A 56,853-nucleotide genomic window follows, 5' to 3' on the forward strand; every position below is an offset into this window, starting at 1 on the left:
TAAGACATCGCCCTTTCACGGCGGTAACACGGGTTCGATTCCCGTCGGAGTCACTTGGGTGAAAACTCATGGATTGTAAACTGCAAGATTGGCTGAAAGGCTGGGTTCATAGTCTGCAGAAGGCATACGCCGATGTGGCTCAATTGGCAGAGCAGCTGATTTGTAATCAGCAGGTTATCGGTTCGAGTCCGATCATCGGCTTTATATGGACCTTTAGCTCAGTTGGTTAGAGCAACCGGCTCATAACCGGTCGGTCCTGGGTTCGAGTCCCCGAAGGTCCACTTTTATTTTAAATTTATTTGGCCCAATGGCTCAGTTGGTTAGAGCGCCGCCCTGTCACGGCGGAGGTCGCGGGTTCGAGTCCCGCTTGGGTCGTTTTGGGATCTTAGCTCAGCTGGGAGAGCATCTGCCTTACAAGCAGAGGGTCACAGGTTCGAGCCCTGTAGGTCCCATATGCCCGCGTGGCGGAACTGGCAGACGCGCAGGACTTAAAATCCTGTTGTGGTGACACAGTACCGGTTCGATTCCGGTCGCGGGCATTCATACCGATGGTATGTAATAATTTAATATGTGCGTGTAGCTCAGCTGGATAGAGCACTTGGCTACGGACCAAGGTGTCGGGAGTTCGAATCTTCTCACGCACGTGGAAAAAGGACTTTGAATCTTTGTTTAGCAGAGATTTGGGGTCTTTTTATTATATAAAAAAGGGTGGCGCAGGTATGATACAGGATATTGCACCAATGAAATTTCACAATGAATATCAACAGAGAGAATGCCGGGATAAGGATATCGTATTTTTATTTTCGGGAAATAAACTCCTGGTAAAAAAAGATTCTAAAATCAGTTTCTTCTATATAAAAGAGTTTTCAAAAGAACTTATAAAAGAGACAGAACAAGAGGCTGACGGATTCGGTAACAAAAGATTGCAATATCTGTTTTCTATTGATGATGTACAGTATTATCTGCTGAATGTATGGACAAAGGAAGAAGCAGAAAAAGAGGTAGAAAAGCAGCTTGATGAGCAGGTCAATAGGCAGAGCAAAAAGCAGAACCATAATATTGGAAATATGGAATGGGTTACGATTCGCAGCCTGCGGGAAACAGTTTCAAAGAAAGATTGTTTTGCTGCGGCAACGGCATATCATTTGTATGTGTGGTATCGGGATAACCGTTATTGTGGCAGATGCGGAAAGGAATTGCAGCCGGATACGAAGGAGCGGATGATGCGTTGTGCATGCTGTGGCAATATGGTTTATCCGAAAATTGCTCCGGCAGTAATTGTGGGAGTAATATACGATAATAAAATATTGATGACAAAATATTCAGACAGGGAATATAAGAAATACGCATTGATTGCAGGTTTTACAGAAATTGGCGAAACTGCGGAAGAGACAGTTCGCAGGGAAGTCATGGAAGAAGTAGGATTGAAAGTAAAGGATATTGTATACTATAAGAGTCAGCCATGGGGCTTTGATTCCAATCTTCTGATGGGATTTTATGCCAGAGTGGAAGGAACAGATGCCATTACTTTAGATAAGAACGAACTTTCACTGGCAGAATGGGTACCAAGAGAACAGGTTGCAGGCATGGATGATAAAATCAGTCTTACCAGGGAGATGATGGAGAATTTCTATCAGAATGGCGAAAAATGTTTGCAATAACTACATTTTCTTGACAGTTTTGCATAAAAAATATATGATATAGAAGTGAAAATTCTTTTCAGAGAGGACTGTTTTATTAATGAAGAACGAGGGTAAAAAGGCAAATGCAAAGCTTACGTCAGTAATTGCAGCAGTGCTTATTATAGTAGTAGCTATTGTAGCGGTAATTGCTGTAAAGACAAAGGATAGTGGAAGTCTTGGAACTTATTCATGTGAAATTATGTCGGGCGATAATTCATCGACTGTTTTTGAAATTACATTTAATGAAAAGAATAATACTTATAAAGAGAATATCAGTGTGGGAGACAAGACAGTAGAGCTGGCATCAGGAACATTTGTCATGGATGGAAATAAGCTTACACTGACCTCCGATGGTGGCGATGTACAGAATCTTGTAAAACAGGGAAAATACCTGATTGCAAAAGATTATTTATATGAAGGTGAGATACCGGATGGAGATACTTTTGATGCTACCTGTACATTTAAGAATAGTAATAATGTGGTATATTCCATTACCTTTAAAGCGGATGGAACTTATGTACAGGATGATAATGGAGATGTATCGGAAGGAACTTATACGCGTGACGGAGACTGGATTAAACGTGAGAGCAGTTCTGGCACAAGCGTAGGAATTGATTATTTGATTTATAGCGGAAGAATAACTAATTCCTACTATATAAAAAAATAAAACAAAAAAGTAATGGAATAGAAGAGTTGAGGAAAATAAATGTCAAGAGAGGAATTCCTAACAGAATTAAGAAAGGCTTTGCAGGGAAGGGTAAGCCAGCAGGCGGTGAATGATACTCTCCGCTATTATGAAGAATATATTCTTACAGAATCTCATAAAGGAAAGACGGAGGCTGAAGTAATTGCAGAATTAGGAAATCCAAGACTTCTTGCAAAAAGCATAATTGATGCAGAAAATGCAACGGCAGAGAAAACTACAGCAGAACCACAAAAGGGAATGGATGGGCAGGAAACAGCTTCCGGAGAGTATTCTTTTAAGAAGATTAAAATTCGAATCTGGCTTATATTAGCGGCAGTATTTCTGTTTGTAATTTTGCTTATAATTCTGCTTGCACAGGTAGTTGCATTTTTACTTCCGGTTCTGCTTCCGGTAGCAATCATTTTCTTTTTATTTATAGCAATGGGTATGAACAAAAGATTTTAATAAGCAAGTATAATAAAGTAATTTTAATATAGAAATAACAGAGGAATTGGTGTTATGGCAATGATTAAGGTCCCGGCAGGGAAATGCTTTATCAAGCATGGAACAGCGGTAAATGCACTGTATATGGTAATTCATGGAACAGTGAGACAGGTGTCTAAGCTGGAAGAAGTGCAGATTGGAAGCGGTAATATAATAGGTCTGATGGATTGTGCAGAAGAAGAATATATAGCAGATTATGTGGCAGCGGATGATGTAACACTTTATCCGTTTCATTATCATGCTCCGGAGGACTTTGGTAAGATATTTATCAGTCAGCCGAAATATGCAGCAGCATTTTTATCTGTGGCAATTCGTGAGGCAGACCATATGCTTGGACGAAACCAGAGATTTCAAAACAGTACAGAAAAATATTATAGCTTTGCACTGGCAATGTATCAGAAATATCAGGAGTTATGTAGAAAATATTGCATTCAGGAGAAAAGTTTCCGGAGAATAGAGAGCCTGCAGCCTTATGTAAGAACCAATATGGCACCGAAATGGGAAGCGGATTATTTCCATGAACTGGCAGAACTTGGGAATAGTGGAACTATGGATTTCTTTCAGCAGAAAGAGGATTTGCTGACGGGACAGATTATGCAGGCAGCAAGAGCTATGTGCAAAGCGGTAAGAGAGATTGACCATGCAAAAGAATATTTACAGGAGCATGTAAATCTGTATCTGGATACCAATCGAATGGATTTATTACAGCTTTATTTTGACATGGCAGCCCGTGCAGCAGCAAGTGGAGCTGACATCGAGGAAATACGACAGGCAATAGAGCCATTGTTACAGTTTATCAAGGACAACCGTCTGGGAGATGCAGGAGAACGGGACAAACGAATTACGGAATATCAGACTTATGATTTTAGCAATATAAAGATAAAGGCAGATGCAATATATAACTTTGCAGGAGAACTGATTGGTGAAGTACCAAAGCCGCAGGCAGAGGATAAGCTGGTTCAGGGAACGGAAGATTTACTGGAACAGGAATATGCGGAAACCGATGGAGAAGAGGAAGAAGAAACAGAGGACTGTCTGGTACATATCTTAGAATATGCAGGAGTGGCAGCAGAGGATGTACATAAAATTCGAAGCAAAATGCATGAATATGATGCAATTCCGGATAATTTTGATAATGATGAGAAAACGAGAAAACTTCGGAAAGAGTTGACAGCATTATTCTATGCTACTTATAAAAATGTATTTAAGCATGCCATGAAAGATGCGGATGACCTAGACCCGGTTATTCAGATGTTTTTGAATTTTGGATTTATGGATGTGGGAATGGTAGGAGAAGATACCGCTAATGAACTTTATGATTTGACAGATAAACTGTTCAAGTGTAAAAGCGACCATGTCTATACCATGTTTGAGTGGCTAAAGAGCATCTATGAAGGAAAGAATGAACCAAGCCGGAATGAATTTGACCTGGATTATAATGGATATCTGGCAGAGCAGAAGCGGATGGGTAAGCTGGATGCAGCAGGAATGGAGCGGTTGAAAACAGACTGCTGGGAAAAGACCAAATATGAGATGAATAATATGTTTGTGTCAACGAACCGGGCAACTTATGGAAAAGTAAGTACCTTCTGTCCGATTCTGAGCAAGCATGACATGGTGCAGGAAGCAGAGAAGATGCTGGTGACTGCAGAGCGGATTGAGGAGGCAATCAAAAAAGTCCGTGAAGTTGATTATTCGTTGTTCTACCGTGAAGTGATTTTTTCAGATCCGATGCATGGTGTAAATGCTGAACCGGTGCAAAAAGAAGTATTTCCAGATGTTATTCTGATGCCGAATGTGGGAATGAAAGCAATGATGTGGCAGGAGACTGCCGGAGTAAAACGTGATACATCCGCCCGATTTGTTTTCCCGGTTATGACTATCTACAGCCTGCAGGATATGATGATAGAGACCTGCGGAAGATTCCGTTGGGAAATGTGCCGTAAGATACAGGGAATGCGTTGGAATGATATTACAGAGAAATCCCTAACTTCAGAATATTGTGATTATATCCAGTACTATCGGAAAAATCGTGATTTATCCACAGAGGCAAAGGAGAAGATTAAGAATACACTCTGGAAGTCAAAGAATAACTATCGTGAAGTATTTATTTCTGATTATATCGGATGGATTAAATACGAGGCAGGCGGCAGTTTCCGCCTGAACCGTGTAGCAAGGGATATTCTGTTCCGTTATTGTCCGTTTGCCAAGAAATACAGGGATGCATTAGAGGCAAACCCGATGTATCAGGATATGATTAGCCGGTTTAAAATATTCCAGGAACGTAAACTGCGTCATATCGATGGATTCCGTACCAGATATGAGAAGAACGGCGGCGAGATGAATATGGAACTGCAGGAAAATATGAATTTCTATAATATGTAAAGAACAATAACTACGAGAAATACGTTTTGCGAGCTACTCGCGGTGCTCACAAAATCTGAGTAGAAAAGAAGTTTGCTCAAGCGAGCTTGGCTCCTTCTTTTCTCCCAGATTTTTCTCGCTACTCGCGTAAATAAGAAAGCCACATGAATCTTAGGATTCCTGTGGCTTTCTTGAGGGGAGTATAAATAATTAATAAGGGGTATAACTGTATAAAAAAACAATTCTTATACGAAAAAAATTATAATATAAAAGTTTTTAAAATGCAATGCAAATGAGAATAATAATAAGAAATTAAGAAATAATATCACTGTATCAGAGAATCAAAAGAAAAAGTATCTGATAAAAAAAGGAGGCGATATTATGGCAAAAAATGCAGATAATGCAAAAAACAAAACAAGCAATGTAAACCGCACAATGAATGCTGATAATGATTTTGAAAATGCGGATAACAAAACCGGCAACAAAGCAGGCAATAAGACCAGCAACAGAAGTGATAATAAGGCGGATAACAAGACATCCAACAAATGTAATTACTAGGTCAATCTTATTGAAAAACTGCATATATTAAAATAAGAAACAGATTACAAGGAACACTTTGTAATCTGTTTTTTTATAGCAGAAAAAGTCAGGAGATTTTTGGGGGAGATGGCATATGAGATTTACGGCTATCAGTGTAGCGGAATTATGGAAACTAAAAGATGATCCACAGATATATATTGTTGATTTGAGAAGCAGGGAGGATTTTCAGGTATTTCATTTGAGAAATGCCCATTGTTATCCTTATGATGAGATAGAACACTGGGAGCATAAGCTGCCGAAAAATCGCAAGATACTGCTGTGTTGTGAGTATGGAAATACAAGTATGTATGCAGCAAAAAGACTGACGCGGCAGGGATATCAGATATATACTCTGATTGGAGGCCTAAATGCACTAAATGGATAGAAAAGAACATTGACAGTGTCATTTAGAACAGATAAGATAGTAGTGATAATGGAGAAAGAACATATGAAAACATACGAATTAACAGTGCCATGTCATTTTGGCTTAGAATCAGTTTTGAAAAAAGAAATATATGATCTGGGATATGAAATCTCAGAGGTGGAAGATGGAAGAGTGACTTTCATTGGTGATGCAGAGGCAATCTGCCGTGCAAATATTTTCCTGCGTACAACGGAGCGTGTGCTGCTTCGGGTAGGAAAATTTAAAGCGGAGACATTTGATGAATTATTTGAAGGAATCAAGGCACTTCCATGGGAAGAGTATATTCCGGAAAATGGTAAATTCTGGGTCACCAAGGCTTCTTCCATAAAGAGTAAATTGTTCAGTCCGTCAGACATCCAGTCTATTGTTAAGAAGGCAATGGTAGAACGGCTGAAACAGAAATATCATACCAATTGGTTTGAAGAAAGTGGTGCATCCTATCCGGTACGAATTTTCCTGTTGAAGGATGAAGTAATGGCAGCATTAGATACCTCCGGAGAATCTTTACATAAGAGAGGCTACCGGACTCTTACCAGTAAGGCACCAATCACAGAGACCCTTGCAGCAGCATTGATAATGCTGACACCATGGAATAAGGACAGAATTTTAGTAGATCCATTCTGCGGAAGTGGAACATTTCCGATTGAAGCAGCAATGATTGCAGCCAATATAGCACCGGGCATGAACCGTAGTTTCCTAGCAGAGCAGTGGACAAACCTGATACCGCGTCAGCTCTGGTACGATACAGTAAATGAAGCCCAGGAAATGGTGGATACCAATATTAAGGTGGATATCCAGGGATATGATATTGATGAAGAAATTGTGCGTGCAGCAAGAGAAAATGCAAAGCGTGCCGGTGTGGATGGCATGATTCATTTCCAGCAGAGACCGGTAAGCCAGTTGAACCATCCGAAAAAATACGGTTTTATCATATCCAATCCGCCATATGGTGAGCGATTGGAAGAAAAGGCGGCATTGCCGGAATTATACCAGACAATTGGTGAGGCATACAGAAGGCTGGATTCATGGTCTATGTACCTGATTACCAGCTATGAGAATGCACCAAAGGATATCGGAAGAAAACCGGATAAAAACCGCAAGATTTATAATGGAATGTTAAAGACATATTTCTATCAGTTCATGGGACCGAAGCCACCAAAACGGAAAGGGACAAAAGAGTGAGGGAAAAAGTACGTTATTCTAAGAGATATGTAGTATTCACGTTACTTTTAGTTCTTGCATTGATACTGAAATTTGCCAATTTTAAGGGTGTAACCGAAGAAATCGGACAGTTCCGTGGTGCAGATTTGCAGAGCAGCGACTGGAACCCTCTGATTGCAAAAAGCATCAATGAGAAGAATCTTACGGTAGCGATTGATAATAAAGTATATACCAACAAGGACAATGGAATCTATATGGATGAAAATCTAAATCTGATGGTACCATTGGACTTGATCCGGGACAGTTATAACTGCAGCGTGCATCTTTACGATGACACGGCTCTTTTGATAGAAAAATATTCAGACAGCTTGTGGATGAGCTTAGATGACCAGGAAGTACAGATAAATGATGAGAAGGAGAAATTTTCTTCTACATTGACACGGATTGATGACCGTTATTATGTGCCGGCAGAGGTCATTGCCTCGAAGCTTGGTTATTCTTATGCATGGGATGTTAATAAAAATGAAGCAGTGGTGGTGAATACTTCTTCTGAGACAAGCATTCTGCCATCTCATTATGACTTGCGGGAGAAAGGAAGAGCACCGCAGGTGAAGAACCAGGGAAATAAGGGAACCTGCTGGGCTGCATCTTCTCTGGCAGCACTGGAATCCATGCTGCTTCCGGAAGAAAATGATATATTTTCCACCGATAACATGAGTCTTGGAAACAGTTTTGGCTTAGGACAGAATGATGGTGGGGAGTATACTATGAGTCTGGCATATCTGACTGCATGGCAGGGTCCTGTATTGGAAAAGGACGACCCATATGACGGTGAGCTGACAAAGAATTTAGCTCCGGTCAAACATGTGCAGGAAGCACAGATTATTGAAAGCAAGGATTTGGAGAAGATTAAAGAGGCAGTTTTTAAATATGGTGCAGTCGAGACTTCTATTTACAGTACATTGCAGAATGTCAACAGCCGTTCCGAATATTTTAATCAGGAGACCAATTCTTATTGCTATGTTGGTTCAGAAAAGCCGAATCATGATGTGGCGATTATTGGCTGGGATGACAGTTATGCGAAAGAGAATTTCCCGGGAGATTTAGAGGGAGACGGTGCATTTATCTGCCAGAACAGCTGGGGAAAAGATTTTGGAGACAATGGAGTATTCTATGTCTCTTATTATGATACCAATGTAGGAATTCACAATCTGGTTTATACCGGAGTAGAAGATACCGATAATTATGATATGATTTATCAGTCCGATTTATGTGGCTGGGTCGGTCAGCTGGGATACAACCGTGATACCATTTATGGAGCAAATGTATATACAGCGGAAAGCAATGAAAATTTAGAGGCAGCAGGCTTCTATGCAACCGGGAAAAATACGGAATATGAAGTATATGTAGTAAAGGACTATGATGGAAGGGAAAGTCTGTCCAAACGGCAGAAAGTAGCTTCCGGAAAGTTTGATAATGCAGGTTTCTATACCGTTACTTTTGATAAGAAAATTGCAGTGAACAAGGGAGAAAAATTTGCCATTGTACTGATGATAAAGACTCCGGATTCCGTGCATCCAATGGCAATTGAATATAAGGCAGATGAATCAACCAGAAACGTAGATCTTTCCGATGGAGAGGGATATATCAGTACCAACGGCAAAAACTGGGAAAATGTAGAAGAAACCCAGTCTGCAAATCTTTGTATAAAAGCATATGCAAAAGAAAGGTAAGTCAGAGCGGGATGGAAGAGAAAGTTATTAAAGCAGCTACCGTGATTATTACTGCCATAAGCATTATTGTGGCAGGAACGCTGCTGTTTTTTCCACAACTTCATATCCGGGCAGAGGAAAACAGGGAACTTCGGGCACAGGAAGCCATCGAGCGCAAGGAAAATATGGATGCGCTGGAAATGCTGCAGTATAATACGGCAAATGTAGACAGCCAGGAGGGCATCAGCTTTGACCAGCAGCTTCGTATTGCGTTACCGGAAAATGTGACACCGGAAGATGTCAGCGTAGAAAATGACTATCTGACCCAGACCATTATCATTAAAATTCCGGGAGCAGATGAGAATTATCTTTATAACTATCCCATGATAGGAAAGAGCTATCATATAGATAATCTGACTTATGAAAGTGAGCCGGAATATGGTGTAATTGAGATCTCTTTAGATAGTGTGGTGGAATTACAAAAGACATCTGACGAGCATTATATTTATATGGATTTTTTGACACCACATGAAGTCTATGATAAAGTTGTGGTAATAGATGCAGGACATGGTGGAAATGCACCGGGAGCTACAAAGCAGGGCATTAATGAGAAAGATATTGACCTTGCTATAGTGCTTAAAGTAAAGGAATTATTTGATGAAGCAGGAGATGAGAGCGTCGGAGTCTACTATACGAGAACGGATGACAGCAATCCAAGTCTTGAACAGCGTGTAGATATGGCAAATAAAGCCGGGGCAGACCTCTTTATCAGCGTACATAATAATTCTACCAAGAGCGGAAGAATGTCCAGTATCAACGGAACAGCAGTCATGTATGATGAAGAGAAGGCATCTGAGGAAAATGGAAGTATGCAGTTAGCCCAGATTTGCTTAGAAGAAATGACAGCGGCGTTAGGAAGTACCAGTAAGGGAATTGTAAAAGGACACGAGATTTATATTATACGAACAGCAGAGATGCCGGTAGCATTGATAGAAGTAGGCTTTATGACAAATCAGGATGAACTGAACCGGTTGAATGATGAAGCATATCAGAAAGAGGCAGCACAGGCAATTTATAATGCAATTTACCGGGCATTTCAGGAGGGATATTAAGATGAATAAAATAATATTTGCAACAGGAAACAAGGACAAGATGAAAGAAATCCGCATGATTTTATCGGATCTTGATGTAGAGATTCTTTCTATGAAAGAAGCCGGAATCAGTGTGGATATTGAAGAAAATGGAACTACTTTTGAAGAAAATGCACTGATTAAGGCAAATGCTGTGGCAGCATATACAGATGCTATTGTTTTAGCTGATGATTCTGGTCTGGAAATTGATTATCTGAATAAGGAACCGGGTGTATATTCCGCCCGTTATATGGGAGAAGATACCTCTTATACCATAAAAAACCAGAATCTTTTGGATCGTCTGAATGGAGTACCAAAGGAACAGCGGACCGCACGCTTTGTATGTGCAATTGCGGCTGTATTACCGGATAAAGAAACACTGGTAACCCGTGAGACAATTGAGGGATATATTGGATTTGAGCCTCAGGGTGAAAATGGATTTGGCTATGATCCAATCTTTTATGTGGATGAATATAACTGCTCCACAGCAAGCTTGCCACCGGATAAGAAGAATGAAATGAGTCATCGTGGAAAAGCATTACGCGCAATGAAAGAAGCACTCATGGGAAAAGGTTTATCATAAAGGAAGATAAAAGATGAGAGTATTGATAGTAAGTGATACCCATAAGAAACATGCAAATCTGATAACGATTATGGAAAAAGAAAGACCTTTTGACCGTATGATTCATCTGGGAGATGCAGAAGGTTATGAGGACTATATTGCGGAACTGGCAGGATGTCCACTGGACATTGTGGCAGGAAATAATGACTTTTTCTCTGAACTTCCGAAAGAAAAGGAAATTGAAATCGGAGGATTAAAGGCATTGATTACCCATGGACACTACTATTATGTTTCTGCCGGTCTGGAGGATATCAAGAAAGAGGCAAGGGGAAGAGGCATGGATATTGTAATGTTCGGACACACCCACAGACCGCTTATAGAAAAGGATCATGGTGTAGTGGCATTGAATCCGGGCAGCACATCATATCCTCGTCAGGATGGTCATCTGCCGTCTTATATTGTGATGGAAATAGACGCAAATGGTACTCCGGACTATCAGCTCAAATATCTTTCTGAAGAAGAAAAAACCAAAAAACCTTTATAAATTGGGGCAAGATTCGGAGTTGTAAAAATTTTTTGAAAAAATTTGAAAATAAATGTTGACAATTGGTATATGCTATAATATAATATGTCTTGCGTCACGGAAAAAGAAATTTAAATAGCGTTGACGGGGTGTGGCTCAGCTTGGCTAGAGCGCCTGGTTTGGGACCAGGAGGTCGCAGGTTCGAATCCTGTCACCCCGACTTCATGCGGGTGTAGTTCAATGGTAGAACACCAGCCTTCCAAGCTGGATACGTGGGTTCGATTCCCATCACCCGCTTTCTAATTGGAAAATTAGATATGTGTTCGTAGCTCAGCTGGATAGAGCAACGGCCTTCTAAGCCGTGGGTCGGGGGTTCGAATCCCTTCGAGCACATTTTCCCAAGAGGGAAGAGAGACCGCCTGATGGCCGGAATCTTATGGTGGGTATAGCGCAGTTGGTTAGCGCGCCAGATTGTGGCTCTGGAGGCCCAGGGTTCGAATCCCTGTATCCACCTTGATGCGATGGTTAGAGCATCTTTTGTAAAATTGATGGGCTATCGCCAAGCGGTAAGGCACAGCACTTTGACTGCTGCATACGTTGGTTCGAATCCAACTAGCCCAGTTAAGCTGCTATGTATCTCGAAGAATTCTAAAAGGATTCAGAATGAGCACTTATCGAACTAAATATGTATGGGATATTAGCTCAGTTGGTAGAGCACTTGACTTTTAATCAAGTTGTCCGGGGTTCGAATCCCCGATGTCTCATTAACAGTGAAAAGCGTCATTCATATGAATGACGTTTTTTTGTACGAAAAAATATCTGTAAAGCCGCTATTAATGCGGGGGTTGTGGGAAGAATGAAACAGCACGGAAATGTAAAGTCCGATGAGAAGAGTAAAGAAAAATAATACTAAGAGGCTGACATTTTTATCTTTATTTTATTTTTAAGAGGGATTTTGAATATCTTCGTCTTCATTTCATCTTCAAAAGGAGAAAAAGAAGCGTTTGCGTAATTAGGTAGAATGCTTTATGATTAAGACAATGAGGTGTTAGGAAGGCTTTCAAAAATCTTTGGAGAAACATATAAAGATTGAAAGGAAGATGAAATAATGTATTATGGAAAAGAAACAGGTGAATTAAAAAAAGCAAGAGAAGAGTATGAAAGTATTTTTGGTTATGATCCAAATGGAGAAATGGAATTAGAGTTTAATGAACAAGACGAATATTTAGCAGTTTTATTACAGTGTATAGAAGAAAAGAAAGATATGTTTGATGTACTTGGAGGAGAAAAAGCATGACAAGAAGAGAACGTGAAGTAACAGATATAAATGAAATCCTTAAGATTATGGATGCCTGCAAGATTGTGCATGTGGGACTTGTGGATGGTGACCAGCCTTATGTGTTACCGATGAATTACGGCTATACCTATGAAGATGGGAAAATGGTGATTTACCTTCATGGAGCAAAGAAGGGTTATAAGTATGATTTGATAGAGAAGAATCCGAAGGTATGCTTTGAAATGGAGTGTGATGTGGTGCCATTTGAAGGAAAGGTGGCATGTCAGTATGGTAATTCCTATTCCTGTGTTATGGGAAAAGGGAAAGCTGTTATCGTAGAGGATGTAAATGAGAAAATGCAGGCACTTTCCATTTTGATGAAATGCCAGACCGGAGGCGATTTTACTTTTAATGAAGAACTGGTATCCATTGTCAATGTGATTCGGATTGATGTAAGTGAATTCAGCGCAAAAAGAAGACCGATTCCGGAAGGATTGAAAAAGTAACAGAATAACAGAAGATTGAAAAAGAAATATTGACAAAGAAATATTGATAAAGTAGAAAGCAGGATTATGAAAGTGTAATTCCTGCTTTTTTCTATCCTCAATCATTTATCACAAAACTGTGACAATCTATTCGTTGCGCGACGTAGGAAGCATTTGTATAATGAGACATAGGAATGAACCGGGGAAAAGTAGAAAAGAAAAAAACGAATGACAACAGATAAGAAAAAGGATGTTTAGGGAAGATGGATAGAATATTAGTAGTGGAAGATGACCGGGAACTGAACCAGGGAATTTGCTTTGCACTGCAGCAGGCAGGGTATGAGACAGAAAGTGCCTATTCCATTCAGGAGGCAAAGCTTGCGGGTTTGCAGCAGGAATATTCGCTTATGATACTGGATGTAAATCTTCCGGATGGAGAGGGCTTTGGCTTTTGTAAATGGATTATGGAGCACAGGAAAGTGAAGGTCATGTTTCTTACGGCAAGAGATTTGGAAGAAGATGTGTTATCCGGGTATGAGTTGGGAGCAGAGGATTATGTGACAAAGCCATTTTCCATACATATTCTGCTAAAGAAGATAGCGGTCATTTTAAAACGGGAGACGGAAAATCCAAGAAATATTTATGAAGATGGATATCTGCGGATAGACTTTGACCGGGTCAAGGTAGAAATAGAGGGGAAAGAGTGCATGGTAACACCTACAGAATTTCGGATGTTACGCTTATTTATTGAACATGCAGGACAGCTGCTTTCTTATAATGTGCTGTTAGAGCAATTGTGGGACTGTGATGAAGCATATGTGGACCGACACACACTGGCAGTCAATGTGAATCGGCTCCGTGGAAAGATAGAGGATGCGGAACACAAATATATTTCAAATGTATATGGGATGGGATATCAATGGTTGCGATAGGAATAATAGCAGGCTGTGGCATTGTGATAAGTTATCTTCTAGTCAGACTGTATCGGCAGAAGAAGGAAATCTATGATTTTACGGAAGAACTACAGCGGTGTCTGACGCTGATGAAAGCAGGCGAAGACATTGGAAATGAAGCGGAGTTTAAGGACAGCCTTTGGGATAAGATTTATCAGGATTTGCAGGAGCTTATGGATGTTTGGAACAGGAAGAACCGACAGAGCCATAAGGAAAAAGAACAGATAAAAGAGTTGATTTCTGATATTTCCCATCAGGGTAGAACGCCAATGGCGAATATTAAAATATATCTGGAAATTTTAGAAGAGGAACAGGAAGATAAGGTGCGGCGGCAGGAGTGTATTGGAAAGCTGATAAAACAGACAGAACGGCTGGATTTCCTGATGCAGAGTCTGGTGAAGCTTTCGCGCCTGGAAACCGGAATCATAGAAATATGTGAAAAGGACACAAAGATTTTTGAAGTGTTAGGACTAGCGGTTGCGGCAGTGGTACCGGGAGCGGAAGCAAAAGAGATTTCTGTCCATGTGGACTGCCCGGAGACATTGAAACTGTTTTGCGATGCCAAGTGGACACAGGAAGCAATTTTTAATCTTTTAGAGAATGCAGTGAAATATACTCCAAAAGGGGGAAGCATCTATATTTCAGTAATGGAACAGGAGGTTTTTGGAAAAATCAGCATCCGGGATACCGGAAGGGGAATCCCTGCGGAACATCAGGCACAGATTTTTCAAAGGTTTTACCGGGAACCGGAAGTCCATGATGAGGATGGAATCGGGATTGGTCTGTATCTGGCACGAAAGATTGTGACGATGCAGGACGGCTATATGGAAGTGCATTCAGAAAGTGGAAAGGGGGCAGAATTTTGCATTTATCTGCCAATGAAATAAAAGAAGTAGTACGGACAGAGGAGTTAAAGAAATATTATCCGTTGGGAACCCATACGGTAAAAGCCTTAGATGGAGTGAACCTTACCGTAAAAGAGGGAGAATTTGTGGCAATCACCGGAAAGTCCGGAAGCGGGAAAAGTACGCTGCTGCATATGTTAGGAGCATTGGATGTGCCAACATCCGGAGAAGTCTATATTGATGGGAAAAGCCTTGCGTCAATGACGAGGGAAGAGCAGGCAGTCTTTCGAAGAAGGAAGGTTGGTGTAGTATTTCAAAGCTATAACCTGATTCCTGATTTGAGTGTGTATGAGAATATTGTGCTGCCCATCGAGCTGGATGGAGGTTATGTGGACAAGGCATATATAGAAGAATTGTTAAGGCAACTGAAAATAGAAGATAAGCGGGATGCACTGCCGGGTACGTTATCCGGCGGTCAGCAGCAGAGAACAGCAATTGCCCGGGCATTATCTTATAAGCCGGCTATTCTCTTAGCGGATGAACCCACGGGAAATCTTGACACACAGACCAGCCATGATGTTATGGGATTGTTAAAAACAGTGGCACGAAAATATCAGCAGACTACAATTCTGATTACCCATGACATGGACGTGGCGCAGTTGGCAGACCGGATTGTATACATGGAAGATGGGAAAATCAGGAAGGAACGAAAGCTCTATGCTTAAAAATAATAATCAGGCTGTCATCCGTAAGATGGCAGTCCGTTCCATAAGGAGCAACAGAAAGAAAAACAGCCTGTATCTTGTGGCAATTGTATTGGCGGTGCTGATGCTGTTTACGGTTATGCAGACAGGGGCTTCCTACATGCATATGCAGTATGTCTGGCGGCTGCATTCTGTGGGGGAACTCTATGATGGAATTCTGATGGGCGGAGTCACAAAAGAGCAGGAAGAGACGGTAAAAGCAGATCCTGGTATTGAGGTAGTTGGAATTACAGAATTTATGCTGGGAAGCATCGGTGAAAAGAATATTTCTATCATATATGAGGATAAAAATTACCGGGAGAAAATGCATCAGCCAGGCATTCTACATCAGGAGGGAAGGTATCCTGAGACATCCGATGAGGTGATGGTTACAAAGACGCTATTGGAAAAGCGGAAGTTGGAAAATCTTACAATTGGAGATACGCTGCTTTTAAGCTATCAGAAGAAAGATGGAACCCAGGTAGAAAAGCCTATGAAAATTACGGGCATTATAGATGACTATGAAGAAACTGCCAACTGTTTCGTGACGGAAGAGGTGTTTGAACAGGCAGGCTACAGCCAGGCAGACTATGGCTGTGGCATTCTCTACTATCAATATCGCTTCTGGTTTGCATCAGACCGGATAGAGAACCGTCTGAAAGAAGAATTAAATCTGGAACGGAAGCAGAACATTCAGACAACATGGGACTGTGATAAGGTAAAGGGAATTTTTCTTGGAATGATAGGAATCATTATGTTAACCTGCCTCAGTGCCTATTTACTGATTTACAATATCATGTATTTATCCATAGAAGATAATATCCGCTATTATGGATTGCTTCGTGCTGTGGGAATGACAGAAAGCCAGATGCACCGGCTGTTGTGGCAGAAACAGATTATTCTAAGTGAAATCGGAATTTTAATGGGAATAGTTTTAGGATTTCTGACGTCCTATCTTGTGATTCCCGGAACAATCCGGGTACTGGGACTTCGCTCAGAAAAGATGGCTGTAACGATAAAACCGGAATTTCTGGTGCTGACGATTGCTATTATGGCAGTAACCGTCTATCTTGCCAGCCGTAAGCCGGTAAGAGTAGCAGAGCGTATTTCTGTCATGGAGGCACTGGGATATCAGACTTCGAAGGTAGTCTATACCGGAAAGAAAAAACGAACCGGGAAAAATATTATTTACCGTCTGGCATGGCAGCAGCTATGCCGGATGAAGAAGAAAACAATCCTTGTCATCCTTTCACTATCAACCAGTCTGACTGTATTTCTATGTGTGGTAACGCTGGCGGGAAGTCAGAGCAAACGGACGGCAGAGCTGCAATATATGGATGCTGATATGGAACTGACCAATAAGAGTATGGTGGCTGATACATCAGACTGGAAACAGCCTTTCGATGACACATTTTGTGATAAACTTTCCAAAATAGATGGAGTAAAGGAAGTCCACAAATTAAATTACAGTACAATCGTCGTACCCTGGGAGCCGGATTTTTCGGATCAGTGGATGCGTGATTTCTATGACCAGTGGATGTATATAAAATATGACGATGTAAGAGAAGAATATCAGCAGAATCCGGAACATTTCATGGCGCTGGTGGTTGGAATCGATGAAAAAACATTTCATTATATCAATCAGCAGAATGAAACGGCAATCGATGAGAAATCATTTTTGGCAGGGGAAAGCTGCCTTTTATGCCAGCAATATATGGGATATACCAATGCGGATGTCAAAAATAAGAAAATAAGCTTTTATTTTCCGGGACAGGAAACAAAGAAATACAGCACATCTGTTGCAGGACTGCAGAAGGATGACAGCCCATATCGTGGACCCAGCGAGGTAAGTTTATCTGTTGCGGGAATACAGGAGGATGACAGTCCGTATCTCGGTCCGACTGCCATGGGACCGACGATTATGATTTTAGTCAGTGACTCTTTTTTAGAGGATAAGGCAGAGAGCCTGTGGACATACAAGGTATCGGTGATTTATGACGAGGAATACGATAAGGAAACAGAAAAGAAAGTCAAAGAGCTGATACAGGAATCTAAGGATGCAAAAGATATTACCTGGAGCAGCAAGTTAAAGGGCATCAAAGAGCAGAAGCCGGCAGAACAGAAGATGTGGCAGCTAGGAATGGGAATCGCTATAGTTTTGGGATTTATCGGTGTGATGAATTATATCAATACAGAGCTTGGCAGTATATCCGGCAGAAGGCGGGAAATTGCAATATTAGAAAGCATTGGCATGACCGGAAAACAACAGCGCAGGCTGCTTTTGACAGAAGGGATGTATTATGCAGGAATTTCGCTTTTCCTGACGGCAACGGTGGGACTTGGCATTGATGTGCTGCTGTTTCAGCGGATGAATTATCATAAGGTAGCATTTTCCATCCCTGTCATTCCGGTGGTTGTCATGATAGTGACACTGTTTGCACTGTGCATTTTCGTACCGTTGGCAGCAGGTAGATTTATGGAAGGAGATGGCACTCTGGTAGAGCGGATTCGTCATGTGGGAGAATAAAAAATAACTTTCACTGCAACCGTTTCTTCTGTTATTACAATATATAGGTGTAAGGGAAACATCCCAAAACAAATGACGGCGCGGTCTGGGAGATTGGAAACATGAACAAACAATTACTGGAACATTACATTGAGGCATACGGAACGGACATTTATTCCTTTTGTATCCGGCTGACACAGAACCGGGAACTGGCAGAAGAACTCTATCAGGATACCTTTCTTGCAATGTGTGAGAAGGAGGACTGGAAGGAAGAGGGAAATGTCAAAAGTTATCTGCTTGGAATTACCATAAAGCTCTGGCAGAACCGGAAGCGGAAATTTGCCTGGCGAAAGCGAATCGCAGCGGAGATTCCCATATCGAAGGAGCAGGGACTGGAAGCATTTTCGGCAGATGAAAATTTAGAGCAGCATATGGTAAGCAAAGAAGAGCAGGAAGCCGTGTGGAAGGCTGTATACAAATTGCCGGAGCAGCTTCGCATCGTGATTCTTCTATATTATATGGAAGATTTCAAGGTGGCTGAGATTGCAGAAAAGCTGTCCCTCTCTATCAGTAATGTGAAAAGTAAACTGATGCGTGCACGTAGATATCTGAAGCAGGAATTGGAGGATTTTATCATATGAAACCAACCTTAGATGATTTATTACACAACTCCCTTATAGCAACTGATATTCCCTCGGAAGAACTCAACGAGAGGATTTTAAACCAGTCAACCCAAAAGGAGGTTGTACCTATGCGGAAGAAGGAAACGAAGAAACCATGGAAAATGGCACAGACAGCAGCAGCTGTGGCACTTCTTGTTTTAGTCACCGGCTGTGGTGTATATGCGGCAGAGCGGATCCTTGCACAAAAACAGATTACTATTATTGATAATGAAACGGAATTTATGGAAAATGCCACAGAGACAACGATTCATTATGAAGAATTTTCAGGAGAAAATCTTGATTTTGCAGACAGCAAGGTGACAGACCGGACAGAGGAACTTATTCAAACTTCTGATTTCGTTGGAACCGTTACCGAAGGAACCAAGGATGATCTATGGAGCTTGAAGGCAGAAGAAAAGATTGATGGCAAAATAGAGGTGGGTTATGTCTATCCGAAATTAAGCGATGCTTTTAAAGACCAGAATATTGGCATTGACGTTTCTTATATAGAAGCAAATTATCCAACACTCTGGAGTGAAAAAGCCTGTCAGCTTTGCTATGATTCCAGGGATGCAGACACTTTTTCCCGGGGAGCATTCTTTGCCAGTTACCGGAAGGGAGACAGTCAGGCGGTGTCTATCCAGTATGAAGTATCGGATATAACAAATGCGGATGATTATATTTTTAAAGAAGCTTATGACAGCACCGGTACTTATACCACAGCAGATGGTGTGACACTGACCATTACCAGTCAAACAGCAGACAGCGGCTATACGATTACCTATGCCCGCATGATTACGGAATATAGTGATTTCGTTCTGACATTACGGGGAGATTTTTCGGAAGAAGAAAGCCATGCAATTTATGACAGCTTAAATCTTTCTTCTATCTGTGAGACTGGGAAGCAGTAGTGGAAATACCTGTGAAGGCATAATAAAAAACGGTTCAGGATAATTCCTGAACCGTTTTTGTGGTTGGACTGCGGGCAACAGGACTTGAACCTGCACGGTCTCCCACTAGAACCTAAATCTAGCGCGTCTGCCAATTCCGCCATGCCCGCAAGACAAGAACTATAATAATATAAAAATGCAGTTCATGTCAAGTGTAGATTAACCCTGAAGCCCCCGTGCCTGACGGTCCATATCCTCTACTACAATGTCATAGATTTCACCAAGACCTGCGCAGTATTCTAAGACCTTCCAAGGCTCGTTGGTGTGATAATGAATCTTAATCAGTTCTTCATCACCAACTGCCAGAAGGCAGTCTCCTTTGAAATTTTCAGTAAAGTAATCATTAATTGCATCCTCGTTTAGATTTTCCCCTTCAATTAAGAGCTGAGTGTCATATCTGAATTCTAACATCATCGAATCCTCTCTTTCTGTCTATTTCCCTTTTATCAGGAATAAATTTCAAACACAGTATAGCATAACGTGGTAAGAGAAGAAAGTATTTCATAAAGCAGCAGGACTTTGTTGAGACAGATTAACCAAGTAGAAAGTTTTAGATTTCTTTAAGAACTGCCTAAGCAAAGATTAATGTTCTTTAAGATTTTCCACTTGTGATATTCTTGTGATTTTATTGTGCTATAGTTGTCCCTAGAAAAAAGAAAAGAGGGATGATATGGATATTTTAAAGAACATCAGAGAAACTGCCCTGACACATCCGAAGCGGTGTGCAGTGCAAAGCAGAGAACAAAAGTTGACTTATGAGGAGTTAGAAGAATATTCCAACCGGCTTGCAGTATGGATTGCAAAGAATAGTCAGGATCGTAAGCGGTCGGTTATTGTATATGGACATAAGAATCCGTATATGGTGGTATGCTTCCTTGCCTGTGCCAAGGCAGGAAGAAGCTATGTGCCGCAGGACATCTGCATTCCGGTAAGCCGGGTGGATGAGACCGTATTAAGCGTAGAACCGGAACTGACCTTTGTGGTAGAAGGTGATTATCAGACAGAAATCGGAACAGAAATCGGAAAAGACGAGATAGAAGAAATCGTAAAACAGGAGACAAACGAGACCGATGTGCTGCAGCCTCTGACCAAAGATGAAGTATGGTATATCATATTTACTTCCGGAAGCACCGGAAAGCCAAAGGGTGTAGAGATTACAAGAGACTGCCTCAGCCATTATCTTGACTGGTCGGTGCAGTTAGGCAGTACCATGAAAGAAAAGAGCGGTGCCCATTTTATGAATCAGGCACCATTTTCTTTTGATTTATCGGTAATGGATTTATACACTTCCCTGGTCTGTGGCGGAACGCTTTATACCATGGATAAGAAGATGCAGAGTGACTATAGTGAGATGTTGGGCTTCTTAGAACAGTCAGAAATAGAAATCTGGGTATCGACACCGTCCTTTGCGGATATGTGTCTGGCAGACCGGAATTTTTGTGGGGAAAAGATCAAAGCCTTAAAACTTTTCTTATTCTGCGGGGAAGTGCTTACTACAGCTACGGTAGAGAAGTTAAAGGAACGTTTCCCGGAGGCAGTTATCATCAATACATATGGCCCGACAGAATCTACGGTGGCAGTCACGGATGTGACTATAACAGAGAAGTTATTGCAGGAGACCATTGCCCGGGGCAAATCCCTTCCGGTAGGCCATGAAAAGCCAGGAACTTATATCGAAATCTGGGATAAAGCCGGAAAAGTGTTGCCGGAAGGAGAACAGGGCGAGATTGTTATTATCGGAGATACGGTAAGCTGTGGTTATTATATGAGAGCAGATTTGACAAAGAAGGCATTTTTCCATTGTATCCGTGATGGAAAAGCTTACCGGGGTTATAAGACCGGAGATGCCGGATATTTAAAAGGCGGGCAGCTTTATTATAATGGAAGAATCGATTTGCAGGTGAAGCTGCATGGATACCGCATTGAAATTGAAGATATTGAGAATAACATGGTAAGACTTCCTCAGATTGACCATGCTGTCGTAGTGCCGAATCTGGAAGAAGGAAAGGTAAAGAGCCTGACGGCATTTGTGACAGGAGCACAGATGGCAGGAAAGAAAGCATCTGAGATTTCAAGACAGGTAAAAAACGGTCTGAAGGAATTCCTTCCGGTTTATATGATCCCAAAGAAAATAAAATATATCGAAACCATGCCAATGAATAACCATGGAAAGGCAGACCGAAAATATCTTGGAGGTCTGGCAGAATGAGTTTTTATAGCGGAGCACCATTCTTTGGCACATTGATTCTGTTATTGCTTTTCGCATTGATTCTTGGCTGTATGGAAAGGAGCCTGCACTGGTATAACCTTATCGTATCTGGTGTAATGGTTGTCTGCGTGTTAGGCGGAAATCTGACGGCGCTTGCATATTTCGCAGGATACTTTCTGATTGAGTGGATGCTGGTCAGAGGATATGAATACATAAGAAAGAAATATGGAAGAAAGGCAGCATTTTATCGCAGCTTTGTGCTGCTTTCCATCCTGCCACTTGCATTATGTAAACTATGTGACCTTCCATGGTTAAGGGAGATGAATCTTTTTCAGTTTACTGGAATTTCTTATCTTACTTTCCGGGTGGTGCAGATTATCATTGAACTTTATGATGGCACCATAGAAGATGTGAAATTCCTTGATTTTACGGCATTTTTAATCTTCTTTCCAACCTTTAGCTGCGGACCCATTGACCGGAGCAGAAGATTCTTGGAGGATTATCATAATGTGCCGGAAAGAAGAGAATATCTTGAGCGGTTTGGAATTGGTTTACAGAAGCTTGTTTTAGGAGCAGCATATAAATTCGTATTTGCAGACTTCTTCTATCAGATTATGAATCAGTTCATGAACCGGACAGCAGGGAATATGGTTTGTTATGCATACAGCTATGGTTTTTATATGTTTTTTGATTTTGCGGGATACAGTCTGATGGCAGTGGGAACCGGCTATATGCTTGGCATCTGCGTACCGGATAACTTTAAGAAACCGTTTATCAGCCGGGATATGAAAGAATTCTGGGCAAGGTGGCATATTTCCCTGTCCGAGTGGTTTCGGGATTTTGTCTTTTCCAGATTTATGATGTTATCCATGCACAAAAAATGGTTTAAAAGCAGATTAAATGGTGCGGCAGCAGGCTTTCTTATCAATATGCTAGTGATGGGTGTGTGGCATGGTCTGACGGTGCATTATATTTTGTACGGACTCTATCATGGCATATTGCTGGCAGTTACGGAAATCTATCAGAAGAAGTCGAAGTTCTATAAGAAATATAAGAAGAAAACCTGGTATGCACTGGCATCATGGGGAATCACATTAAATCTGGTGATGTTTGGCTTCCTGATTTTCTCAGGACATTTTATTACAATTTAGGTTATCCCAACTTATATATAGAAGAAAAATTTTAGATGCAGAATCGTTTGCAAAGAAAAATAGAAAGAGAAAAAGGAGATTATAAGATGAAAGAAAAGATTTTGGATATTATTGAAAAAGTATGTGAGGATGACAGCATCCGGGAAGACCTTACGATGAATCTTTTTGAAGAGGATTTACTGGATTCCTTAAGCTTTGTAGCACTTCTGGTGGAACTTGAGGATAACCTTGGTGTTGTAATTTCACCATCGGAAGTAACAAGAGAGGATATGGATACACCGGAGAAAATTATCGCACTGGTAGAAGCGAAAGCACAGGAGAAGTAAGCATGAAAACGATAAAAGCATTTGCAGTTTCACTGCTGTTATGCGCACTTACGATAGTGGGACTGCATTTATACAGCGGCAGAGTTTTTTCGGCAGAGGGAAAAGCAGGCACCTGGGTCAGTGATGCAAAATCCCAAAGCGGCAGTACATTAAAGAAGATGGCTGCCGATGAAAATGCATTGCTGATATTCGGCTCTTCGGAGCTGCGGCATGGACAGGGCAGTGGATTCCATGGAGATACGATTTTTGATGGCGCGGATATGGATCCCATTTATGTAGGAAAAGCAGGGTATCAGAGCCTGACCCATGCCATTACGCTGGGCGCGGTGGGCAGTCAGGCAGCCAATAAGAAGGCAGTATTAATCGTTTCGCCCCAGTGGTTTAAAGAAAATGGAGTAAAATCCACGGCGTTTGAAGCTGCTTTTTCAGAAGAAGAATATATTGCATTGCTGGAAAACCCGGATATCAGTCAGGAAACCAAAGATTATATCAATGGCAGACTGCAAAATATCATGGCAGATAATGAAAACATGTCAGAAAGAGTAAAAAAGGCCCGGGAATGGTATCAGCCGAAGGATGATAATACAGCAGAACAACTAGGCTGGCTGGAGCAGAAAAAAGCAGATTTTCATAAGGTACTGTTGGAAGAAAAGAATAATTATAAAGTGATGGCAGAGGCACTGATGGATGGAATCAGCAATCATAGGAGCAAGGAAAGTGGTGCAAAGCTGTCACAGGCTACCTGGGAGCAGCTTCGAAAGGAAGCTGAAACAGAAGGACATAAGCTTTCGGATGGCAACGACTATGGCATGTTTGACAGCGTATATAAAGGAACTTACCAGACGCTGATTGCCAACGGAAAACACAAGAATCCGAAGTACACCTTGGATTCCATGGAGTTTTCGGATTTGGAATGTTTTCTGTCAATTTGCAGGGAGGAGGGAATCGAGCCTTTGGTAGTAATCCTTCCTTTTAACGGATACTGGTATGATTATACGGAGCTGACGGCAGAAGAGCGGGACGCATTTTATGAAAAGATAAAAAGCATTGCAGAAGATTATGGTGCGCAGTGTGCCGATTTAAGTGGAAATGAATATACGGAGTATTACTTTGAGGATAATTCCCATCCAGCATTGAAAGGACTGGTAGATTTAAATGAAGCGATTTATGAATTTTATCGGAAAGATAAGACAGAATGAGAAGGCAGTATTTCTTGGTAAAGTGATTTTCTTTTACCTGCTGCTGATGATTCTATGGATGCATTTTATGCTGGCAAAGGATTCTGCAGCACCGGCGTTTATTTATGAGCAGTTTTAAACTATACCGGTTTGGAATGCGATATATAACCCGTGGTTATATATTAAAATAAATCAACCTAGTAAAATCAATGCGTCTTTAGCACTTTAACGCGGCAAAGCATATGAAAAACCTAGAAAAATCAAGGAGTAGCAGGGAAAATGAGTATTGCTTTTCAAATTTTCATGTAGTAAGATAAGGCACATGAAACCTAGGAGTTAAAGGAGGAACTATTATGAAGAAAAAAATAGTCAGTGTAATACTGGTCGCAGCGATGGCAGTTGGATGCCTTGCAGGTTGTGGCTCAAAAGAAGCAAAAAATGAAGATGCATTCTATATCGGAGGAATTGGACCGGTTACCGGTGATGCAGCAATTTACGGAACAGCCGTTCAGAACGGTGCACAGATTGCTGTCGATGAGATTAATGAAGCCGGTGGAATTAACGGTCATCAGATTGAATATAATTTCCAGGATGATCAGGGAGACCCTGAAAAAGCAGCAAACGCATACAACACCTTAAAAGACTGGGGTATGCAGGTATTAATGGGAACTGTTACAACAGGTCCTTGTGTATCTGTGGCAGATTTAACTGCAGCAGATAATATGTTCCAGATTACACCATCTGCATCATCTACAGATGTAATCAAGAACGACAATGTATTCCAGGTATGCTTTACAGACCCTGCACAGGGAACAAAATCCGCACAGTATATTGGTGAGAATAACCTTGCCAAGAAAGTGGCAATTATTTACAATAGTTCAGATATCTATTCATCAGGTATCGAAGCAAAATTCGTAGAAGAAGCAGCAAACCAGAACTTTGAGGTAGTTGCAGAAGAAGCATTTACTGCAGATTCCAAGACAGATTTTTCTACACAGTTACAGAAAGCAAAAGATGCAGAAGCAGATTTGGTATTCCTTCCAATCTACTATACAGAAGCATCTATTATCTTAACCCAGGCAGATTCTATGGGATATGCACCGACATTCTTCGGATGCGACGGTATGGACGGAATCTTAGGTGTTAAGAACTTTGATACTTCTTTAGCAGAAGGACTTATGTTATTAACACCGTTTGCAGCAGATTCGAAAGATGAAAAAACTGCAAACTTCGTTTCTAAATATGAAGAGAAATATAAAGATACACCAAACCAGTTTGCAGCGGATGCTTATGATGCAATTTATGCAATCAAAGCAGCATTGGAAGAAGCAAATGCAACACCGGATATGAGTGCTTCTGATATTTGTGATTTATTAAAAGATGCAATTACAAAAGTCAGCATTGATGGTGCAACAGGTAGCGGAATGACATGGTCAGCAACTGGTGAAGTAAACAAAGATCCTAAAGCGGTTGTAATTCAGAATGGTGAATACGTAGGAATGTAATGTATTTTATCAGATAAGCCAAAGAGGGGTTGCCAATGGCAGCCCCTTTTATGTATTATAGAGGTATATATTCTAAGAGAAAGCAAGAGGTGTTGTTATGAGATTCATAACGTATTTAATCAACGGTATCAGCCTTGGCAGCATCTATGCAATCATTGCACTGGGTTACACCATGGTGTATGGAATTGCTAAGATGCTGAATTTTGCCCATGGTGATGTTATCATGATTGGCTGCTATGTCGTATTTATGACAATGAGCGGCATGAACATGAACCCGCTTTTGAGCGTAATCCTTGCAGTTGTAGTCTGCACTGTGCTTGGCGTGATAATTGAAAAGGTGGCATATAAGCCTTTGCGTAAGGCATCTCCACTGGCAGTATTGATTACCGCAATTGGTGTCAGCTATTTGCTGCAGAATATTGCATTACTGATATTTGGTGCAGATACCAAATCCTTTAGTTCTGTGGTTCCACTGCAGAATATCAAGATTGGCGGAATTACCATAACCGGTGTTACGGTAGTGGCAGTCCTGGCATGTATTGTTATCATGATTGGTCTGATGATTTTTATTAAAAAGACAAAAGCAGGACAGGCAATGCTGGCAGTATCTGAGGATAAGGATGCAGCACAGCTTATGGGGGTAAATGTAAACGGGACAATTTCACTTACTTTCGCAATTGGTTCCGGACTTGCGGCAATTGCAGGTGTGTTACTGTGTTCAGCATATCCGACACTGACTCCATATACCGGCGCTATGCCTGGTATCAAAGCATTTACTGCAGCTGTATTTGGTGGAATCGGTTCCATTCCGGGAGCATTTATCGGAGGAATCCTTCTTGGTATTATCGAAATCTTAGGAAAAGCTTATATTTCTTCACAGCTTTCCGATGCTATCGTTTTTGCCGTGTTGATTATTGTGTTATTGGTTAAGCCTACCGGTATTCTTGGTAAGCCAATCCATGAGAAAGTGTAGGTGGCAGGAATGAGTAAAATGAATTTTAAAACAATGAAGAAGACAACAAAGAGTAATCTGATTACATATGCTATGGTAATCGTCATTTTTGCCGTAGTACAGATTCTGGTAGCAACCGGAAGCATGTCCAGTCTGATGCAGGGACTTTTGGTACCACTTTGTACTTATTCTATCGTTGCAATCGGATTGAACCTCTGTGTAGGCTATCTGGGTGAATTAAGTCTTGGTCATGCAGGCTTTATGTGTGTCGGCGCATTTTCCAGTGCTTTCTTTACCAGATGTATGGAAAATTCACCGATGAATCCAACCCTGCGTTTTATCATCGCTTTATTAATCGGAACTGCTGTTGCAGCATTCTTTGGATTCTTAATCGGAATTCCGGTACTTCGTTTAAGAGGCGATTACCTTGCAATCGTAACCCTGGCATTTGGAGAGATTATCAAGAATGTCATCAATGTTCTTTATGTAGGCAAAGATGAAAACGGTCTGCATTTTGCTATCAATGACAACAAGACTCTTAATATGTCGGGAACCGGAGAAATGATTATCGATGGTGCAAAGGGAATCACCGGAACACCAAGACAGTCTACTTTCTTAATCGGTGTTATTTTAATTCTGGTTGCATTGTTTGTAGTATTTAATCTGGTTAATTCCAGAAGCGGCCGTGCTATCATGGCAATCCGTGATAACCGTATTGCAGCAGAATCCGTTGGCATTAATATTACAAAGTTTAAACTGATGGCATTTACTATTTCAGCAGCAATCGCAGGAGCAGGCGGAGTGCTTTATGCACATAACCTTTCCAGCCTGATTGCCCAGCCGGCAAACTTTGGATACAATATGTCCATCATGATTCTGGTATTTGTCGTACTCGGTGGAATGGGAAGCTTCCGTGGTTCCATTATTGCAGCCGTAGTACTGACCATGCTTCCGGAAGTATTGCGTGGACTGCGTGATTACCGTATGCTGATTTACGCAATTGTTCTGATTGCAATGATGCTCTTTAACTGGGCACCGGCAGCAATTACCTGGAGACAGACACATTCTTTGAAGAATTTATTTGCAAAGAAAACGAAGGAGGTACAATAAGATGGCAATGTTAGAAGTAAAGAATCTTGGAATTTCCTTCGGTGGACTCCGGGCGGTAGACGGATTTGAAATGCAGATTGAAAAAGGTCAGTTATACGGACTGATTGGACCGAACGGTGCAGGTAAAACAACCGTATTTAATATGCTTACCGGTGTATACAAACCGGATGATGGAAGCATTGTACTGGATGGAAAAGATATTACCGGAAAGAAAACCATAGATATTAATAAAGCCGGAATTGCAAGAACCTTCCAGAATATCCGCCTTTTTAAAGACCAGTCCGTGCTGGATAATGTAAAAGTCGGACTGCATAATCATCATACTTATTCTACTTTAACCGGAATCCTAAGACTTCCGAAGTATTTTAAAGTAGAAGCAGAGATGAATGAAAAGGCAATGGAGCTGTTAAAGGTATTTGGTCTTGAGGATGAAGCAGATTATCTGGCATCCAATCTTCCGTATGGTAAACAGCGTAAACTGGAGATTGCAAGAGCACTGGCAACTGAACCAAAACTTCTGCTTTTAGATGAGCCGGCAGCCGGCATGAACCCAAATGAAACCAAAGAATTAATGGATACCATCCGCTTTGTAAGGGATGAATTTGATATGACCATTCTTCTGATTGAACATGATATGAAACTGGTATCCGGTATCTGTGAGAAACTGACTGTATTGAACTTCGGCCAGGTACTGGCAAGCGGAAATACCAGTGACGTATTGAATAATCCACAGGTTATCAAGGCATATCTGGGCGAATAGGAGGGATGATAAAATGGCAATGCTTGAAATAAAAGATTTGGAAGTATATTACGGCGTGATTCAGGCAATTAAAGGGATTTCCTTTGATGTCAATGAAGGAGAAGTCATTGCATTAATCGGAGCCAATGGTGCAGGTAAGACAACTACACTGCAGACAATCACCGGAATGCTCAGTGCCAAAAAGGGAAGCATTCTTTTTGAAGGAACAGATATCACCAAGGTTCCGGGACACAAGATTGTATCCATGGGAATGGCACATGTTCCGGAAGGAAGACGTGTATTTGCAGAGCTTTCTGTATATGAGAACCTAAAGCTGGGTGCATATACCAGAAAAGATAAGCAGGAAATTGCAGAGTCTTTAGAGCGTGTATACAAGAGCTTTCCAAGATTAAAGGAACGTAAGAATCAGCTGGCTGGAACCTTAAGTGGTGGCGAACAGCAGATGCTTGCCATGGGCCGGGCGTTGATGAGTAAGCCGAGGATCATCCTTATGGATGAGCCGTCCATGGGATTGTCTCCAATCTTTGTAGAAGAGATTTTTAACATTATCAAAGAAATATCTGCATCCGGTACAACTGTTCTATTGGTAGAACAGAATGCAAAGAAAGCATTATCGATTGCAGACCGTGCATATGTACTGGAAACAGGTAAAATTGTATTGAGCGGTGATGCCAAAGAGCTTATGAATAATGAGTCTATTAAAAAGGCATATTTAGGAGAGTAGGTGTTAAATATGAAACATACGGTAATAACCATTGCAAGAAGTTATGGAAGCGGCGGAAGAACGCTGGGTAAGAAGCTGGCAGAAGAACTTGGAATTCATTGCTATGACCGTGAGTTAATAAGAATGGCTTCTGATGAAAGCGGAATCAATGAGGCATTGTTTGGAGAGGCAGATGAGAAACTGCGTAAGATGCCACTGTTTCGTATTGCGAAGAAAGCATATCATGGGGAAGTGCTTCCACCGGATAGTGATGAGTTTGTATCCAACGACAATCTCTTTAACTATCAGGCGAAAATTATCCGTGAGGTAGCCAAAGAAGAGTCCTGTATTATTATCGGACGTTGTGCGGATTATGTTTTAAAAGATTGTGATTATGTAAAGAGTCTGTTTTTCTACGCACCGCGTAAGGACTGCATTGAACGTGTCATGCAGCAGAATGGTGGAACTAAGAAGGATATTGAAAAGAAGATAGACACCATTGATAAGTATCGCGCAGATTATTACAAATACTATACCGGCAGGGAGTGGAACGATGCCAGAAATTACGATTTCTGTCTGGACACTACATCCTTAAGTTATGAGAAGCTGGTACAGGTTGTAAAAGCATATTTAGAAATCAGTGAGGCAGAGGAGCCTTAGGAACAATATTGTAGCAGAATATGAGAAAGAAGAGGTATCTGATGATTCGGGCATCGGATACCTCTTCTTTCAATGCTTATGCGGGTAGTGGGAAAACGCTGGACTTGTAAAGAATGTTTTCTGTAGTTTTACAGTTTCTTTAAAATTTTATCGATGTCATTTCTGTGGCCTAATATCATCAGATGGTCCGTGTCTTTAAAAATATAATTGGCATCCGGCAGCAGGCTCATGACACCATCTGTTTTAATACCGATGATATTGGCATGATAGCAGGCACGGAAATTTAGATCCTTAATACTCTTTCCAATCCATTCTGGTAATGGCGGAATCTCATAAATGGAGAAGCCACCGCCTAATTCAAAGTAGTCAAAGACCTGGTCGGCAGAGAAACGGACTGCAGTTTTTTCAGCGATATCCCGGTCAGGGTAGATAACTTCGTCAGCACCGTTCCGCAGTAGAAATTTGGCATGAATATCACGGTTTGCTTTGCTTACGACATATCTGGCACCCATTTCCTTAAGCAGGCTTGTAATCTCTAAGCTGCTCTGGAAATTACTTCCGATACAGACAAAGCAGACGTCAAAATTGCCAACACCTAAAGTGGCAAGTACTTTTTCATTGGTGCAGTCGCCAATTTTTGCACTGGTGACAAAAGAGAGAACATCTTCCATTACGGCTTCATTCTCGTCCACAACCATAATCTCATTATCCAGTTTGGATAAGTCTTTGCAAAGGTGAGTGCCAAATCGGCCCAGTCCAATAATTAAAAATGATTTCATAGAATCCTCCTAGTATAATCAAGATATTTGATATTAACCGACATTGATTTTTTCTACCGGCTGCATCACATGCGCAATCCTTTTCTTATCCGTAAATGATAAGGCAAAGGAAAGGCTTCCCAGTCGTCCTAAATACATTAACAGAATTAGAATGATATGACAGCTGGTACTAAGGCTGCTTGTAATACCGGTTGACATTCCGACAGTGTCAAGAGCTGAAAATGCTTCAAAAGCCACATCAATGACTGGATAACCGGAAATAGCAGTAATTGCCAGTGTGGCGCTGAGTGCCAGCGTCAACTGGAACATAAGGACGACGACTGATTTGGTGATAACAGATTCTTCCAGTCTGCGTCCGAAAATATTTGTTCCGGTAGTACGGGTTAAGGTGGAACGTACGGATAACAATAGAACAAATATGGTTGTAACCTTTACACCGCCGGCGGTAGAACCCGGGGCACCACCGATAAACATAAATACAATAGAAAGAAATTTACTGCTTTCGCTTAACGCACCATTATCAACAGCGTTAAAACCGGCAGTTCGTGGGGTAACAGTACAGAAGAAAGAATTCAAAAGCTGTTCTCCGAAACTCATACCGGCAAATAAGCGGTTATGCTCAAAAAGATAAAAGAGCAGCGTGCCGCCAAAGAGGCAGACTGCAGTAGCACTTAAAACCATTTTGGTCTGCAGGGCATAGTGGCGGCAATGCAGCCCGTGTTCCCTAAGGTCATTCCATACAAAGAAACCAATACCACCAATCAGGATCAGGGCACTGATGGTAAGAATTACTATAGGATCATTGTAGAATCTGGTAATGGATGAAAATGGACTGTAACGCCCCATTAAATCGAATCCTGCATTACAAAAGGCTGAAATAGAATGGAAGATACCATAATAGATGGCATGTAAAACATCCATGTCTTTCAGAAAACGCAGTGTAAGAATGAATGCACCCGACATTTCAAAAAGAAACGTGCCTCCGATGACACGGCGGACAAGCCGCACGACACCGCCGATTTCAAGGGTGTTTAAACTTTCTTTAATAAGACCACGCTGTTTCAGCCCGATTTTCTTGCGTAACATCAAAGAAACAGTAATACCAATGGTGATAAAACCAAGACCACCAATCTGAATCAGAACTAATAAAACAAGCTGTCCGAAAATGCTCCAGTGGGTAAAGGTGTCAACCAGAACCAGACCGGTTACACAGGTAGCACTGGTTGAGGTGAAAAGGGCAGTTATAAATGGAGTCCATTCACCATTCCGGCTGGAAACCGGAAGCATCAGAAGTATGGTTCCGATAAAGATGAGCAATAGAAAACCAAGCGCTATCATCTGTGTACCGGACATACGTTTTTCAAATTTCCCAAACATAATAAAATTCCTATTCCTGATTTAAATAATTTTCGATAAATCTTATTTATCTATTATAGTAATTTTACTCCGTTTTGTCCATTGCCAAATGGAGAAAGGCAGTGTCCCTTGCAGGCTTTATCTGCATCCGTACTCGACAGACAGTCCTGTGATTGTGTCAAAGCAACGAAAAGACAGTCTGACAGCAAGAAAAAATTATAGAATGAGTTGTTGTCTTAGCTGGTTTGTTTGAGTATAATAAAATAATAGGGTAAACTTGAAAAGAAAAAACTCAAAAAGGAAAGAAAAAGGAAGGTTTTTATATGGGACTTTTTATTGTATTTATCATTATTATCATATATGTTGCTTTGTCCCAGAGTGTAAAGCAAAGCAATAATCAAAACAGGCGTGGAAATAATCCGGCAAAGGGGCGGCCGCCACAGCAGATATATCGTCCGCAGATGAACCAGCCACAGCGTACATATCAGCAGGTGCCAAACCAGCAGCATACATATCAGCAGACCATGAACCAGCCACAACGGGCATATCAGCAGGCACCAGTCCAGCCGCATCCCATGTATCAGCAGGCACCTGATCCGCAGATGAACAGACAGCAGGCACAGCAGCAGTTAAAGAACCGGCTGGCGGAAAAATATCAGTCTGCAGCGGCAGAGGAAATGTCTGCCATGGAAGTAATAGAACCGATGGAATTTACTTATGATATTCCACAAAGTGATAATATGAAGAAAGTGCAGGAGCTGATGGTAACTGGCTTCAGCGGCAATCTGAATTTTGAAAGAGATTTTGTGGCAGAAGGAATTGAAATGTTAAACCGTTTTGAATTACAGTAAAGAGCATAGATAAGTGGAGGATGACAGCAATGGAAGACAGAAGACCGGCAACCGGGGAGATTTACAGACATTTTAAAGGAAAATTATATCAGATTGTAGCCATAGCAACACACAGCGAAACAAGAGAAGAACTGGTGATTTATCAGGCACTTTACGGAGCTTATAAAGTATATGCAAGACCGCTTGCCATGTTTGTAAGCGAAGTTGATCATGAGAAATATCCGGCAGCAGAGCAGAAATACAGATTTGAAAAAGTAAAACTGCAGGAAGAAGCAACTCCACAGGAAGCGGTAAAGGTTAGTCAGGAGACAACACAGCCGCAGGCAACAGCCCAGCCGCAGGGAACTTCAGAATCCGAAGAGCAGGCGAATCCGTTCCTGTTGCGTTTCTTAGATGCAGATACTTATGAGGAGAAATATAAGATTTTAAATGAGATGGAAAATGATATTACAGACCGTCTGATTAATGATTTTTCCGTAGTATTGGATGTGGTGATTCCGGAAGGAGATTTAACCGACCGTTATATACAGTTAAAGCAGTGCGTGGCAACCATGTGCCGTTATGAGACTACCCGCCTTAGGTAGGCAATCCCACACGACTCAAAGTGCTGTTGTGATAATCAGAGGAGAAGGTGACATCTTTCCCAAACCACTTCGGTGGAAGGAAGGATTCAGCTTCTTCTTTTGTTTCAAATTCCACTTCGGCTAATTTCAACGGAGCAAGGTCTCCTTCGAAAATATCAAGCTCAATGGTCAGCCTGCCAGTCAATGGAATCAGATAGCGCTTCTTGGAAATGATAATACCATCTGCTTTTTGAATCAGATGCCGGTAAGCCTCTTCATTCAGAGGAAGATTATATTCTTCCCGCACCATAAGACCGGAGCCTTTGTAAGTAAGAATATATTTGTCATTGGAGCGGCGCACCCGCACTACAGGGTCCGTATTGAGATACCCCTGCTCAATGACTTTGCAGGAATAGTCTTTTAAATCAAAAGGAATCTCATCAATTAAATATTTACGTTCAATTTCCATAATAGCCTCCATATAGTCAGGAAAATAATGATACATTTATTGTAAAATATTTTAAAATCCACTGCAACCATGGAATTGAAAAAGCGCAGTAACCATGCTAACATAAGAGACAGCATAGAAAAATTTCGTGTTAGAAAATTTAATATCAGAAAATGTAATATCAGAAGAGAATAGAAAACAGGAGGAAGATAATATGAAGAAAATCGGAATTTTTATGGCGGATGGCTGTGAAGAGATTGAAGGACTTACCGTAGTGGATGTGGTACGCAGAGCAGGAATTGCGATTGATATGATTTCCATTACCGGAAAGAAAGAAGTGGCAGGAGCCCACGGAATTACGTTTGCAGCAGATGTACTGGCAGAGGAAGCTGATTTTGACAGCTATGATGGAATTGTACTGCCGGGCGGAATGCCTGGAACCTTAAATCTCGGAAAGCATGAAATTGTAAAGAAAGTGATTACATCTTATGCAGCAGGCGGCAAACTTACTGCAGCAATCTGTGCTGCACCAAGCGTATTGGGTGAGAATGGAATATTAGAGGGTAAACATGCAGTCAGCTATCCTGGTTTTGAAGAAAAGCTTCTTGGAGCCAAGGTCGGAGCAGAAAAAGTTGCAGTAGATGGCAACATCGTTACCAGCCGGGGCATGGGAACAGCCATTGAATTTGCCATGGCTATTGTAAAGTGGCTGGATCCACAGGCAGATATTGATGCGATGGAAGCAAATATCATGTATTTTAAATAAAAATAACCAGAACTTACCAACATAATTTATTCTCTGGAAGCCATACTAAAAACAGGATAAGCAACTAACAAAAGCTTATCTGAAAATAGATAACAAAGAGAAGAAACTATGGAGGTAGAAACAAATGAGCGGAACAAACAGTTCTAATTCAAGTAACCAGATGGCAGTGCCACAGGCAAAAGAGGCAATGCACCGTTTTAAACAGGAGGTTGCATCTGAAATCGGAGTACCTTTAAAAGAGGGATACAACGGTGACCTGACATCCAGACAGGCTGGCTCTATCGGTGGAGAAATGGTTAAGAAAATGATCATGAGACAGGAAGAGCAGATGTCTAAATAAGAAGAAAGACAAAAAGCCTTCGGGAAAAGCGCGAAAGTGCATTTCCCGGGGGCTTTTTACATGACTGTCACCAATTGAAATCGGGTTAAAATCTTGTACAGAAAAAAAAGCTAGTAATTTTACAAACGGTGTGTTATAATCTCTAAATGACTGTTAGTAGCTCTAAGTATGCCTATTTTTAGGGAGCAGTCGTAAGATAAGAAAATATTTGTACATGTATATTTTATATATAGTTATAAGGAGGAAGAAACAAGAATGAGTGTACAGGTTGAAAATTTAGAGAAAAATATGGTAAAGCTTACAATTGAAGTGGCAGAAGATAAAGTGGCAGAGGCTTTGAAAGCTGCATACAATAAGCAGAAAAACAAAATCAGCATCCCTGGATTCCGTAAAGGAAAAGTTCCAATGGCTATGGTAGAGAAAATGTATGGTCCGGAAATCTTCTATGAAGATGCTGCAAATATCATGATGCAGGAAGCTTATCCGGCAGCTATCGATGAGAGCGGTGTAGATATCGTTTCCCAGCCAACGGTTGATGTGGTTCAGTTAGAAAAAGGAAAACCATTCATCTTCACAGCAGAAGTTGCAAAGAGACCAGAAGTTAAACTTGGCAAATATAATGGTGTAACTGTAACAAAGATTGATACATCCGTATCTGATGAAGAAGTTGCAGAAGCATTAGAGAGAGAAAGAAATAACAATGCAAGAACTGTAACTGTAACAGACAGACCTGTTGCAGAAGGTGATACAGCAGTTATCGACTACGAAGGATTCGTAGACGGTGTCGCATTTGAAGGTGGAAAAGGAGAGAATCATCCATTAGAGATCGGTTCCCATTCCTTCATCGATACATTCGAAGATCAGTTAGTAGGAAAGAACACTGGCGATGAGGTAGAAGTAAACGTTACATTCCCGAAGGAATATCATGCAGAAGATTTAGCTGGAAAACCAGCAGTATTCAAAGTTAAGATTAACGAGATTAAGACAAAAGAACTTCCAGAGTTAAACGATGAGTTCGCATCTGATGTTTCTGAGTTCGAAACCTTAGAAGAGTACAAAGAGAGCGTGAAGAAGAACTTAGAAGAGACCAAAGAGAACAATGCAAAACGTACCAAAGAGGACGAAGCAATCAAGAAGATTATCGAGAAATCTGAGATGGAAATCCCGGATGCAATGATTGAATCACAGGTACAGAATATGATTCAGGAATTTGCCCAGAGACTTGCACAGCAGGGATTAAGCTTTGACCAGTATATGCAGTTCTCCGGAATGACTATGGACAAGATGAAAGAACAGGTTCGTCCGGAAGCATTAACAAGAATCCAGAGCAGCTTAGTATTAGAGCAGATTGCAAAAGAAGAAAACTTCGAGATTACAGAAGATGATGTAAATGCTGAAATTGAGAAGATGGCAAAAGCATACGGAATGGAAGCGGATAAGCTCAAAGAGTATGTTGGCGATAACGAGAAAGAATCCATGAAACGTGATATTGCGATTGAAAAAGCAGTTCAGTTCATTATGGACAATGTAAAAGAAAGAGCAAAAGCTAAGACTAAGAAAGAAAAAGAAGCAGAAGCAGCTAATGCAGAAGCATAAGAGAAGCACGTAAAGAGACAGACTGACTTGGAATCAGGTCGGTCTGTTTTACGCAAATCACTTGAAACAGAGATAAAGTTGCAGCAGAATGTATGGTAGAAATGGAGGTTATCATATGAGTTTAGTACCTTATGTCATTGAACAGACCAGCAGAGGAGAGCGTAGTTACGACATATACTCCAGATTATTAAAGGATAGAATTATTTTCCTTGGTGAAGAGGTAAATGAGACCACAGCCAGTCTGGTAGTGGCACAGCTTTTATTCTTAGAGTCCGAAGATCCGGGAAAAGACATTCAGTTATACATCAATTCTCCGGGTGGAATTGTAACAGGCGGATTGGCAATTTATGATACCATGCAGTATATCAAATGTGATGTATCTACAATTTGTATCGGACTTGCAGCCAGCATGGGTGCATTCCTGTTGTCCGGTGGAACAAAAGGAAAGAGATTTGCATTACCAAATGCAGAGATTATGATACATCAGCCTTCCGGTGGAGCAAAAGGACAGGCAACTGAGATTCAGATTGCAGCAGAGAATATCTTAAAGACCAAGAAACGTTTGAACGAGATTTTAGCTGCAAATACCGGAAAGCCATATGATGTAATTGCCGCAGATACAGAGCGTGACTATTATATGTCCGCAGAAGAGGCAAAGGAGTATGGCCTGATTGACGGTGTAATTACAGCAAGATAAGAGAAATAAGAAAGAGGCTGTCTCTGGGCGGATTATCCGAAGCACATATGCGGAATTCGACTACGGGCAGCCTTTACCTTTTTTACGAAGGATTTAGAAAAGATAGATGGAAATAATCGAGGTGGAAAGATGGCAGGAAGAAATAGCGAGGACAAAATCAGATGTTCCTTTTGCGGAAAATCACAGGATCAGGTACGCAAGCTGATTGCAGGACCAAACGGTGCATATATCTGTGATGAATGCGTGGACATCTGTGCAGAAATCATAGAGGAGGAATTCGAAGATGAGGAGATTTCCGGAAAAGGAAAGGAAGATTTAGAAGAAATCAACCTGATTAAACCGGAAGAGATGAAGAAATTTTTAGATGAATATGTAATCGGTCAGGACGAAGCCAAAAAAGTCCTCTCTGTAGCCGTATATAATCACTATAAAAGAATTACTTCTGATGTAGATATGAATGATGTGGAATTGCAGAAGAGTAACATTCTGATGTTAGGACCGACCGGTTCCGGTAAGACCCTTCTGGCACAGACACTGGCAAGAGTCTTAAATGTACCGTTTGCCATTGCAGATGCCACCACATTAACAGAAGCAGGCTATGTCGGTGAAGACGTAGAGAATATCCTTCTGAAACTGATTCAGGCAGCAGATTACAATATCGAGCGCGCCCAGTGCGGTATTATTTACATCGATGAGATTGATAAGATTACGAAGAAATCTGAAAATGTATCCATTACCAGAGATGTGTCCGGTGAAGGTGTACAGCAGGCATTATTAAAAATCTTAGAGGGAACTGTGGCTTCCGTTCCACCACAGGGTGGAAGAAAGCATCCACAGCAGGAATTAATCCAGATTGATACTACGAATATTTTATTTATCTGTGGTGGAGCATTTGATGGATTAGAGAAGATTATCGAGCAGCGTATGGATCAGAAATCCATCGGCTTTAACGCAGATATTGCAGACCGTACCGAGCGTAATCTGAGCGAAGTCTTAAAGCAGGTACTGCCGGGAGATTTTATTAAATTCGGTCTGATTCCGGAGTTTATCGGACGTGTTCCGGTAAATGTATCCTTAGAGCAGCTAGATAAGGAAGCGTTAATCCGTATCTTAAAGGAGCCGAAGAATTCACTGATTAAGCAGTATAAGAAGCTGTTTGAAATTGACGGTGTAGAGCTGGAATTTGAAGATGATGCAGTAGAAGCAATTGCAGAGAAATCCTTAGCCCGTAAGACCGGTGCCCGTGGACTTCGTGCAATTATGGAAGATACCATGATGGATTTAATGTATCAGATTCCTTCTGATGAGAGTATTGTAAAATGCACCATTACAAAAGAAACGGTAGAAGACAAGAAAGCGGAGATAGAATATCGTAACGCATAAAAAAGAGGAGAAAAAGATGAGCAGGACAGTAATTCATTTACCGGCAGTTGCACTTCGTGGAATGACCATTCTGCCGGGAATGGTGGCTCATTTTGATATTAGCAGGGACCGTTCCATTCATGCCATAGAAGAGGCGATGGTTGGAGACCAGAAAATATTCCTGATTACACAGCAGGATGCTTCCGTAGAGGAGCCGGCCAGGGATGATTTATATCAGATTGGTGTTATTGCTGAAGTAAAGCAGGTAATAAAGATGCCAAATGAAATCGTGCGTGTTTTGGTAGAAGGATTGGAAAGAGGCGAGTTAGCCTCTTTTCTGTCACAGGAGAAGTATCTGATGGCAGAGGTCATCCTTTTTGATGAAAAAACGGCAGAAGAGGAAGAACTGATGCCGGAAGCGAAGGAAGCAATGCTTCGCTGTATCAGGGAAACCGTACTGAAATATCAAAAAGCCAATGGACATATGAGCAAAGAATTCTTACGTCAGGTAGAAGAACAGCAGGACGTTGGAACTTTGATGCAGCAGGTTGCATACAATCTGCCGCTTTATTATACCCAGAAACAGAAAATCTTAGAGGCAGTAGATCTCACTTCCCAGTATGAGACTTTAATGGCAATTCTGCTGAATGAGATCGAAGTGATTTCCTTAAAGAATGAATTTCAGGCGAAGGTGAAAGAACGCGTGGATAAGAATCAGAAGGAATATCTTTTGCGGGAACAGATGAAACTGATTCGGGAAGAACTAGGTGAGGATAATACACAGTCAGATGCGGAACACTTTTTAGAGGAAGTAAAGAAACTGAAGGCAGATAAGACGGTTAAAGAGAGAATTAAAAAAGAGATTGAGCGTTTTAAGAATATTGCATCCAGTTCTTCGGAAAGTGCAGTCAGCAGAGGCTATATTGAGACATTACTGGAACTGCCATGGAATAAGGCTTCTAAGGATAATAAAGATTTAGCTAATGCAGAGAAAATTTTAGACGAAGACCACTACGGACTGGAAAAAGTAAAAGAGCGTATGCTGGAATTCTTAGCAGTCCGGAATCTGACTCATAAAGGAGAAAGTCCAATTATCTGTCTGGTGGGACCTCCTGGAACCGGCAAGACAAGCATTGCCCGTTCTGTGGCAAAAGCATTGAATAAAAAGTATGTCAGAATCTGTCTCGGCGGTGTCCGTGATGAGGCAGAGATTCGTGGACACAGAAAGACCTATGTGGGGGCAATGCCGGGCAGAATTATCAATGGTTTAAAGAGTGCCGGAGTAAAGAACCCGCTGATGCTTTTAGATGAGATTGATAAAGTAAGCAGTGATTATAAGGGAGATACATCTTCTGCACTGCTGGAAGTATTGGATAATGAGCAGAACAGCCATTTCAGGGACCACTATGTGGAGCTTCCGGTAGATTTGTCTGAGGTATTGTTTATTGCGACAGCCAATTCCGTACAGACAATACCAAGACCTCTGTTAGACCGTATGGAGCTGATTGAGGTAAGCAGTTATACGGAAAATGAAAAGGCTCACATTGCAAAAGAACATCTTATAGCAAAGCAGATTGAGAAAAATGGCTTAAAGGAATCAGAGCTTACATTCCAGAATGGTGCAATTGAGCTGCTGATTCGCAGCTATACAAGAGAAGCCGGTGTGCGTAACTTAGAACGCAAAATCGGTGAAATTTGCAGAAAAGCAGCAAGAGAGATTTACGAGGGCAAGAAAAAGAAAGTTACTATAAGCACAAAGAACTTAGAACATTATCTTGGCAAAGAGAAATATACCTTTGATAAGAAGAATGAGAAGGACGAGGTTGGTATTGTCCGGGGACTGGCATGGACCAGTGTCGGTGGTGATACATTAGAAATTGAAGTAAATGTAATGCCGGGAAAAGGTGAATTTAAACTGACAGGACAGCTTGGCGATGTCATGAAAGAGTCTGCACAGGCTGGAATCAGTTATATCCGTTCTGTCAGTGAGCAGTATCAGATACCGGACGATTTCTTTACCAAACATGATATACATATCCACATTCCGGAAGGAGCCGTACCAAAGGATGGACCGTCCGCCGGTGTTACCATGGCAACCGCAATGCTTTCTGCCATTACCGGGAAAAAGGTGCGTGCTGATGTTGCCATGACAGGAGAGATTACCCTCCGCGGCAGAGTGCTTCCGATTGGTGGATTAAAAGAGAAAACATTAGCAGCGAAAAATGCCGGTATCCGGACAGTCTGTGTGCCGGGAAAAAATGAAAAAGATATCGAGGAACTCTCAGCAGAGATTAAAAAGGATTTAGAAATTGTCTATGCAGATACCATCGAAGATATCTTAAAGGTTGCTTTTGTAAAAGAGTAGTAAAGGAGCAGAAAATGGTTATAAAAGAAGTAAACTTGGAAACGGTGTGTGGTGTTACCAGTAAGCTTCCGGAGAATACATTGCCGGAGGTGGCATTTGCAGGAAAATCCAATGTTGGAAAGTCGTCATTAATTAATGCACTGATGAACCGGAAATCCCTTGCAAGAACCTCTGCACAGCCGGGAAAGACACAGACCATTAATTTCTATAATATCAATGATGCCATGTATCTGGTGGATTTGCCGGGATATGGTTATGCGAAAGTAGCAGAGAGTGAGAAAGCAAAATGGGGTAAAATGATTGAAAATTATCTGCATACCTCAAAGCAGCTGCGCCGGGTATTCTTATTAATTGATATCAGGCATGACCCGTCTGCCAATGATAAACTGATGTATGACTGGATTATCCATCAGGGCTTTGATCCGGTTATTGTGGCAACCAAGCTGGACAAGCTGAAGAGAAGCCAGGTGCCAAAATGTATCAAGGCAGTAAAAGAAGGTCTGAAAGTAAAACCTGGGACGGTAATTGTTCCGTTTTCTGCAGTAACCAAGCAGGGCAGGGAAGAAATCTGGCAGATTATGGATGAGGCTGTTGGCTATGAAGAATAAATATGTATTTGTTACGGTTCTTCTGCTGGTACTTTTATTGACTGGTGCAGGACTGACACAATTATATGTAAAAGAAGAGACAAAACAGCAGGATAGTGAACTTACGGTAGTAACATCCTTTTATCCGATGTATATTGCAGCAATGAATGTCATCGGAGACACTCCGGGTGTGGATTTGCAGAATCTCAGTGAGCCGCAGACCGGCTGCCTTCACGATTACCAGCTGACTCCGGCAGACATGAAGCTCCTTTCCGGTGCAGATGTGTTTATTGTAAATGGTGGCGGAATAGAATCTTTTTTATCGGATGTGGCAGCAGATTATAAGAATCTTTCCATTGTAAATGCCTGCGAGGGACTTAATCTTTTGTCCGAAGAGGATGAAGGAGAGGAACATGCTCACGGAGATGCCCATGAAGATGCTGCAGAGGAGCATATCCACGGAGATACCGAGGATACTCATGAAGATGGGCACAATCACGGAGATGTGAATGCCCATGCATGGATGAGCATTGCGTTATATAAACAGCAGGTGGAAAATATTTTAGAAGGTCTTTGCAGGATAGATCCGAAGCATCAGGATGCCTATGAAAGCAATGCAAAGGAGTATCTGGCAAAGCTTGAGGATTTAGAGAGAGAGCAGCAGTCCTTAAAGGAAGAATTATCAGGAAAGCATATTGTTATTTTCCATGAAGCCTATGCCTATGTGGCAGAGGACTACGATATGGAGATTTCCTATACCATGGATTTGGATGAGGAGCGTCAGGTCAGTGCCGGTGAAGTGGCAGATGTGATGGGAGCCATTGAAAAGAATGATATATTAGTGGTGCTGGCAGAAGAACTCTATGGCAAAGATATGGGAGATACGGTAGAACGGGAGACCGATGCGAAAGTATGTTATCTTGATACCTTAACCCGCGGGGAGTATGAAAAGGACAGCTATCTTGATGCAATGAGACATAATATGGAACTGCTGAAGGAGGCTTTTGCAGAATGAGAAAAATAGTAAAACCATGTGGACTGCATTGTATCCGGATTAACCATCTGGGTGTTACTATTGGAGAACAGCAGATATTGTCAGATGTGAATCTGCATATTCATTGTGGAACACTGACGGTACTGATTGGTCGGAACGGAGCAGGAAAATCAACTCTGATCCGGGCTATTTTAAATGACATTCCACACACGGGAAGCATTGAATTTAAGGACAGGGAAAATGGTCATATCCAGAAGCTTAAGATTGGTTATGTACCACAGAATCTAAATATCGAGAAATCCACTCCGGTCAGTGTCTATGATATGATTGCAAGCTATCAGTCCAACCGGCCGGTATTTTTATATAAGAGCAAAAAGCTATATCAGGAAATCAAAGAAAGCTTAAAAATGTTTGAAGCCGAGCATTTGATTGACAAGCAGGTATGTAATCTTTCCGGTGGGGAATTACAGCGTGTACTTCTTTCCATGGCAGTGATGGATGAACCGAATCTGCTGCTTTTGGATGAGCCGGTGTCTGGTATTGACCAGAATGGTATGGAGTTATTTTACCGGAATATCGAATATCTGAAGGAAAATTTTGACCTGGCAGTTTTGCTGATTTCCCATGATCTTGATTATGTAAGAAAATATGCAGACCATGTGGTTCTCATAGATGGCAAAGTGCTGACCCAGGGAACACCGAAGGAAGTCTATGACAGTGATGCTTTTAAACAGGTATTTACAGATATGGAGGTGCGGGGATGATAGAATTTTTTACCGCGTGGTGGTCTTATGGATTTATGCGGAATGCATTTATCGCAATCCTGATTATCACACCATTGTTTGGAATCCTTGGAACCATGATTGTAAATAACAAAATGGCATTTTTCTCAGATGCATTAGGTCATTCTGCATTGACGGGAATTGCTCTTGGCGTTGTGATGGGAGTTGCAGATACGACCTTATCCATGATTATTTTTGCAGTAATTTTTGCATTATTACTAAACTATATCAGCAGTAAAGCATCGGCATCCAGAGATACGATTATCTCCGTTTTTTCTTCAGCGTGTATTGCTGTGGGACTGGCCATCTTATCGAAAGGTGGCAATTTCAGCAAATATTCCAGTCTTTTGGTAGGTGATGTTTTAAGCATCTCTAAAAAGGAAATTATTTATCTGATTCTGATTTTTGCGGCAACACTGATTTTCTGGGGCGTGGCATTTAATAAGTTAAATGCGGTAAGCCTGCACCGGGCGCTGGCAAAGAGCCGGGGAATCCGGGTGAAGCTGATAGAAAATATTTTTGCAATTTTTATTGCATTAATTGTAATGCTTTCCATTAAATGGATTGGAATTTTGATCATCAATGCACTGCTGATTCTTCCGGCAGCAGCAAGCCGGAATATTTCGGTCAACATGCGGGAATATCATTTATTTTCCGTTATCTTTTCCCTGTTTTCGGGATTGCTCGGATTGATGATTTCCTATTTTACCAATGTTGCAACCGGTCCGATGATTGTGATTGTAGCAGCCATCATTTATTTTGCAACTTATGTATACGGAAGGAGAAATGCATGATGAGAACCACGAAAAAAGGAAGAAAAGGCGCACTTTTACTTACCTTTCTTCTGGCAGGAAGTTTACTGCAATCCGCTATGAGAATGAAAGTAAGAGTTACATTATAGATAAAGGGGCATTTCAGATGCCTTATGGTGAGGATACGACGGTGCAGGCACAGCTTGACGACTGGATTGCACAAGAGGATGGAAGTTATCTTGTGACGGCCTCCCTCTTAACCTATGGTGATGCAGAGGGAAGCAGTAACAGAACCTTCCAGTTTATATTAAACGATAATGGATATAAGGATGAACTTCCGGATCCATTATTCTACTATACCATCTCAAACGTCAGTCTGATGGATGATTCTTTTTCGGATCTGACTCAGGAGACGGAAGAAAACTCCCCCGGACAAGAGCCTTCGACCCAAAACGTTTCCGAATAGAATCAATGGCTGCATCCAGTTGCTTTTGCTTATTGGCAGAAGGCATCTGGGTGCAGCTTTTTTTATTGCCATCTGGGAGCGGACTACCGGAAGCTGTACTTTCTGTGGAAATCATGGCAGATGCCGATGAATCGGCTGTATAATCAAAAATAGAAAGCTGCACCGGTGCATCTTCAGGAAGCAGACGGCTGGTACGGATGCCAAGGAGCCGGACAGGTTCCTTATTCCAGAGCTGCTGGAAAAGGGAAACGGCAGTTTTATAAAGGGCATCTGTAGTATTTGTGGCTGAGAGGAGACTGCACTGGTGGGAAGTATTGGTAAAATCATGGTAGCGGATTTCTACCGTGATACTCTGGGCTAACATTTTTTCTTTCCGAAGGCGCATGGATACAGATTCGGAAAGAGAGAGCAGAACCTTTTTTGCATCTGCTAAGGTGCGGGCGTCCTCCTTTAAAGTGGTGGAATTGCCAATCCCCTTGGCTTCCCGCTTGGTAGAATGCACATGGTCATCTCCGATTCCATTGGCATATTCCCACATCAGTGTGCCGTGGCTTTTGAATTCCTGCCGGAGGTAATCCGGGTCAGTGGATGCAAGTTCTCCGATGGTACGGATGCCAAGTGCTTTCAACCGGGCAGCACTGGAATGCCCTACCATGTAGAGATCATCCACCGGAAGCGGCCACATTTTTTTTGCAATTTCATCCGGAAAAAGAGTGTGAATCCGATCCGGCTTGGTAAAATCACTTGCCATCTTCGCCAGAAGCTTATTTGGAGCAATTCCAATATTAACGGTAAAACCAAATCGTGATTTAATATTTGCAGAAATGATTTTGGCTGCTGCAAGAGGAGATTCATACCGGTGGGCAATGGGCGTAAAGTCAAGAAAACATTCATCTATGGAAAGCTGCTCGATATCATCGGTGTAGGTATGTAGTAGTTCCATAAGTGCATGGCTTTTTCTCTGGTACATGGCATGATCCGGCGGAACCAGCATAAGGGTAGGACATTTACGTAAAGCATTGGCAACCGGTTCGCCGGTGACAATCTTATAGGCTTTGGCAGGCACAGACTTGGCAAGAACCACACCGTGTCTTGTAGCAGAGTCACCGCCAATAATTGCCGGTATAGTGCGGATATCTAAAGTTTCACCATGCTCTAGGCGGTCAACAGCACTCCAGCTTAAAAAAGCAGAATTGACATCAATATGAAAGATAATCCGGTGCATAATGCTCCTCCTTTACCGTATTATGGAATTGCCGGCTGTTTACGGGCTTAATACCTTGGATACCTATATTATAAAAGCTTTCCGGTTGAAAAGAAAGGGCTTTTAGTGTATAGTAAGGTTACAAATAAGGGAAAACGCAGCGAGAATAATGGCAGGTGATTGTTTATGAGATTTAAAAGAATCGATGTGGATACGGTGCGCTGTATTATTTCAGAAGAAGAATTAATGGAAAATGGACTGGAAGTAGATGATTTTCTGCAGAATGACGGAAGAACAGAATCGTTTCTGCGTAAGATTATTTCCATGGCAGAAGAAGAGGTCGGATATAAAGTACAGGGTGGAAATATTACCATTCAGGTTGCAGTACTGCCGGAGCATACGCTGGCACTTACTTTTTCGGAGAAGCCGGAGCTTGGCATCAGCAATATGTTGGAAAATTTGAAGTCTGCAGTAGAAAGTCTGGTTAAGAATGCTCCTGATATTGAAAAGCTGAAACAGACGTCAAAAGAGCTGGCAAATCAGAATCATACGGATGAAGGCATTGCAGAAATACAGCCGGAGCAGTCAGATTCCAAGGCAGAAGAAAGCACAGATAAGAAACAGTCTACCGGTGGCTTTACACTAAAAGACCGGAATTTTTATCAGCTTTGCTTTGCAAGCATGGAACGTGCAATTTGTTATGCCAAGGGCGTCCGTCTGGAACTGCCGATGAAGAGCAGTCTTTATTATCTGACCAGAGAGGATGCTTATTATCTTTTGCTTGAGAAGGGAGAACTTAGTGATAAACAGCTTTGTCGTCTTTTAAGTGCTTCTTTGGAATTTGCAGATGATATTTATGCGCATGGACCGACCCGGGCATATATTATGGAGCATGGAAAATGCATTTTGCCGGAGCAGGCGTTAGAACATTTACAGGAAATTTAGACAGACAGAGGAATTGGAATGGAAGAATATAAAGATAAAGCATCTTTTGAAGAATTTTTTAAGCAGAACTATGTCCCACTGGATTATAAATCCATTCGGAATGAGATGCGGGAGGCAGCCGGAGATGGCTGGAGCCTTTTTACCGATGAATACAAATTCCGTGGAAAGATAGATAAGAAAGATTTTATTGTGCATATGACAGGCGATGCCTACTGCACTTTTGAAGAGATTGTGGAAAATGCAATTGATGAGTTGAACAGCGGAATCCTTGACATTGTGATGGAAATCGGCAATGAGATGGAATTTGACAACGATACAGCAGAAATTTATTTTGATACCATTGAAAAGCAGTTGAAGGAAATGTTAGATGCCCTTTATGATGATGTGCTTAAAGATTTATAAAAGCAGGTAAAATAAACAGTAAAGATAGAAAAGACCCCGGAAGAACGATTGTATTGTAAATTAGTTCTTCCGGGGTTTCTTATATGTCTTTAATATCAATCGGAGAGTTTGCTCATGGCACGGGATTTTTCAGAGCAGGCATTCTGGGCAGCAATTACGGTGCTGCGGAAGGAGCCTTCCTCTAATTTAGCCACAGCAGCAATGGTAGTTCCGGCCGGGGAGCAGACTGCATCCTTTAATTCGCCCGGATGTTTACCGGTCTCTAATACCATTTTAGCTGCACCAAGAACGGACTGGGCAGCAAATTTATAAGCCTGGGCACGCGGCATACCGTCATTAACAGCTGCGTCAGCCATTGCTTCAATAAACATATAGGCATAAGCCGGTGAGGAACCACTGACTCCGACTACGGCATCCATAAGACTTTCCGGTACAATTTCTGCTTTACCAAAGCTTTCAAAGAGAGAGACAACCATTTTGGTTTCTTCTTCTGTGATATGCTCATTTGGGGTAATGGCAGACATGGCTTCCTGAACCATAGCCGGTGTATTTGGCATGGTACGAACCAGTTTAATATCTTTGCTGAATAAAGATTCAATCCGTGAAATGGTCTGTCCGGCAGCAATGGCAACTATGATTTTGTCATCGGTAACACTGTCTTTGATTTCTTTGATGATTGTTTCATAAAGATATGGTTTTACAGCAAGAAAAATGATATCGGATTCTACAGCAACAGTCTCATTGTCTAAGGTGGTGCGGATACCATACTGCTCAGAAAGTGTATCCAGTGTGGCCTGGGTTTTCGCACTGGCAATCAGGTGGCTGGCAGGAACCAGACCGGAAGAGATAATTCCGCCAATCATGGCACGACCCATATTACCGCTTCCGATAAAACCAATTTTTTTATCTAACATGATGCATTCTCCTTTTATGAAAGGGGATATCCCAGATGCTACTGGAATATCCCCTTTGATATTGTCTAAGTATAAGTTCAATTAGAAATCTGTTAAGTCAGCGGCTCTTCTCTCTAAGAAAGCACTCATGCCTTCTTTTTTATCATGGGTAGAGCAGGTTACGCCAAACAGGTTAGCTTCCATTTCAACAGCATTCTTGATATCCATATCATATCCGTTGTTGATAGCAGCTTTTGCGATAGATACTGCATAGCTTCCTTTAGAGATAATTTTCTCTGCCATAGCTTTTGCGGTTGGCATTAATTCTTCTTTTGCAACAACTTTGTTTACAAGTCCGATGCGGTATGCTTCGTTTGCATCAATGTTATCGCAGGTGAAGATCATTTCTTTTGCACGTCCCATGCCAACAAGACGGGCAAGTCTCTGTGTACCACCGAATCCTGGGATGATTCCAAGACCACACTCAGGCTGTCCGAATACTGCGTTGTCAGAAGCAATACGGATATCACATGCCATAGAAATTTCGCATCCGCCACCTAAAGCGAATCCATTAACAGCAGCGATAGTTACCTGTCTCATATTCATTAATTTAAAGAATGGAACAGAAGCTTTCATACCGAATGCTCTTGCTTCAGCAGCAGAGAAGTTAACCATCTCAGCGATGTCAGCACCAGCAACGAAAGATTTGAATTCGTTACCTTTCTTATCAGCACCACCGGTTAAGATAACGACTTTGATATCGTCTCTTCCTTCAATTTCGGTAAGAACAGTGTTCAGTTCATCCAATGTTTCGGAATTCAATGCGTTTAATGCTGCAGGTCTGGTAATAGTAAGAACTGCAATTTCGTTTTCAACTGTTAAAGTTAAGTTGTTCATGAAATAGGACCCTCCTGATTGATAAATTATTAACAATGTTTCAATACTTATAATGGTATAACTTTTGGTGGGATTTGTCAATAAAAACTGGTATTTTACAGGGATTGTGCTACAATAGGAAAAGACTTGTCATGTGATTACGCAATGGTTTTTGTGAGAAAGCGGATTTTTGGAATTTTAAGCAGCTTTTCTATAGTCTTTTTAGAAATCAGAATGCCACAATTCTACAAAAGCGCTTTTTTCTCTTGGGATAATGCCTGTTTTTCCAATGTTTGACCGGATGCCTTCTAGGGTTCGCCTGAATACGGATATCATTTAGGTGCCTTGCTAGCAGCTCTTGGCATTTCTTTTGTCAACTGGCAATCCTGGCACATGGATGTGCCAGGAAGGCGCATTGGAGCACGGATGTGACTATGCGCCGGTTGCCGGAAAAACAGCTTTATAAGCAGAAATGCCTAGAGCTGCTTAAAGGTGCCTTAGATATCCGTAACAGGCGGACCCTAGAAGGCATCCGGTCAAAGCAGGCGGCAAAACAGACAACAATAAGAAAAAAGCACTTTTAAGAATTGTATACATTCTGCTTTCAACAAAAAATCTTATAGAAAAGCTGCTTAAAATTCGAAAACCACTGCTTCTAAAAAATAATTGCGTAATTACATGACAGGACTTGTACAAAGAGAGGTCAATGAAAATGAAAGATACAAAATCATACTTATCAAAAATCGTACAGGATATGCCGGATTCCGGAATCAAGGATTTCTTTGATGTGGCAAATACCATGGAAGGTGCACTTTCACTGGGTGTAGGCGAACCGGATTTCCCGACACCGGAGCATGTAAGAGAGGCAGCGATTGCTTCTATAAAAAAGGGGGATACCAAATACACCGATAACCGCGGAACGGTAGAACTGCGTGCAGCGGCAGCGGATTATCTGACAAAATTTGATTTGCATTATGATAAACAGGACGAAATACTGATTACTATGGGGGCCAGCGAAGGAATTGATTTAGCTCTTCGGACACTGGTGAATCCGGGGGAGGAAGTCTTAGTGGCAGAACCTTCCTACGTTTCCTATATTCCATGTATTGAATTATGTGGCGGTGTTCCGGTATCATTAAAATTAAGAGCGGAGAATAAATTCCGTCTGACCAGAGAACAGTTAGAGGAAAAGATAACGGAGAAATCCAAAGTCTTACTGATTTCCTATCCGAACAATCCGACCGGAGCCATTATGGAAAAGGAAGATTTAGAGGCAATCGCAGAAGTGGTAAAGGAACATGATTTGTTCGTGATTACCGATGAAATCTATGCAGAATTAACCTATGGAAAGAAACATGTTTCCATCGCATCCCTTCCGGGTATGTATGAGCACTGCGTTGTATTAAACGGATTTTCCAAAGCATTTGCCATGACCGGATGGCGTATGGGAATTGCAGCAGGACCAAAGGATGTTATTTTCCATATGAATAAAATACATCAGTTTACAACTATGTCAGCAGGAACCACCAGCCAGTATGCGGCATTGGAAGCATTGACCAGTCCGGTGAGAGATGAAGAGATTGCAGTCATGCGGGAAGAGTATGATGCCAGAAGAACACTGATGGTAGAGGGATTCCGTAAGATGGGATTAGCCGTAGCAGAACCGGAAGGCGCATTCTATGTATTTCCGGACATTCGAAAAACAGGATTTACCAGTGAAGAATTCTGTAACCGCCTGTTGCAGGAACAGAAGGTAGCCGTTATCCCGGGAAATGCCTTCGGTACATGCGGAGAAGGCTTTGTACGATGCTCCTATGCATATTCGCAGGATGTCATTCGTGCCTGTCTGGAGAAAATTGCTGAATTCGTAGCACAGTTCTAATAATTGGAAAATTATTATATGATGCATTTGATTTACGTGAGTAGATGGTATTGTTGATAAGATACCCGGACTGCCGGAATATTAGCAATAACCACGAAATAGAATTAGAAAGAGGAACCATGAGAGAACCATTTGACCTGACAACCCTGATAGAACCATTATTAAATTGGTTTAAAGACCATGCCAGAGTGTTGCCCTGGCGCAATGAGCCGACTCCATACCGGGTGTGGGTGTCTGAAATTATGCTGCAGCAGACCAGAGTGGAAGCGGTAAAACCATATTTTGACCGGTTTTTAAAGGAACTGCCGGATGTAGCAGCACTTTCAGAATGCCCGGAGGAGAAGCTTTTGAAACTCTGGGAAGGACTTGGATACTACAACCGGGTGAGAAATATGCAGATTGCAGCACAGACGGTCATGGAGAATTATCATGGAGAGCTTCCGGCAGATTATGAGGCACTGACAAAGTTGAAAGGAATTGGTCATTATACGGCAGGAGCCATCGCATCTATCGCATTTGGCATTCCGGTACCGGCGGTGGATGGAAATGTGCTCCGTGTCATATCCCGGGTAACAGAGGATGATGCGGATATCATGAAAGCATCTGTGCGGACGGCAATGGAGAAGGACTTATTGGAAATTATGCCGGAAAACAGGGCGGGAGCTTTTAACCAGGCACTGATGGAGCTTGGTGCAACGGTATGTCTGCCGAATGGGGCACCTTTATGCGAAGCATGTCCTTGGAAAGAAGTCTGCCGGGCACAAAAGAGCGGACGCTGGAGAGAACTTCCGGTAAAGAGCAAGGCGAAGGCAAGAAGGATAGAGGACAGAACAGTTCTTGTTATAAAGGCAGAGGATAAGGTCCTTTTGCATAAACGGGCCAACAAGGGACTTTTAGCTGGACTCTATGAATTTCCAAATGTGGAAGGGCATCTTAAGGAAGAGGAAGTTATTACCTATCTTAAGAAAATGGGGTTGTCACCGATTCGTTTGAAAAAATTAGAAGACAGCAGGCATATTTTTTCCCATATTGAATGGCATATGACAGGATATGCAGTGCAGATTGATGAGACAGAGCAGGAGTATCAGAATATGCTCTTTGTGGATGTGAAAGAAACGGAAGAACAGTATCCGATTCCGGCAGCATTTTCCAGATACACGGGATATATGAACATTCGTCTTGGAAATGACAGATATAAGGAAGAATAGCAGAAAAGCCATAGAAAAAAGAGGGAGCCGGTGATTTTCACCGGCCTTTCATATGAAAAAGATTTTTTATGGTAAGTGTTAAAAACACTATTTTTTGGGAGGAACCTTGCATCAGCTGCAAGGTCTATGAAAAAATAAAATTATCGCTTTTTTCTTTCTCAGCTTAGTTATAGTATAAAAGCAGAATGTGAAAACAATATGCCCGGATTGTTAGAAGGCTGTAAATAAAATATGAATAAATTGTAAACGAAGTGCCTTAAAGAAATCCTAAGAAAAAATGAATTGGAAAACAAATGACAAATGTGTATAATTGAATGAGGATTACCAAGGGGGAAGGAGAACAGAAATGTACGACAGCATTGTAATCGGAGCCGGAATCGCCGGCAGTGTGGCAGCAAGAAAGCTGGCAGAAGAAGGAAAGCAGAAGGTTCTTTTATTGGAACGGAGAAATCATATTGCAGGAAACTGTTATGACAGACCGGATGACCATGGAATTGTAATACATGAATATGGTCCACATATTTTTCATACAAATAAGGAAGAAGTATATCAGTATCTGTCAAGATTTACAGACTGGTATTTCTTTGGTCATGAGGTAGTAGCAAATGTGCATGGGACACTGATTCCGGTACCATTTAACCTGAATACTTTACATATGGTTTATGGGAAAGAGCAGGCAGACCGGTTAGAGCAGAAGCTGATTGCCGCATACGGAGAGGGAAGCCGGGTTCCGATTATGAAATTACGGGAAAATGAAGATGCAGATATCCGGAAGATTGCGGATTATGTATACGAAAATGTTTTCCTTTATTATACGATGAAGCAGTGGGGGCAGAAACCAGAGGAGATAAGCCCGGAAGTAACAGGACGTGTGCCGGTGCTGATTTCTTATGATAACAGATATTTCCAGGATAAATATCAGGGTATGCCAAAGGAAGGTTATACCGCAATGTTCGAAAAGATGTTAGACCATCCGGATATTGAGGTGAGGACTGGTGTAGATGCCGGAGAGGTACTGAAATTTACAGAGGACGGCATTTATTTTGATGGAAAGAAATTCGAAGGAAATGTCATTTATACCGGAGCACTGGATGAGTTGTTTGCATGCTGTTATGGAAGGCTGCCATATCGTTCACTCCGCTTTGATTTTGAATATTATGACAAACCGGATTATCAGGGACACAGTGTTGTAAATTATACGGTAAGCGAGGATTATACCAGAATTACGGAGTTTAAGTATCTGACCGGGCAGCAGGCAGATGGAACCACGATTGTAAAGGAATATCCATTTGCATACAGTGGAGCAGAAGGAGAGATTCCTTATTATGCCATTTTAAATGAAGAAAATCAGTCATTATATGAAAAATATAAAGCACTGACCGGAAAATATCCGAATATGCATCTTTTGGGAAGACTGGCAGAATACAAATATTATAATATTGATGCCATGACAGAGAAAGCATTAGAACTTACCAAAGAACTTTTAAAATAAAATGTTTCGAAAAACGATTGGAGAAAAAGAATGAAATTATTATCAGTAACCATTCCATGTTACAATTCACAGGATTATATGGAACATTGTATTGAAACACTGCTGACAGGTGGAGAAGATGTGGAGATTTTAATCGTAGATGACGGCTCAAAGGATGCAACAGCAGAGATTGCTGACCGTTATCAGAAGAAATATCCTACTATTATTAAGGCAATCCATCAGGAAAATGGTGGACACGGTGCAGCTGTAAATACCGGTATTGCCAATGCAACCGGACTGTATTTTAAAGTGGTAGACAGTGATGACTGGGTAGATGAAGAGAGCTATCACAAGATTCTTGCTAAATTACGGGAACTTGTGGGCGGAAGTACTACTCTTGATATGTTTATCAGCAATTTCGTATATGAGAAGCAGGGCGCAGAGCATAAAAAAGTAATGAAATATACCAGAATGTTCCCGGAAAATGAAGTCTTTACCTGGTCTGATGTAAGGCATATCAGCAAGGGGCATTATATTCTGATGCATTCTGTTATTTACCGTACCCAGTTATTAAAGGATTGCGGACTTGAGCTGCCAAGACACACCTTCTATGTGGATAATCTTTTTGTATACAATCCGTTGCCATATGTAAAGACCATGTATTATATGAATGTGGATTTCTATCGTTATTTTATCGGAAGGGAAGACCAGTCTGTCAATGAAAAGGTTATGATTGGAAGAATTGATCAGCAGATTAAGGTAAATAAACTGATGATAGAAGAAGTGAATTTGTGGAAAATTGCAAACCCAAAATTAAGAAAATATATGTTTAATTACCTTGAAATTATTACTGTAGTATCAACAGTACTTTGCCTGCGTTCCGAGACAGAAGAAAATCTCATGAAGAAACGGGAACTGTGGTCTTATATCAAAGGTTATGATCTTCGTCTCTTCCATCATTTAAGAAGGGGGATTTTAGGACAGTCCATGAATCTTCCGGGTAAGGGTGGAAGAAAGATTTCCGTTGCAGCATATAAGCTGACCCAGAAGATTGTCGGATTTAACTAAGCTGAAAGAAAAAATGTGAATAAACGAGCGTAGGTTTGTAGAAAAGAAAAACAACAGAGGGCATTATTGCTTATATAAAGAAACCACCTTATACCGGAAAAAACGGTAAAGGCGGTTTCTTTTTTACGCGAGTAACGAGAAAAATTGCATGCTCGCAAAGAGTGTTTCTTGTAGTTACATATGCTCTTTATTTAAGAGAGCAGTTTTCATTTCATATAATTTGTCGGATAAATCAACGTAGATTTCCTGTGGATTTACGAAACGTTTTGTCTCATCCCAGATGGTATCTTTTTCTCTGGTGCAGTAACGCTGAATATCCATAACACTTGGAGATTCGTAAACACATTCGCCCTTCTGGAAAACCGGAACAAGAAGTTCACGCAGCGTATAGCTTCCGCCAGGAAGAGTTGTTTTCTTCCATGGGGCGTTCGGGTCAAAGAGCTTCATGTCCTTGGATTCATCAAAGACTTCGCCCACCAGACAGATAAGGTCAGCCTTAATCTTACCGGTTTCTTTATCATAAATACGATAAACAGTTTTATTGCCAGGATTTGTAACTTTTTCCACATTTTCGGAAAGCTTAATCTTTGGAATGAATTCACCGGCTTCATTCTGGATAGCAGCCAGCTTGTATACACCGCCGAAAGCAGGATTGTCTTTGGAAGTAATTAAGTTGGTTCCAACACCCCAGGAAGTAATGGTAGCCCCCTGAATCTTTAGGCTTTCAATCAGATACTCATCCAGATCATTGGAAGCGGAGATAACTGCGTCCGGGAATCCGGCATCATCTAACATTTTGCGGACTTTCTTGGAAAGATAAGCAAGGTCGCCACTGTCCATACGGATTCCGTAGTAGGTAAGCGGAATGCCGGCATCTCTCATTTCTTTAAATACCTTGATGGCATTTGGCATACCGGATTTTAAAGTATCATAGGTATCGACAAGAAGAATGCAGGCAGATGGATAAAGCTCTGCATATTTCTTGAAGGCGGTATATTCATCCGGGAAACTCATAATCCAGCTATGGGCGTGGGTTCCAAGTACCGGGACGTCAAACATCTGACCGGCAAGGACGTTGGAAGTACCTTTACAGCCGCCGATAACAGCAGCTCTGGCGCCGTAGGTTCCGGAATCAGGGCCCTGGGCGCGTCTTAAACCAAATTCCATGACGCCATCACCCTGGGCAGCGTAGCATACGCGGGCAGCCTTGGTGGCAATCAGGCTCTGGTGGTTGATGATATTTAAGACTGCAGTTTCGATTAACTGGGCTTCCATAATCGGAGCAACCACTTTTACAAGAGGCTCTCTTGGAAAAATCAGAGTTCCTTCCGGAATTGCATAGATATCACCGGAGAATTTAAAGTTACTTAAATAAGTTAAAAAGTCTTCATCAAAGATGGATAAACTTCTTAAATAGGAAATATCCTCTTCGTCAAAATGAAGATTCTTGATATAGTCAATCATCTGGTCTAATCCCGCGCAGACTGCATAACCGCCATCACATGGATTGGTGCGGTAAAAAGCGTCAAAAACAGCCACATCACGGTTGCCGGTTTTAAAGTATCCCTGCATCATTGTCATCTCATAAAGATCAGTCAACAATGTCAAATTTAATGTACTCATATGTGATATTCCTTTCTTTTACATCTGTAAATACAGGTGTCTTGTCAGATGAATTATAGACTTTTACTTACAAAAAAGCAAGTAATGAGTATAAATATGCTTCATTATAACCATTTTTTTCGGATTTGCAAAGTTTATGATAAAATATATGAGAAAAAATTTATAAAAATTTTATAATTTCATTTATTTTTCTTGTAATGGGGGTAGGCATTTGTTACAATAAATGGGAGAAAATATTTTATACTAATGGAGGATGTATTATAATGAGTGAAGAAAA

At 41.4% G+C, this 56,853-nt stretch carries 58 protein-coding genes and 13 tRNA genes (1 of these 71 only partly in view); 62 read left to right on the forward strand and 9 right to left on the reverse strand.

What is annotated here, in order from left to right; genetic code table 11:
• The first annotated feature begins 128 nt into the window (after nt 1-128).
• The 31 genes from DWX96_RS08505 to DWX96_RS08650 all read left to right on the forward strand — a co-directional run bounded on the left by DWX96_RS08505 (nt 129) and on the right by DWX96_RS08650 (nt 19,707).
• A tRNA-Thr gene (locus tag DWX96_RS08505) sits at nt 129-201 on the forward strand.
• Between the two features lie 6 nt (nt 202-207).
• Nucleotides 208-281, forward strand: a tRNA-Ile gene (locus DWX96_RS08510).
• A gap of 20 nt (nt 282-301) precedes the next feature.
• Nucleotides 302-375: transfer RNA gene (locus DWX96_RS08515), tRNA-Asp, on the forward strand.
• Between the two features lie 4 nt (nt 376-379).
• Nucleotides 380-452 (forward strand) — tRNA-Val (locus tag DWX96_RS08520).
• A gap of 3 nt (nt 453-455) precedes the next feature.
• A tRNA-Leu gene (locus DWX96_RS08525) sits at nt 456-539 on the forward strand.
• A gap of 31 nt (nt 540-570) precedes the next feature.
• A tRNA-Arg gene (locus DWX96_RS08530) sits at nt 571-644 on the forward strand.
• Nucleotides 645-719: 75 nt separating this feature from the next.
• Entirely contained in the window at nt 720-1,661 is a 942-nt protein-coding gene (nudC, locus tag DWX96_RS08535; protein ID WP_117841675.1) for an NAD(+) diphosphatase, read from the forward strand.
• A gap of 79 nt (nt 1,662-1,740) precedes the next feature.
• Entirely contained in the window at nt 1,741-2,349 is a 609-nt protein-coding gene (locus tag DWX96_RS08540) for a hypothetical protein (protein ID WP_118057252.1), read from the forward strand.
• A 39-nt stretch (nt 2,350-2,388) separates the two neighbouring features.
• On the forward strand, nt 2,389-2,832 hold the full coding sequence (locus DWX96_RS08545; RefSeq protein WP_118057253.1) for a DUF1700 domain-containing protein: 444 nt from the start codon (nt 2,389-2,391) through the stop codon (nt 2,830-2,832).
• Nucleotides 2,833-2,886: 54 nt separating this feature from the next.
• Complete coding sequence (locus DWX96_RS08550) at nt 2,887-5,256, forward strand: Crp/Fnr family transcriptional regulator (protein WP_117841677.1); 2,370 nt, start codon at nt 2,887-2,889, stop codon at nt 5,254-5,256.
• A gap of 360 nt (nt 5,257-5,616) precedes the next feature.
• The gene (locus DWX96_RS14275) at nt 5,617-5,793 is read left to right on the forward strand and encodes a hypothetical protein (protein ID WP_158561539.1); all 177 of its coding nucleotides are present in this window, start codon (nt 5,617-5,619) and stop codon (nt 5,791-5,793) included.
• A 115-nt stretch (nt 5,794-5,908) separates the two neighbouring features.
• Complete coding sequence (locus DWX96_RS08555) at nt 5,909-6,199, forward strand: rhodanese-like domain-containing protein (protein WP_117698510.1); 291 nt, start codon at nt 5,909-5,911, stop codon at nt 6,197-6,199.
• A 63-nt stretch (nt 6,200-6,262) separates the two neighbouring features.
• Nucleotides 6,263-7,420 (forward strand): THUMP domain-containing class I SAM-dependent RNA methyltransferase, encoded by a 1,158-nt coding sequence (locus tag DWX96_RS08560; RefSeq protein WP_118057254.1) that lies wholly within the window; start codon nt 6,263-6,265, stop codon nt 7,418-7,420.
• Nucleotides 7,417-9,132, forward strand: coding sequence for a lectin like domain-containing protein (locus DWX96_RS08565; RefSeq protein ID WP_117698512.1), 1,716 nt, complete (start codon nt 7,417-7,419; stop codon nt 9,130-9,132). The genes DWX96_RS08560 and DWX96_RS08565 overlap by 4 nt, the downstream gene beginning before the upstream one ends.
• A gap of 11 nt (nt 9,133-9,143) precedes the next feature.
• Nucleotides 9,144-10,223: an N-acetylmuramoyl-L-alanine amidase family protein gene (locus DWX96_RS08570; protein ID WP_117698550.1), complete on the forward strand. Its 1,080-nt coding sequence runs from the start codon at nt 9,144-9,146 to the stop codon at nt 10,221-10,223.
• 1 nt (nt 10,224) lies between these two features.
• Complete coding sequence (locus tag DWX96_RS08575; protein WP_117698513.1) at nt 10,225-10,824, forward strand: XTP/dITP diphosphatase; 600 nt, start codon at nt 10,225-10,227, stop codon at nt 10,822-10,824.
• A 13-nt stretch (nt 10,825-10,837) separates the two neighbouring features.
• Entirely contained in the window at nt 10,838-11,347 is a 510-nt protein-coding gene (locus tag DWX96_RS08580) for a metallophosphoesterase family protein (RefSeq protein WP_118057255.1), read from the forward strand.
• A gap of 124 nt (nt 11,348-11,471) precedes the next feature.
• Nucleotides 11,472-11,546 (forward strand) — tRNA-Pro (locus DWX96_RS08585).
• A gap of 6 nt (nt 11,547-11,552) precedes the next feature.
• Nucleotides 11,553-11,623: transfer RNA gene (locus DWX96_RS08590), tRNA-Gly, on the forward strand.
• Between the two features lie 22 nt (nt 11,624-11,645).
• Nucleotides 11,646-11,719: transfer RNA gene (locus DWX96_RS08595), tRNA-Arg, on the forward strand.
• A 46-nt stretch (nt 11,720-11,765) separates the two neighbouring features.
• Nucleotides 11,766-11,839: transfer RNA gene (locus DWX96_RS08600), tRNA-His, on the forward strand.
• 36 nt (nt 11,840-11,875) lie between these two features.
• Nucleotides 11,876-11,947 (forward strand) — tRNA-Gln (locus DWX96_RS08605).
• 70 nt (nt 11,948-12,017) lie between these two features.
• Nucleotides 12,018-12,090, forward strand: a tRNA-Lys gene (locus DWX96_RS08610).
• A gap of 344 nt (nt 12,091-12,434) precedes the next feature.
• Nucleotides 12,435-12,623, forward strand: coding sequence for a hypothetical protein (locus DWX96_RS08615; protein WP_118057256.1), 189 nt, complete (start codon nt 12,435-12,437; stop codon nt 12,621-12,623).
• Nucleotides 12,620-13,108 (forward strand): pyridoxamine 5'-phosphate oxidase family protein, encoded by a 489-nt coding sequence (locus DWX96_RS08620; RefSeq protein WP_117698516.1) that lies wholly within the window; start codon nt 12,620-12,622, stop codon nt 13,106-13,108. The genes DWX96_RS08615 and DWX96_RS08620 overlap by 4 nt, the downstream gene beginning before the upstream one ends.
• 242 nt (nt 13,109-13,350) lie before the next feature.
• Entirely contained in the window at nt 13,351-14,019 is a 669-nt protein-coding gene (locus DWX96_RS08625) for a response regulator transcription factor (RefSeq protein WP_118057257.1), read from the forward strand.
• The gene (locus DWX96_RS08630) at nt 14,007-14,927 is read left to right on the forward strand and encodes a sensor histidine kinase (protein ID WP_022243469.1); all 921 of its coding nucleotides are present in this window, start codon (nt 14,007-14,009) and stop codon (nt 14,925-14,927) included. The genes DWX96_RS08625 and DWX96_RS08630 overlap by 13 nt, the downstream gene beginning before the upstream one ends.
• Entirely contained in the window at nt 14,903-15,610 is a 708-nt protein-coding gene (locus DWX96_RS08635) for an ABC transporter ATP-binding protein (protein WP_330416167.1), read from the forward strand. Before DWX96_RS08630 ends, DWX96_RS08635 begins: the two co-directional genes overlap by 25 nt.
• The gene (locus DWX96_RS08640; RefSeq protein ID WP_158561834.1) at nt 15,603-18,155 is read left to right on the forward strand and encodes an ABC transporter permease; all 2,553 of its coding nucleotides are present in this window, start codon (nt 15,603-15,605) and stop codon (nt 18,153-18,155) included. Before DWX96_RS08635 ends, DWX96_RS08640 begins: the two co-directional genes overlap by 8 nt.
• Nucleotides 18,156-18,256: 101 nt before the next feature.
• On the forward strand, nt 18,257-18,775 hold the full coding sequence (locus tag DWX96_RS08645) for an RNA polymerase sigma factor (protein WP_118057259.1): 519 nt from the start codon (nt 18,257-18,259) through the stop codon (nt 18,773-18,775).
• Nucleotides 18,776-18,885: 110 nt separating this feature from the next.
• The gene (locus tag DWX96_RS08650; RefSeq protein ID WP_118057260.1) at nt 18,886-19,707 is read left to right on the forward strand and encodes a hypothetical protein; all 822 of its coding nucleotides are present in this window, start codon (nt 18,886-18,888) and stop codon (nt 19,705-19,707) included.
• A 69-nt stretch (nt 19,708-19,776) separates the two neighbouring features.
• Here DWX96_RS08650 and DWX96_RS08655 read toward each other — a convergent pair.
• Together DWX96_RS08655 and DWX96_RS08660 are read right to left on the reverse strand one after the other, a co-directional pair.
• Nucleotides 19,777-19,856 (reverse strand) — tRNA-Leu (locus tag DWX96_RS08655).
• A gap of 49 nt (nt 19,857-19,905) precedes the next feature.
• A complete protein-coding gene (locus tag DWX96_RS08660; RefSeq protein ID WP_117698552.1) occupies nt 19,906-20,157 on the reverse strand; it encodes a kinase to dihydroxyacetone kinase in 252 nt (83 codons plus the stop codon).
• Between the two features lie 259 nt (nt 20,158-20,416).
• On the opposite strand from DWX96_RS08660, the gene dltA reads away from it, so the two are divergent.
• From dltA to DWX96_RS08715, 11 genes are all read left to right on the forward strand, one after another.
• Complete coding sequence (gene dltA, locus DWX96_RS08665) at nt 20,417-21,955, forward strand: D-alanine--poly(phosphoribitol) ligase subunit DltA (protein ID WP_118057261.1); 1,539 nt, start codon at nt 20,417-20,419, stop codon at nt 21,953-21,955.
• Nucleotides 21,952-23,106 carry a D-alanyl-lipoteichoic acid biosynthesis protein DltB gene (gene dltB / locus DWX96_RS08670; protein WP_118057262.1) on the forward strand — a complete coding sequence of 385 codons (1,155 nt, stop codon included), beginning with the start codon at nt 21,952-21,954 and terminating at the stop codon, nt 23,104-23,106. The genes dltA and dltB overlap by 4 nt, the downstream gene beginning before the upstream one ends.
• 86 nt (nt 23,107-23,192) lie before the next feature.
• Nucleotides 23,193-23,432 (forward strand): D-alanine--poly(phosphoribitol) ligase subunit DltC, encoded by a 240-nt coding sequence (gene dltC, locus DWX96_RS08675; RefSeq protein ID WP_117698553.1) that lies wholly within the window; start codon nt 23,193-23,195, stop codon nt 23,430-23,432.
• A 2-nt stretch (nt 23,433-23,434) separates the two neighbouring features.
• A complete protein-coding gene (gene dltD, locus DWX96_RS08680) occupies nt 23,435-24,631 on the forward strand; it encodes a D-alanyl-lipoteichoic acid biosynthesis protein DltD (RefSeq protein WP_118057263.1) in 1,197 nt (398 codons plus the stop codon).
• The gene (locus DWX96_RS08685) at nt 24,600-24,749 is read left to right on the forward strand and encodes a teichoic acid D-Ala incorporation-associated protein DltX (protein WP_117698525.1); all 150 of its coding nucleotides are present in this window, start codon (nt 24,600-24,602) and stop codon (nt 24,747-24,749) included. Before dltD ends, DWX96_RS08685 begins: the two co-directional genes overlap by 32 nt.
• A gap of 214 nt (nt 24,750-24,963) precedes the next feature.
• Entirely contained in the window at nt 24,964-26,115 is a 1,152-nt protein-coding gene (locus DWX96_RS08690; RefSeq protein WP_118057264.1) for an ABC transporter substrate-binding protein, read from the forward strand.
• Nucleotides 26,116-26,212: 97 nt separating this feature from the next.
• Nucleotides 26,213-27,088, forward strand: a complete 876-nt coding sequence (locus DWX96_RS08695; protein WP_117698527.1) for a branched-chain amino acid ABC transporter permease — start codon at nt 26,213-26,215, stop codon at nt 27,086-27,088.
• A gap of 9 nt (nt 27,089-27,097) precedes the next feature.
• Nucleotides 27,098-28,177, forward strand: a complete 1,080-nt coding sequence (locus tag DWX96_RS08700) for a branched-chain amino acid ABC transporter permease (protein ID WP_118057337.1) — start codon at nt 27,098-27,100, stop codon at nt 28,175-28,177.
• A gap of 1 nt (nt 28,178) precedes the next feature.
• A complete protein-coding gene (locus DWX96_RS08705; RefSeq protein ID WP_022243456.1) occupies nt 28,179-28,937 on the forward strand; it encodes an ABC transporter ATP-binding protein in 759 nt (252 codons plus the stop codon).
• Between the two features lie 13 nt (nt 28,938-28,950).
• On the forward strand, nt 28,951-29,661 hold the full coding sequence (locus tag DWX96_RS08710) for an ABC transporter ATP-binding protein (RefSeq protein ID WP_117698529.1): 711 nt from the start codon (nt 28,951-28,953) through the stop codon (nt 29,659-29,661).
• Between the two features lie 9 nt (nt 29,662-29,670).
• On the forward strand, nt 29,671-30,300 hold the full coding sequence (locus DWX96_RS08715) for a cytidylate kinase-like family protein (protein ID WP_117841843.1): 630 nt from the start codon (nt 29,671-29,673) through the stop codon (nt 30,298-30,300).
• 128 nt (nt 30,301-30,428) lie between these two features.
• Here DWX96_RS08715 and DWX96_RS08720 read toward each other — a convergent pair whose 3' ends face one another.
• Together DWX96_RS08720 and DWX96_RS08725 are read right to left on the reverse strand one after the other, a co-directional pair.
• Nucleotides 30,429-31,079: a potassium channel family protein gene (locus tag DWX96_RS08720; RefSeq protein WP_117698530.1), complete on the reverse strand. Its 651-nt coding sequence runs from the start codon at nt 31,077-31,079 to the stop codon at nt 30,429-30,431.
• A 33-nt stretch (nt 31,080-31,112) separates the two neighbouring features.
• The gene (locus DWX96_RS08725) at nt 31,113-32,456 is read right to left on the reverse strand and encodes a TrkH family potassium uptake protein (RefSeq protein ID WP_117698531.1); all 1,344 of its coding nucleotides are present in this window, start codon (nt 32,454-32,456) and stop codon (nt 31,113-31,115) included.
• A 302-nt stretch (nt 32,457-32,758) separates the two neighbouring features.
• On the opposite strand from DWX96_RS08725, the gene DWX96_RS08730 reads away from it, so the two are divergent.
• Together DWX96_RS08730 and DWX96_RS08735 are read left to right on the forward strand one after the other, a co-directional pair.
• Nucleotides 32,759-33,286, forward strand: coding sequence for a hypothetical protein (locus tag DWX96_RS08730; RefSeq protein WP_118057265.1), 528 nt, complete (start codon nt 32,759-32,761; stop codon nt 33,284-33,286).
• Between the two features lie 29 nt (nt 33,287-33,315).
• On the forward strand, nt 33,316-33,870 hold the full coding sequence (locus tag DWX96_RS08735) for a DUF1653 domain-containing protein (protein WP_118057266.1): 555 nt from the start codon (nt 33,316-33,318) through the stop codon (nt 33,868-33,870).
• Here DWX96_RS08735 and DWX96_RS08740 read toward each other — a convergent pair.
• A complete protein-coding gene (locus DWX96_RS08740; RefSeq protein ID WP_117698534.1) occupies nt 33,863-34,318 on the reverse strand; it encodes a CYTH domain-containing protein in 456 nt (151 codons plus the stop codon). The genes DWX96_RS08735 and DWX96_RS08740 overlap by 8 nt on opposite strands.
• Before the next feature lie 193 nt (nt 34,319-34,511).
• Between DWX96_RS08740 and DWX96_RS08745 the strand changes: the two genes are divergently transcribed.
• The 11 genes from DWX96_RS08745 to DWX96_RS08795 all read left to right on the forward strand — a co-directional run bounded on the left by DWX96_RS08745 (nt 34,512) and on the right by DWX96_RS08795 (nt 45,004).
• Nucleotides 34,512-35,063 (forward strand): DJ-1 family glyoxalase III, encoded by a 552-nt coding sequence (locus DWX96_RS08745; RefSeq protein WP_118057267.1) that lies wholly within the window; start codon nt 34,512-34,514, stop codon nt 35,061-35,063.
• A 124-nt stretch (nt 35,064-35,187) separates the two neighbouring features.
• Nucleotides 35,188-35,403, forward strand: a complete 216-nt coding sequence (locus tag DWX96_RS08750; protein WP_022243446.1) for an alpha/beta-type small acid-soluble spore protein — start codon at nt 35,188-35,190, stop codon at nt 35,401-35,403.
• Between the two features lie 255 nt (nt 35,404-35,658).
• The gene (tig, locus tag DWX96_RS08755; protein WP_117698535.1) at nt 35,659-36,999 is read left to right on the forward strand and encodes a trigger factor; all 1,341 of its coding nucleotides are present in this window, start codon (nt 35,659-35,661) and stop codon (nt 36,997-36,999) included.
• Nucleotides 37,000-37,114: 115 nt separating this feature from the next.
• The gene (gene clpP, locus DWX96_RS08760) at nt 37,115-37,696 is read left to right on the forward strand and encodes an ATP-dependent Clp endopeptidase proteolytic subunit ClpP (RefSeq protein WP_022243444.1); all 582 of its coding nucleotides are present in this window, start codon (nt 37,115-37,117) and stop codon (nt 37,694-37,696) included.
• Nucleotides 37,697-37,825: 129 nt separating this feature from the next.
• Nucleotides 37,826-39,079 (forward strand): ATP-dependent Clp protease ATP-binding subunit ClpX, encoded by a 1,254-nt coding sequence (gene clpX / locus DWX96_RS08765; protein ID WP_117698536.1) that lies wholly within the window; start codon nt 37,826-37,828, stop codon nt 39,077-39,079.
• A 16-nt stretch (nt 39,080-39,095) separates the two neighbouring features.
• Nucleotides 39,096-41,423 carry an endopeptidase La gene (gene lon / locus DWX96_RS08770; protein WP_118082993.1) on the forward strand — a complete coding sequence of 776 codons (2,328 nt, stop codon included), beginning with the start codon at nt 39,096-39,098 and terminating at the stop codon, nt 41,421-41,423.
• Nucleotides 41,424-41,437: 14 nt separating this feature from the next.
• Nucleotides 41,438-42,031 (forward strand): ribosome biogenesis GTP-binding protein YihA/YsxC, encoded by a 594-nt coding sequence (gene yihA, locus DWX96_RS08775; protein WP_022243441.1) that lies wholly within the window; start codon nt 41,438-41,440, stop codon nt 42,029-42,031.
• The gene (locus DWX96_RS08780) at nt 42,021-43,025 is read left to right on the forward strand and encodes a metal ABC transporter substrate-binding protein (RefSeq protein WP_118057269.1); all 1,005 of its coding nucleotides are present in this window, start codon (nt 42,021-42,023) and stop codon (nt 43,023-43,025) included. The genes yihA and DWX96_RS08780 overlap by 11 nt, the downstream gene beginning before the upstream one ends.
• Complete coding sequence (locus DWX96_RS08785) at nt 43,022-43,768, forward strand: metal ABC transporter ATP-binding protein (protein WP_022243439.1); 747 nt, start codon at nt 43,022-43,024, stop codon at nt 43,766-43,768. Before DWX96_RS08780 ends, DWX96_RS08785 begins: the two co-directional genes overlap by 4 nt.
• On the forward strand, nt 43,765-44,580 hold the full coding sequence (locus tag DWX96_RS08790) for a metal ABC transporter permease (RefSeq protein ID WP_022243438.1): 816 nt from the start codon (nt 43,765-43,767) through the stop codon (nt 44,578-44,580). Before DWX96_RS08785 ends, DWX96_RS08790 begins: the two co-directional genes overlap by 4 nt.
• Entirely contained in the window at nt 44,573-45,004 is a 432-nt protein-coding gene (locus tag DWX96_RS08795) for a hypothetical protein (RefSeq protein WP_118057270.1), read from the forward strand. The genes DWX96_RS08790 and DWX96_RS08795 overlap by 8 nt, the downstream gene beginning before the upstream one ends.
• Here the strand turns inward: DWX96_RS08795 and DWX96_RS08800 are convergent.
• Entirely contained in the window at nt 44,910-46,229 is a 1,320-nt protein-coding gene (locus DWX96_RS08800) for a DNA polymerase Y family protein (RefSeq protein ID WP_118057271.1), read from the reverse strand. The two genes, DWX96_RS08795 and DWX96_RS08800, sit on opposite strands and share 95 nt — an antisense overlap.
• 165 nt (nt 46,230-46,394) lie before the next feature.
• Between DWX96_RS08800 and DWX96_RS08805 the strand changes: the two genes are divergently transcribed.
• Together DWX96_RS08805 and DWX96_RS08810 are read left to right on the forward strand one after the other, a co-directional pair.
• Entirely contained in the window at nt 46,395-47,153 is a 759-nt protein-coding gene (locus DWX96_RS08805) for an adaptor protein MecA (protein ID WP_118057272.1), read from the forward strand.
• Nucleotides 47,154-47,171: 18 nt separating this feature from the next.
• Complete coding sequence (locus DWX96_RS08810; RefSeq protein ID WP_022243433.1) at nt 47,172-47,555, forward strand: hypothetical protein; 384 nt, start codon at nt 47,172-47,174, stop codon at nt 47,553-47,555.
• Between the two features lie 95 nt (nt 47,556-47,650).
• Here the strand turns inward: DWX96_RS08810 and proC are convergent, their stop codons facing one another.
• Together proC and DWX96_RS08820 are read right to left on the reverse strand one after the other, a co-directional pair.
• Nucleotides 47,651-48,469, reverse strand: a complete 819-nt coding sequence (gene proC / locus DWX96_RS08815) for a pyrroline-5-carboxylate reductase (RefSeq protein WP_118057273.1) — start codon at nt 48,467-48,469, stop codon at nt 47,651-47,653.
• Between the two features lie 81 nt (nt 48,470-48,550).
• Nucleotides 48,551-49,345 (reverse strand): enoyl-CoA hydratase-related protein, encoded by a 795-nt coding sequence (locus tag DWX96_RS08820; RefSeq protein ID WP_022243431.1) that lies wholly within the window; start codon nt 49,343-49,345, stop codon nt 48,551-48,553.
• 691 nt (nt 49,346-50,036) lie between these two features.
• Between DWX96_RS08820 and DWX96_RS08825 the strand changes: the two genes are divergently transcribed.
• From DWX96_RS08825 to DWX96_RS08840, 4 genes are all read left to right on the forward strand, one after another.
• Complete coding sequence (locus tag DWX96_RS08825) at nt 50,037-51,206, forward strand: pyridoxal phosphate-dependent aminotransferase (protein ID WP_118057338.1); 1,170 nt, start codon at nt 50,037-50,039, stop codon at nt 51,204-51,206.
• Nucleotides 51,207-51,325: 119 nt separating this feature from the next.
• Entirely contained in the window at nt 51,326-52,414 is a 1,089-nt protein-coding gene (gene mutY / locus DWX96_RS08830) for an A/G-specific adenine glycosylase (protein WP_118057274.1), read from the forward strand.
• A 346-nt stretch (nt 52,415-52,760) separates the two neighbouring features.
• Nucleotides 52,761-53,906, forward strand: a complete 1,146-nt coding sequence (gene glf / locus DWX96_RS08835; RefSeq protein ID WP_022243429.1) for a UDP-galactopyranose mutase — start codon at nt 52,761-52,763, stop codon at nt 53,904-53,906.
• Nucleotides 53,907-53,936: 30 nt separating this feature from the next.
• On the forward strand, nt 53,937-54,953 hold the full coding sequence (locus DWX96_RS08840; RefSeq protein ID WP_117698548.1) for a glycosyltransferase family 2 protein: 1,017 nt from the start codon (nt 53,937-53,939) through the stop codon (nt 54,951-54,953).
• Nucleotides 54,954-55,127: 174 nt separating this feature from the next.
• Here the strand turns inward: DWX96_RS08840 and DWX96_RS08845 are convergent, their stop codons facing one another.
• Nucleotides 55,128-56,576: a nicotinate phosphoribosyltransferase gene (locus DWX96_RS08845; protein ID WP_117698549.1), complete on the reverse strand. Its 1,449-nt coding sequence runs from the start codon at nt 56,574-56,576 to the stop codon at nt 55,128-55,130.
• A 263-nt stretch (nt 56,577-56,839) separates the two neighbouring features.
• On the opposite strand from DWX96_RS08845, the gene DWX96_RS14580 reads away from it, so the two are divergent.
• Nucleotides 56,840-56,853, forward strand: partial view of a DUF4190 domain-containing protein gene (locus DWX96_RS14580; RefSeq protein ID WP_242986260.1) — the beginning only. 559 nt of this gene lie beyond the right edge of the window; 14 of the gene's 573 nt are visible here — the first part of the coding sequence; its start codon is at nt 56,840-56,842; the stop codon falls past the right edge of the window.

The organism is Roseburia sp. AF22-2LB, assembly GCF_003461125.1.
GTDB classification, from domain to species: Bacteria; Bacillota; Clostridia; order Lachnospirales; family Lachnospiraceae; genus Roseburia_C; species Roseburia_C amylophila.

Coding starts and splice junctions, on each gene's coding strand:
- nudC (WP_117841675.1), top strand. CDS start 720: ATGATACAGGATATTGCACCAATGAAATTTCACAATGAATATCAACAG.
- DWX96_RS08540 (WP_118057252.1), top strand. CDS start 1,741: ATGAAGAACGAGGGTAAAAAGGCAAATGCAAAGCTTACGTCAGTAATT.
- DWX96_RS08545 (WP_118057253.1), top strand. CDS start 2,389: ATGTCAAGAGAGGAATTCCTAACAGAATTAAGAAAGGCTTTGCAGGGA.
- DWX96_RS08550 (WP_117841677.1), top strand. CDS start 2,887: ATGGCAATGATTAAGGTCCCGGCAGGGAAATGCTTTATCAAGCATGGA.
- DWX96_RS14275 (WP_158561539.1), top strand. CDS start 5,617: ATGGCAAAAAATGCAGATAATGCAAAAAACAAAACAAGCAATGTAAAC.
- DWX96_RS08555 (WP_117698510.1), top strand. CDS start 5,909: ATGAGATTTACGGCTATCAGTGTAGCGGAATTATGGAAACTAAAAGAT.
- DWX96_RS08560 (WP_118057254.1), top strand. CDS start 6,263: ATGAAAACATACGAATTAACAGTGCCATGTCATTTTGGCTTAGAATCA.
- DWX96_RS08570 (WP_117698550.1), top strand. CDS start 9,144: ATGGAAGAGAAAGTTATTAAAGCAGCTACCGTGATTATTACTGCCATA.
- DWX96_RS08575 (WP_117698513.1), top strand. CDS start 10,225: ATGAATAAAATAATATTTGCAACAGGAAACAAGGACAAGATGAAAGAA.
- DWX96_RS08580 (WP_118057255.1), top strand. CDS start 10,838: ATGAGAGTATTGATAGTAAGTGATACCCATAAGAAACATGCAAATCTG.
- DWX96_RS08615 (WP_118057256.1), top strand. CDS start 12,435: ATGTATTATGGAAAAGAAACAGGTGAATTAAAAAAAGCAAGAGAAGAG.
- DWX96_RS08620 (WP_117698516.1), top strand. CDS start 12,620: ATGACAAGAAGAGAACGTGAAGTAACAGATATAAATGAAATCCTTAAG.
- DWX96_RS08625 (WP_118057257.1), top strand. CDS start 13,351: ATGGATAGAATATTAGTAGTGGAAGATGACCGGGAACTGAACCAGGGA.
- DWX96_RS08630 (WP_022243469.1), top strand. CDS start 14,007: ATGGTTGCGATAGGAATAATAGCAGGCTGTGGCATTGTGATAAGTTAT.
- DWX96_RS08640 (WP_158561834.1), top strand. CDS start 15,603: ATGCTTAAAAATAATAATCAGGCTGTCATCCGTAAGATGGCAGTCCGT.
- DWX96_RS08645 (WP_118057259.1), top strand. CDS start 18,257: ATGAACAAACAATTACTGGAACATTACATTGAGGCATACGGAACGGAC.
- DWX96_RS08650 (WP_118057260.1), top strand. CDS start 18,886: ATGCGGAAGAAGGAAACGAAGAAACCATGGAAAATGGCACAGACAGCA.
- DWX96_RS08660 (WP_117698552.1), bottom strand. CDS start 20,157: ATGTTAGAATTCAGATATGACACTCAGCTCTTAATTGAAGGGGAAAAT.
- dltA (WP_118057261.1), top strand. CDS start 20,417: ATGGATATTTTAAAGAACATCAGAGAAACTGCCCTGACACATCCGAAG.
- dltB (WP_118057262.1), top strand. CDS start 21,952: ATGAGTTTTTATAGCGGAGCACCATTCTTTGGCACATTGATTCTGTTA.
- dltC (WP_117698553.1), top strand. CDS start 23,193: ATGAAAGAAAAGATTTTGGATATTATTGAAAAAGTATGTGAGGATGAC.
- dltD (WP_118057263.1), top strand. CDS start 23,435: ATGAAAACGATAAAAGCATTTGCAGTTTCACTGCTGTTATGCGCACTT.
- DWX96_RS08685 (WP_117698525.1), top strand. CDS start 24,600: ATGAATTTTATCGGAAAGATAAGACAGAATGAGAAGGCAGTATTTCTT.
- DWX96_RS08690 (WP_118057264.1), top strand. CDS start 24,964: ATGAAGAAAAAAATAGTCAGTGTAATACTGGTCGCAGCGATGGCAGTT.
- DWX96_RS08695 (WP_117698527.1), top strand. CDS start 26,213: ATGAGATTCATAACGTATTTAATCAACGGTATCAGCCTTGGCAGCATC.
- DWX96_RS08700 (WP_118057337.1), top strand. CDS start 27,098: ATGAGTAAAATGAATTTTAAAACAATGAAGAAGACAACAAAGAGTAAT.
- DWX96_RS08705 (WP_022243456.1), top strand. CDS start 28,179: ATGGCAATGTTAGAAGTAAAGAATCTTGGAATTTCCTTCGGTGGACTC.
- DWX96_RS08710 (WP_117698529.1), top strand. CDS start 28,951: ATGGCAATGCTTGAAATAAAAGATTTGGAAGTATATTACGGCGTGATT.
- DWX96_RS08715 (WP_117841843.1), top strand. CDS start 29,671: ATGAAACATACGGTAATAACCATTGCAAGAAGTTATGGAAGCGGCGGA.
- DWX96_RS08720 (WP_117698530.1), bottom strand. CDS start 31,079: ATGAAATCATTTTTAATTATTGGACTGGGCCGATTTGGCACTCACCTT.
- DWX96_RS08725 (WP_117698531.1), bottom strand. CDS start 32,456: ATGTTTGGGAAATTTGAAAAACGTATGTCCGGTACACAGATGATAGCG.
- DWX96_RS08730 (WP_118057265.1), top strand. CDS start 32,759: ATGGGACTTTTTATTGTATTTATCATTATTATCATATATGTTGCTTTG.
- DWX96_RS08735 (WP_118057266.1), top strand. CDS start 33,316: ATGGAAGACAGAAGACCGGCAACCGGGGAGATTTACAGACATTTTAAA.
- DWX96_RS08740 (WP_117698534.1), bottom strand. CDS start 34,318: ATGGAAATTGAACGTAAATATTTAATTGATGAGATTCCTTTTGATTTA.
- DWX96_RS08745 (WP_118057267.1), top strand. CDS start 34,512: ATGAAGAAAATCGGAATTTTTATGGCGGATGGCTGTGAAGAGATTGAA.
- DWX96_RS08750 (WP_022243446.1), top strand. CDS start 35,188: ATGAGCGGAACAAACAGTTCTAATTCAAGTAACCAGATGGCAGTGCCA.
- tig (WP_117698535.1), top strand. CDS start 35,659: ATGAGTGTACAGGTTGAAAATTTAGAGAAAAATATGGTAAAGCTTACA.
- clpP (WP_022243444.1), top strand. CDS start 37,115: ATGAGTTTAGTACCTTATGTCATTGAACAGACCAGCAGAGGAGAGCGT.
- clpX (WP_117698536.1), top strand. CDS start 37,826: ATGGCAGGAAGAAATAGCGAGGACAAAATCAGATGTTCCTTTTGCGGA.
- lon (WP_118082993.1), top strand. CDS start 39,096: ATGAGCAGGACAGTAATTCATTTACCGGCAGTTGCACTTCGTGGAATG.
- yihA (WP_022243441.1), top strand. CDS start 41,438: ATGGTTATAAAAGAAGTAAACTTGGAAACGGTGTGTGGTGTTACCAGT.
- DWX96_RS08780 (WP_118057269.1), top strand. CDS start 42,021: ATGAAGAATAAATATGTATTTGTTACGGTTCTTCTGCTGGTACTTTTA.
- DWX96_RS08785 (WP_022243439.1), top strand. CDS start 43,022: ATGAGAAAAATAGTAAAACCATGTGGACTGCATTGTATCCGGATTAAC.
- DWX96_RS08790 (WP_022243438.1), top strand. CDS start 43,765: ATGATAGAATTTTTTACCGCGTGGTGGTCTTATGGATTTATGCGGAAT.
- DWX96_RS08795 (WP_118057270.1), top strand. CDS start 44,573: ATGCATGATGAGAACCACGAAAAAAGGAAGAAAAGGCGCACTTTTACT.
- DWX96_RS08800 (WP_118057271.1), bottom strand. CDS start 46,229: ATGCACCGGATTATCTTTCATATTGATGTCAATTCTGCTTTTTTAAGC.
- DWX96_RS08805 (WP_118057272.1), top strand. CDS start 46,395: ATGAGATTTAAAAGAATCGATGTGGATACGGTGCGCTGTATTATTTCA.
- DWX96_RS08810 (WP_022243433.1), top strand. CDS start 47,172: ATGGAAGAATATAAAGATAAAGCATCTTTTGAAGAATTTTTTAAGCAG.
- proC (WP_118057273.1), bottom strand. CDS start 48,469: ATGTTAGATAAAAAAATTGGTTTTATCGGAAGCGGTAATATGGGTCGT.
- DWX96_RS08820 (WP_022243431.1), bottom strand. CDS start 49,345: ATGAACAACTTAACTTTAACAGTTGAAAACGAAATTGCAGTTCTTACT.
- DWX96_RS08825 (WP_118057338.1), top strand. CDS start 50,037: ATGAAAGATACAAAATCATACTTATCAAAAATCGTACAGGATATGCCG.
- mutY (WP_118057274.1), top strand. CDS start 51,326: ATGAGAGAACCATTTGACCTGACAACCCTGATAGAACCATTATTAAAT.
- glf (WP_022243429.1), top strand. CDS start 52,761: ATGTACGACAGCATTGTAATCGGAGCCGGAATCGCCGGCAGTGTGGCA.
- DWX96_RS08840 (WP_117698548.1), top strand. CDS start 53,937: ATGAAATTATTATCAGTAACCATTCCATGTTACAATTCACAGGATTAT.
- DWX96_RS08845 (WP_117698549.1), bottom strand. CDS start 56,576: ATGAGTACATTAAATTTGACATTGTTGACTGATCTTTATGAGATGACA.